Annotated in this window: 54 protein-coding genes; 38 read left to right on the forward strand and 16 right to left on the reverse strand. The window is 70.1% G+C overall.

Annotation, left to right across the window (positions count from 1 at the left end; translation table 11 throughout):
• The first annotated feature begins 398 nt into the window (after positions 1-398).
• The gene (locus AC4NMM_RS11595) at positions 399-1328 is read left to right on the forward strand and encodes a branched-chain amino acid transaminase (protein WP_096394032.1); all 930 of its coding nucleotides are present in this window, start codon (positions 399-401) and stop codon (positions 1326-1328) included.
• A gap of 39 nt (positions 1329-1367) precedes the next feature.
• Here AC4NMM_RS11595 and AC4NMM_RS11600 read toward each other — a convergent pair whose 3' ends face one another.
• Both AC4NMM_RS11600 and AC4NMM_RS11605 read right to left on the reverse strand, forming a co-directional pair.
• Positions 1368-2081, reverse strand: a complete 714-nt coding sequence (locus AC4NMM_RS11600; protein WP_096394033.1) for a DUF502 domain-containing protein — start codon at positions 2079-2081, stop codon at positions 1368-1370.
• An 85-nt stretch (positions 2082-2166) separates the two neighbouring features.
• Positions 2167-3006 carry a proline dehydrogenase family protein gene (locus AC4NMM_RS11605; protein ID WP_491924324.1) on the reverse strand — a complete coding sequence of 280 codons (840 nt, stop codon included), beginning with the start codon at positions 3004-3006 and terminating at the stop codon, positions 2167-2169.
• 156 nt (positions 3007-3162) lie between these two features.
• On the opposite strand from AC4NMM_RS11605, the gene AC4NMM_RS11610 reads away from it, so the two are divergent.
• The 5 genes from AC4NMM_RS11610 (at position 3163) to AC4NMM_RS11630 (ending at position 7626) form a co-directional block, all read left to right on the forward strand.
• Positions 3163-3705 (forward strand): CDP-2,3-bis-(O-geranylgeranyl)-sn-glycerol synthase, encoded by a 543-nt coding sequence (locus tag AC4NMM_RS11610; RefSeq protein WP_096394035.1) that lies wholly within the window; start codon positions 3163-3165, stop codon positions 3703-3705.
• Positions 3706-3854: 149 nt separating this feature from the next.
• Positions 3855-4037, forward strand: coding sequence for an HVO_0416 family zinc finger protein (locus AC4NMM_RS11615; protein WP_049905922.1), 183 nt, complete (start codon positions 3855-3857; stop codon positions 4035-4037).
• An 86-nt stretch (positions 4038-4123) separates the two neighbouring features.
• Positions 4124-4282 carry a DUF7563 family protein gene (locus tag AC4NMM_RS11620; protein WP_004598729.1) on the forward strand — a complete coding sequence of 53 codons (159 nt, stop codon included), beginning with the start codon at positions 4124-4126 and terminating at the stop codon, positions 4280-4282.
• Between the two features lie 123 nt (positions 4283-4405).
• Positions 4406-6250, forward strand: coding sequence for a UvrD-helicase domain-containing protein (locus AC4NMM_RS11625; RefSeq protein ID WP_096394036.1), 1845 nt, complete (start codon positions 4406-4408; stop codon positions 6248-6250).
• Positions 6247-7626 (forward strand): M24 family metallopeptidase, encoded by a 1380-nt coding sequence (locus tag AC4NMM_RS11630; protein WP_491924325.1) that lies wholly within the window; start codon positions 6247-6249, stop codon positions 7624-7626. Before AC4NMM_RS11625 ends, AC4NMM_RS11630 begins: the two co-directional genes overlap by 4 nt.
• A gap of 9 nt (positions 7627-7635) precedes the next feature.
• Here AC4NMM_RS11630 and AC4NMM_RS11635 read toward each other — a convergent pair whose 3' ends face one another.
• Positions 7636-7959, reverse strand: coding sequence for a DUF7533 family protein (locus AC4NMM_RS11635; RefSeq protein WP_096394038.1), 324 nt, complete (start codon positions 7957-7959; stop codon positions 7636-7638).
• 131 nt (positions 7960-8090) lie between these two features.
• Between AC4NMM_RS11635 and AC4NMM_RS11640 the strand changes: the two genes are divergently transcribed.
• Entirely contained in the window at positions 8091-8714 is a 624-nt protein-coding gene (locus AC4NMM_RS11640; protein ID WP_491924326.1) for a riboflavin synthase, read from the forward strand.
• Between the two features lie 626 nt (positions 8715-9340).
• Here AC4NMM_RS11640 and AC4NMM_RS11645 read toward each other — a convergent pair.
• Positions 9341-10048, reverse strand: coding sequence for a phosphoglycerol geranylgeranyltransferase (locus AC4NMM_RS11645; RefSeq protein ID WP_491924327.1), 708 nt, complete (start codon positions 10046-10048; stop codon positions 9341-9343).
• 90 nt (positions 10049-10138) lie between these two features.
• Positions 10139-11218, reverse strand: a complete 1080-nt coding sequence (locus AC4NMM_RS11650; RefSeq protein ID WP_096394041.1) for a tubulin/FtsZ family protein — start codon at positions 11216-11218, stop codon at positions 10139-10141.
• Positions 11219-11292: 74 nt separating this feature from the next.
• On the opposite strand from AC4NMM_RS11650, the gene AC4NMM_RS11655 reads away from it, so the two are divergent.
• The 12 genes from AC4NMM_RS11655 (at position 11293) to AC4NMM_RS11710 (ending at position 23879) form a co-directional block, all read left to right on the forward strand.
• Positions 11293-11970: a DUF7310 family coiled-coil domain-containing protein gene (locus tag AC4NMM_RS11655; protein ID WP_096394042.1), complete on the forward strand. Its 678-nt coding sequence runs from the start codon at positions 11293-11295 to the stop codon at positions 11968-11970.
• Between the two features lie 7 nt (positions 11971-11977).
• Entirely contained in the window at positions 11978-12442 is a 465-nt protein-coding gene (locus AC4NMM_RS11660) for a DUF7311 family protein (RefSeq protein WP_096394043.1), read from the forward strand.
• A gap of 107 nt (positions 12443-12549) precedes the next feature.
• Positions 12550-14490: an ATPase, T2SS/T4P/T4SS family gene (locus AC4NMM_RS11665; RefSeq protein ID WP_096394044.1), complete on the forward strand. Its 1941-nt coding sequence runs from the start codon at positions 12550-12552 to the stop codon at positions 14488-14490.
• The gene (locus AC4NMM_RS11670; RefSeq protein WP_491924328.1) at positions 14487-15992 is read left to right on the forward strand and encodes a type II secretion system protein; all 1506 of its coding nucleotides are present in this window, start codon (positions 14487-14489) and stop codon (positions 15990-15992) included. Before AC4NMM_RS11665 ends, AC4NMM_RS11670 begins: the two co-directional genes overlap by 4 nt.
• An 84-nt stretch (positions 15993-16076) precedes the next feature.
• Positions 16077-16577 carry a DUF7283 family protein gene (locus tag AC4NMM_RS11675; protein WP_096394046.1) on the forward strand — a complete coding sequence of 167 codons (501 nt, stop codon included), beginning with the start codon at positions 16077-16079 and terminating at the stop codon, positions 16575-16577.
• Between the two features lie 6 nt (positions 16578-16583).
• Positions 16584-17057: a DUF7285 family protein gene (locus AC4NMM_RS11680; protein WP_096394047.1), complete on the forward strand. Its 474-nt coding sequence runs from the start codon at positions 16584-16586 to the stop codon at positions 17055-17057.
• Positions 17048-17707 carry a DUF7284 family protein gene (locus tag AC4NMM_RS11685; protein WP_096394048.1) on the forward strand — a complete coding sequence of 220 codons (660 nt, stop codon included), beginning with the start codon at positions 17048-17050 and terminating at the stop codon, positions 17705-17707. Before AC4NMM_RS11680 ends, AC4NMM_RS11685 begins: the two co-directional genes overlap by 10 nt.
• A complete protein-coding gene (locus AC4NMM_RS11690) occupies positions 17701-20925 on the forward strand; it encodes a DUF7286 family protein (protein WP_491924329.1) in 3225 nt (1074 codons plus the stop codon). The genes AC4NMM_RS11685 and AC4NMM_RS11690 overlap by 7 nt, the downstream gene beginning before the upstream one ends.
• Before the next feature lie 81 nt (positions 20926-21006).
• Entirely contained in the window at positions 21007-21459 is a 453-nt protein-coding gene (locus AC4NMM_RS11695; RefSeq protein WP_491924330.1) for a DUF5791 family protein, read from the forward strand.
• Complete coding sequence (locus tag AC4NMM_RS11700; protein WP_491924331.1) at positions 21456-22358, forward strand: NAD-dependent epimerase/dehydratase family protein; 903 nt, start codon at positions 21456-21458, stop codon at positions 22356-22358. The genes AC4NMM_RS11695 and AC4NMM_RS11700 overlap by 4 nt, the downstream gene beginning before the upstream one ends.
• Positions 22359-22482: 124 nt before the next feature.
• Positions 22483-23658, forward strand: coding sequence for a DHH family phosphoesterase (locus AC4NMM_RS11705; RefSeq protein WP_096394052.1), 1176 nt, complete (start codon positions 22483-22485; stop codon positions 23656-23658).
• An 89-nt stretch (positions 23659-23747) separates the two neighbouring features.
• A complete protein-coding gene (locus AC4NMM_RS11710; RefSeq protein ID WP_269459576.1) occupies positions 23748-23879 on the forward strand; it encodes a hypothetical protein in 132 nt (43 codons plus the stop codon).
• A 63-nt stretch (positions 23880-23942) separates the two neighbouring features.
• Here AC4NMM_RS11710 and pan1 read toward each other — a convergent pair whose 3' ends face one another.
• On the reverse strand, positions 23943-25160 hold the full coding sequence (gene pan1 / locus AC4NMM_RS11715) for a proteasome-activating nucleotidase Pan1 (RefSeq protein WP_096394053.1): 1218 nt from the start codon (positions 25158-25160) through the stop codon (positions 23943-23945).
• Between the two features lie 192 nt (positions 25161-25352).
• Here pan1 and AC4NMM_RS11720 point away from each other — a divergent pair, with 192 nt between their 5' ends.
• The 4 genes from AC4NMM_RS11720 to rad50 all read left to right on the forward strand — a co-directional run bounded on the left by AC4NMM_RS11720 (position 25353) and on the right by rad50 (position 30211).
• On the forward strand, positions 25353-25616 hold the full coding sequence (locus AC4NMM_RS11720; RefSeq protein ID WP_096394054.1) for a helix-turn-helix domain-containing protein: 264 nt from the start codon (positions 25353-25355) through the stop codon (positions 25614-25616).
• A gap of 85 nt (positions 25617-25701) precedes the next feature.
• On the forward strand, positions 25702-26097 hold the full coding sequence (locus AC4NMM_RS11725; RefSeq protein ID WP_491924332.1) for a DUF7966 family protein: 396 nt from the start codon (positions 25702-25704) through the stop codon (positions 26095-26097).
• Positions 26094-27521 (forward strand): DNA double-strand break repair protein Mre11, encoded by a 1428-nt coding sequence (gene mre11, locus AC4NMM_RS11730; RefSeq protein ID WP_491924333.1) that lies wholly within the window; start codon positions 26094-26096, stop codon positions 27519-27521. The genes AC4NMM_RS11725 and mre11 overlap by 4 nt, the downstream gene beginning before the upstream one ends.
• Positions 27518-30211 (forward strand): DNA double-strand break repair ATPase Rad50, encoded by a 2694-nt coding sequence (gene rad50 / locus AC4NMM_RS11735; protein ID WP_491924334.1) that lies wholly within the window; start codon positions 27518-27520, stop codon positions 30209-30211. The genes mre11 and rad50 overlap by 4 nt, the downstream gene beginning before the upstream one ends.
• A 281-nt stretch (positions 30212-30492) precedes the next feature.
• On the opposite strand, the gene AC4NMM_RS11740 is transcribed toward rad50, so the two are convergent.
• From AC4NMM_RS11740 to AC4NMM_RS11750, 3 genes are read right to left on the reverse strand one after another with little or no spacing between them, the layout of a single operon-like run.
• Positions 30493-30957 carry a DUF7346 family protein gene (locus AC4NMM_RS11740; protein ID WP_096394058.1) on the reverse strand — a complete coding sequence of 155 codons (465 nt, stop codon included), beginning with the start codon at positions 30955-30957 and terminating at the stop codon, positions 30493-30495.
• A gap of 26 nt (positions 30958-30983) precedes the next feature.
• Complete coding sequence (locus AC4NMM_RS11745) at positions 30984-31436, reverse strand: DUF7322 domain-containing protein (RefSeq protein WP_096394059.1); 453 nt, start codon at positions 31434-31436, stop codon at positions 30984-30986.
• 41 nt (positions 31437-31477) lie between these two features.
• Complete coding sequence (locus AC4NMM_RS11750; RefSeq protein WP_004599863.1) at positions 31478-31651, reverse strand: DUF7331 family protein; 174 nt, start codon at positions 31649-31651, stop codon at positions 31478-31480.
• 102 nt (positions 31652-31753) lie between these two features.
• Here AC4NMM_RS11750 and AC4NMM_RS11755 point away from each other — a divergent pair, with 102 nt between their 5' ends.
• From AC4NMM_RS11755 to AC4NMM_RS11780, 6 genes are all read left to right on the forward strand, one after another.
• Positions 31754-34552, forward strand: coding sequence for a DNA-directed DNA polymerase (locus AC4NMM_RS11755; RefSeq protein ID WP_096394060.1), 2799 nt, complete (start codon positions 31754-31756; stop codon positions 34550-34552).
• A gap of 146 nt (positions 34553-34698) precedes the next feature.
• Complete coding sequence (locus tag AC4NMM_RS11760) at positions 34699-35622, forward strand: ABC transporter ATP-binding protein (protein ID WP_096394061.1); 924 nt, start codon at positions 34699-34701, stop codon at positions 35620-35622.
• A 52-nt stretch (positions 35623-35674) separates the two neighbouring features.
• The gene (sufB, locus tag AC4NMM_RS11765; RefSeq protein WP_096394062.1) at positions 35675-37105 is read left to right on the forward strand and encodes a Fe-S cluster assembly protein SufB; all 1431 of its coding nucleotides are present in this window, start codon (positions 35675-35677) and stop codon (positions 37103-37105) included.
• A gap of 1 nt (position 37106) precedes the next feature.
• Positions 37107-38321, forward strand: a complete 1215-nt coding sequence (gene sufD / locus AC4NMM_RS11770) for a Fe-S cluster assembly protein SufD (protein WP_096394063.1) — start codon at positions 37107-37109, stop codon at positions 38319-38321.
• A gap of 135 nt (positions 38322-38456) precedes the next feature.
• Entirely contained in the window at positions 38457-38942 is a 486-nt protein-coding gene (locus tag AC4NMM_RS11775; protein ID WP_096396174.1) for a ferritin family protein, read from the forward strand.
• Between the two features lie 43 nt (positions 38943-38985).
• Positions 38986-39429 carry a metal-dependent transcriptional regulator gene (locus AC4NMM_RS11780; RefSeq protein WP_096394064.1) on the forward strand — a complete coding sequence of 148 codons (444 nt, stop codon included), beginning with the start codon at positions 38986-38988 and terminating at the stop codon, positions 39427-39429.
• 30 nt (positions 39430-39459) lie between these two features.
• Here the strand turns inward: AC4NMM_RS11780 and prf1 are convergent, their stop codons facing one another.
• The 5 genes from prf1 to AC4NMM_RS11805 form a co-directional block, all read right to left on the reverse strand.
• Complete coding sequence (prf1, locus tag AC4NMM_RS11785) at positions 39460-40710, reverse strand: peptide chain release factor aRF-1 (protein ID WP_096394065.1); 1251 nt, start codon at positions 40708-40710, stop codon at positions 39460-39462.
• Positions 40711-40817: 107 nt separating this feature from the next.
• Positions 40818-41078 carry a glutathione S-transferase N-terminal domain-containing protein gene (locus tag AC4NMM_RS11790; RefSeq protein WP_096394066.1) on the reverse strand — a complete coding sequence of 87 codons (261 nt, stop codon included), beginning with the start codon at positions 41076-41078 and terminating at the stop codon, positions 40818-40820.
• Positions 41079-41192: 114 nt separating this feature from the next.
• Complete coding sequence (gene argS, locus AC4NMM_RS11795) at positions 41193-43001, reverse strand: arginine--tRNA ligase (RefSeq protein WP_491924335.1); 1809 nt, start codon at positions 42999-43001, stop codon at positions 41193-41195.
• A 917-nt stretch (positions 43002-43918) separates the two neighbouring features.
• Positions 43919-44854, reverse strand: a complete 936-nt coding sequence (locus AC4NMM_RS11800) for an NAD-dependent epimerase/dehydratase family protein (protein ID WP_096394068.1) — start codon at positions 44852-44854, stop codon at positions 43919-43921.
• Between the two features lie 67 nt (positions 44855-44921).
• A complete protein-coding gene (locus AC4NMM_RS11805) occupies positions 44922-45362 on the reverse strand; it encodes a DUF302 domain-containing protein (RefSeq protein WP_096394069.1) in 441 nt (146 codons plus the stop codon).
• Between the two features lie 163 nt (positions 45363-45525).
• Between AC4NMM_RS11805 and sta1 the strand changes: the two genes are divergently transcribed.
• The 5 genes from sta1 (at position 45526) to AC4NMM_RS11830 (ending at position 49459) form a co-directional block, all read left to right on the forward strand.
• Positions 45526-45942 carry a Sta1 family transcriptional regulator gene (gene sta1 / locus AC4NMM_RS11810; protein WP_172863938.1) on the forward strand — a complete coding sequence of 139 codons (417 nt, stop codon included), beginning with the start codon at positions 45526-45528 and terminating at the stop codon, positions 45940-45942.
• Positions 45943-46024: 82 nt separating this feature from the next.
• Positions 46025-47311, forward strand: a complete 1287-nt coding sequence (locus tag AC4NMM_RS11815; protein WP_491924336.1) for a M20 family metallopeptidase — start codon at positions 46025-46027, stop codon at positions 47309-47311.
• A 146-nt stretch (positions 47312-47457) separates the two neighbouring features.
• Positions 47458-47694: a sulfurtransferase TusA family protein gene (locus AC4NMM_RS11820; protein ID WP_096394071.1), complete on the forward strand. Its 237-nt coding sequence runs from the start codon at positions 47458-47460 to the stop codon at positions 47692-47694.
• Positions 47691-48836 carry an NAD(P)/FAD-dependent oxidoreductase gene (locus tag AC4NMM_RS11825; RefSeq protein ID WP_491924337.1) on the forward strand — a complete coding sequence of 382 codons (1146 nt, stop codon included), beginning with the start codon at positions 47691-47693 and terminating at the stop codon, positions 48834-48836. Before AC4NMM_RS11820 ends, AC4NMM_RS11825 begins: the two co-directional genes overlap by 4 nt.
• 2 nt (positions 48837-48838) lie before the next feature.
• A complete protein-coding gene (locus tag AC4NMM_RS11830; protein ID WP_491924338.1) occupies positions 48839-49459 on the forward strand; it encodes a helical membrane plugin domain-containing protein in 621 nt (206 codons plus the stop codon).
• 82 nt (positions 49460-49541) lie between these two features.
• Here the strand turns inward: AC4NMM_RS11830 and AC4NMM_RS11835 are convergent, their stop codons facing one another.
• Together AC4NMM_RS11835 and AC4NMM_RS11840 are read right to left on the reverse strand one after the other, a co-directional pair.
• Positions 49542-50132, reverse strand: a complete 591-nt coding sequence (locus tag AC4NMM_RS11835) for a DsrE/DsrF/DrsH-like family protein (RefSeq protein WP_491924339.1) — start codon at positions 50130-50132, stop codon at positions 49542-49544.
• 2 nt (positions 50133-50134) lie between these two features.
• Positions 50135-50380, reverse strand: a complete 246-nt coding sequence (locus tag AC4NMM_RS11840; RefSeq protein ID WP_092920632.1) for a sulfurtransferase TusA family protein — start codon at positions 50378-50380, stop codon at positions 50135-50137.
• A gap of 247 nt (positions 50381-50627) precedes the next feature.
• Here AC4NMM_RS11840 and AC4NMM_RS11845 point away from each other — a divergent pair, with 247 nt between their 5' ends.
• From AC4NMM_RS11845 to AC4NMM_RS11860, 4 genes are read left to right on the forward strand one after another with little or no spacing between them, the layout of a single operon-like run.
• Positions 50628-51821, forward strand: coding sequence for an MBL fold metallo-hydrolase (locus AC4NMM_RS11845; RefSeq protein WP_096394075.1), 1194 nt, complete (start codon positions 50628-50630; stop codon positions 51819-51821).
• Between the two features lie 8 nt (positions 51822-51829).
• Positions 51830-52387 carry a YeeE/YedE family protein gene (locus tag AC4NMM_RS11850; protein WP_096394076.1) on the forward strand — a complete coding sequence of 186 codons (558 nt, stop codon included), beginning with the start codon at positions 51830-51832 and terminating at the stop codon, positions 52385-52387.
• A gap of 58 nt (positions 52388-52445) precedes the next feature.
• Positions 52446-52907 (forward strand): YeeE/YedE family protein, encoded by a 462-nt coding sequence (locus tag AC4NMM_RS11855; protein ID WP_491924340.1) that lies wholly within the window; start codon positions 52446-52448, stop codon positions 52905-52907.
• 11 nt (positions 52908-52918) lie between these two features.
• Positions 52919-54094 (forward strand): inorganic phosphate transporter, encoded by a 1176-nt coding sequence (locus tag AC4NMM_RS11860; protein WP_491924341.1) that lies wholly within the window; start codon positions 52919-52921, stop codon positions 54092-54094.
• Positions 54095-54348: the final 254 nt, after the last annotated feature.

A 54348-nucleotide genomic window follows, 5' to 3' on the forward strand; every position in this document is an offset into this window, starting at 1 on the left:
CGGGGTGGGACTCAAAGGGGCAGTCGTGAGGACAGCGCAGGCGACGCAAGCACTGGAAGGAGCGAACGAAGTGAGCGACTGAAGCGCGCAGCGAGCGTGCGCTGTCCTCGCGACTGGGGCTTTGGAAGTATTCTCCGCCGATCCGTTGTCAGCTATTTATAACCGAGCGACTGGGGCTTTGGAAGTGTTTGCCGTCGATCCGCAGTCTGCTATTTATAACCGAGCGACTGGGGCTTTGGAAGTGTTTGCCGCCGATCCGCAGTCTGTTATTTATAAATGAGCGGCTGGAGCTTCGGAGCGGTTCGCCGTCGCTCCGTCACCGGAGTCTGATCTCGCTTCCTCGCGACAGCCCCGGCCGGTTGTTACAGTTTTAAGCCCGCCGGCCGCAACCACGTACCATGGGATTCGACGAGATGGACGTCGACACGATCTGGAAGAACGGGGAGTTCCTCGACTGGGAGGACGCGACGACCCACGTTCTGACCCACGCGCTCCACTACGGGAGCGGCGTGTTCGAAGGCGTCCGCTGTTACGACACGGAGCAGGGACCGGCGATCTTCCGCTGGGAGGAACACCTCGACCGGCTGTTCGACTCCGCGAAGATGTACGACATGGACATCGAACACTCCCGCGAGGAGATCACCGAGGCGACCCTCGAACTGCTCGACCGGCAGGACCTCGACTCCGCGTACATCCGGCCGATCGCCTACTACGGCTACGACTCGCTGGGCGTCTCCCCGAAGGACTGCCCGACCGACCTCGTCCTCGCGGCGTGGCCGTGGGGCGCGTACCTCGGCGAGGAGGCCCTCGAAGACGGCGTCGACGTGATGGTCTCCTCGTGGCGGAAACACGCCTCCTCGCAGGTGCCGACGAACGTGAAGACGACCGGCCTCTACGTCAACTCCATGCTGGCGGGCGAGGAGGCGCGCCGGAACGGCTACGTCGAGGCCATCGTCCTCAACAAGGAGGGCAACGTCGCGGAGGGCCCCGGCGAGAACATCTTCATGGTCAACGACGGCGAGATCTACACCACCGGGCCCGCCCAGTCCATCCTCGAAGGGATCACCCGCGACACCGTGATCGCCCTCGCCGAGGAGCGCGGCTACGAGGTCCACGACGAGGCGGTCATCTCCCGCGGCCAGCTGTACACCGCCGACGAGCTGTTCTTCACGGGCTCCGCCGCGGAGGTCACCCCGATCCGCTCGGTCGACGACACCGAGATCGGCGCGGGCACCCGCGGGCCGGTCACCGAGGAGCTCCAGCAGGCCTTCTTCGACCTGGTCGAGCGGCGGACGGACGACCACGACGAGTGGTTCACCTACCTCTAAGCCGGGACGTCTGACCACGGGCGGACGCCCCGAATCGCCTCACTCGGCCGAACTGCTTCCCTCCGCCGCCGACCCCTCCCCGTCGCCGGGGGTCCCGTCGGTCCGGACGTGTCCGAACCCGTCGGCGGTGTCCGCGCCGTCGCCCTCGCCCGGGTTCTCCTCGTGGACGGGGACCTGATGGGCCGACTCCGCGAACCCGGCGGAGAGGACGCGGGTCATCCCCTCCTCGACGGTCTCGCCGGTCTCCTCGATCTTCTCGGGCTCGACCTCGATGACGAAGCCGGTGGTGATGTTCGGCGCGGTCGGCATGAATAAGACGATCTTGCCGTCGCGGGTCTTCTTCCCGGTGCGGAACGCGGTCATCCGGATCCCGGGCCACGTCTCGATGTACACCGGGCTCTGCAGCTCGTCGGTGCCGGAGACGGCCGTCTCGATCGCGAGCTTCGAGGCGTTGTACACCACCCGCAGCGCCGGGATACGGTTTATCGCGTCGTCCACCGCCGACTCCGCTAAGCGTCCGAGGGTGGTCCGCATGAAGTAGCCGACCGCGAGGACGACGGTCGCGAACACCGCGAACGCGATCACCACCCGGGAGACGGGCTCTAACGGCGCCGGGATGACCTCGGGCTGGAGCCCCTCGATGAGCGGGATCGAGGCGATGTACTGGTAGATCCAACGGAGGACTAAGAGTAAAACGAGGAGCGGCGACAGCACGATGAGCCCGCTGGCGAAGTCGCGTTTCCACGTGGACATCTATCGGATAGGTATGTGTCGGCAATCCTTAAAGGGGCTTCTACGCGTCGACGGCCCGCGGTCGACCCGCCCGGATTCGCCCCGACTACCGCCCCAGCACCGCACGCGCCGCGAACGTCAGGTTCTCCTTGCGCTCGCGGACGCGCCGATAGAAGTACGAGAGCCACTTGTCGCCGTACGGCGCGTACTGGTACACGTCGACCCCCTGCGCGGCGAGGTCGCGCTGCGCGTCCTCGCGGACCCCCATCAGCATCTGGACCTCGTAGTCGGCGCCGTGCTCGCGCGCGAGCCGGTCCGCCAACGAGATCATCTCGGGGTCGTGGCTGCCGACCGCGATCCCCCGGTCGCGGCGCTCGAAGAGGAAGCGGAGGTCGTCGCGGTACGCCTCGTCGACGCGCGCCTTGTCCGTGTACGCGATCGACGACGGCTCGTCGTACGCGCCCTTCACGAGCCGGATCTTGCCCGGGACGTCGACGAGGCGGCCGAGGTCGTCCGCGGTCCGCCTGAGGTTCGACTGGACGCACTGGCCGACGCTCCACGGGTAGTCGGCGGCGATGGACTCGAAGGCGTCGAGGGTGGCGTCGGTGGTGTCGGCGTCCTCCATGTCGCACCAGACGAACGCGTCGAGCTCGGCGGCGCGCGCGACGATCTCGCGGTAGTGCTCCTCGAACAGGTCCACCGAGACGTCCATCCCGATCTGGGAGGGCTTCACGGAGACGCAGGCGTCGAGGCCGCTGTCGGCGATGTCGTCGAGCAGTTGGAGGTAGGCGTCCGCGTCCGCGCGGGCGCCCGCAACGTCGTCGTAATGCTCGCCGAGCAGGTTCAGGATGACCGCGACGCCGTCCTCGTTCGCGGCGCGGGCGTGGTCGAGGGCCGCCGGAACGCTCTCGCCGGCGACGAACCGCCGGGCGATCGGGGGGATCATACGTACGGTTCCGGTCGGCGCGAACTTTACTGTTGCCGACCCGGCGGCCGTGACCGCGAGTCCGCGTCGGGAAGGGCGACCGGGAGGAGGGGGAAAGGGCGTCGCGACGGAAACGGATCCGGGGTTTATAACACGCCGCGCGCCGCCGGTGGGGACATGATCGGTTCGCTCGTCGCGACCGCGTTCTGGGCGATGCTCCCGGCGTACGTCCCCAACAACGCCGCGGTGCTGGCCGGCGGCGGACGCCCCATCGACGGCGGGCGCGAGTGGCGCGGCGCGCGGCTGCTCGGCGACGGGAAGACGTGGCGCGGCACCGCGGTCGGGACCCTGGTCGGCGTCCTGCTCGCGCTCGGGCTCAATCGCCTCAGCGACCCCGCGGGCGCCGCGCTCGGCGCCGACCTGCCGACGTTCGCGCTCCCGGCGGCGTTCGCGCTCGCGTTCGGCGCGATGTGCGGCGACATCGGCGCCTCGTTCCTCAAGCGCCGGTCCGGGCGCGAGCGCGGCGCCGCGTTCCCCGGGCTCGACCAGCTGGACTTCGTCGTCGGCGCGCTGGGACTCGTCTTCCTCGTCGACGCCGACTGGGCGCTCGCGGTGTTCACGCCGCGCGTCCTCGCCGTCGTCCTCGTGATGACGCCCGTCCTCCACGTCGTCACGAACGTCGGCGCGTACGCGCTCGGGCTGAAGGACGAACCGTGGTGAGCGGGGCGTAGCCGTCGTTCGTAGCCCAGTGCCGTCGGAAGTTTCGCATCGTCGGTTATTTTCCGAATAACCGACCGTTTATCGATGAAATTCGCAGCGACGAGAACGGCAGAAAGATATATATGCTGGTGTGGCATACCATATCACGCATGTCCAGTAGTGCACCCAGCTCGGACGACGACGTGTTCGACGAGTTCCTCTCCGACCACGGCCACGAGACAGAGATCGTCGACTGGGAGCGGTCCTATAACAAGCTCCAGTGTCCCGAGTGCGGTGCGCTCCACGAGGAAGGGTCCGCGCGGTGTTCCGTCTGCGACTGGCGGCCGAACTGACGCCCGGGTCGACGCCCGGTTCCGCGAATTTTCTTTCCGTCATACTCCCCGGTAGTATTATGTGGAATTACTCGATAGTGACTACCATGCCGACGTGTCAGAACTGCGGTTCGTTCGTGACGACGGATTACGTTCGGGTGTTCACCCCGAACGAGGTCGATCGGCCCCGCGTCTGTCCGGCCTGCGAGGACATGGTCCGCGACGGCGCCGACGTCCGCGAAGCGCGCGCGACGCGGAGCAGCTGACGAGCCGACCGAGCGACGAGCCGACCGAGCGACGAGACGCCGCACCGGCGGGGCCGAACCGGGACCGGGGTCGACGATCGCCGAGCCACGGCGTTTAAGGAGAGTCGGAATCTGGGGGTAATAATGACTGATACCACGGTGACGCGGCTGTTCGGGGGCCCCGGGAGCGGGAAGACGACCGCGCTCCTAGACCGCGTCGAGGAGATCCTCGAGGCGGAGGACGCCGACGTCCGCGACGTACTCGTCGTTTCGTACACGCGCGCGGCCGCGGCGGAGATCCGCGAGCGGCTCGCCGAGCGCCTCGACGTCTCGCCGCGCAGCCTCCAGGGGAACGTGAGTACGATGCACGCGAAGGCGTACGAGCTGCTCGACCTCTCGCGGGGCGACGTGGTCGGCGAGGACGACAAGGAGGCGTTCTGCGAGGAGTACGGCATCGAGTTCGAGGACCAGCACGGCGGCGCCGGCCGCCGAACCGCGCGCTCGACGACCATCGGCAACAAGGTCATCGCCACCTCGCAGTGGCTCCAGCGCACCGAGCGCGACGTGGCCGACTGGTACGACGTGCCCTTCCAGTGGAACGTCGAGGAGGTCCGGCTCCCGCCGGAGGAGGACCCCAACGCCCAGCAGGGGAACAAGTACACCCCGACGTGGCCCTCCGACGACGACCGGATCGACATCCCCGAGACGATCCGTGCGTGGCGCGCGTACAAGGGCGACAACGACCTCGTCGGCTTCGCGGACATGCTCGAACGCGTCGCGCAGCGCTCGCTCGTCCCGAGCGTCGACTACCTGATCATCGACGAGTTCCAGGACATCACGACGCTCCAGTACAACGTCTTCGAGGAGTGGCGCCCGCACATGGACCGGGTGCTGATCGCCGGCGACGACGACCAGGTCGTCTACGCGTGGCAGGGCGCCGACCCCGACCTCCTCCTCGACACCGACGTCGACGAGGACGTCGTCCTCCCGAACTCCTACCGGCTCCCCTCGGAGATCCTCAACGTCGTCAACGCCGAGATCCGGCACATCGACAAGCGCCAGGAGAAGGACCTCCACCCGCGCAAGGAGGGCGGCACCGTCGAGGCGATCGAGTCGCCGTCGATGATCGAGCTGGTCCGGAACGTCCGGTACACCGTCGAGGACGACGAGGGCGACATCATGTGCCTGTTCCGGGCGCGCTACCAGATGTTCGACTTCATCGACGAGTTCATCGACCACGGCATCCCGTTCACGATGCTCACCGACGGGCGGATGTGGACCGACCGTGTTCAAGACTACGTGAGCGCGATCGAGAAGGCCGAGGCCGACGAGCCCGTCACCGGACTGGAGGCGCGGCGGCTCGCCGACATGCTCCAGGAGTCGGCGTTCGGCACCCACGACCGCGAGGAGTTCTACGACTACCTCGACGACCGCGAGGAGGCGGCCGACGCCGACGACGTCTCCCTGATCGAGATCCCGGCCGACACGCTCGACGAGTACATCCCGTTCATGCCGGACACCGCCAGCGCGGACGACATGGTCCGGAAGGTGACGAGCTTCCAGCGCAAGTCGATGGGCGCGTACTTCGAAGGCGAGTATCAGGGCGCCGATCCGACCCGCGTCCGCGTCGGCACCATCCACTCCGCGAAGGGCCGCGAGGCCGACCACGTGTTCGTCGCCACCGACCTCACGGAGAAGGTGGTCGAGCAGATGGCGGCCTCCATCGACGACCCGACCGACGTCGACGGCGTCGAGGAGTTCACGAAGGCGACGAGCCCCGTGCCCGTCCTCACCGACAACGAGCGCCGCGTCTTCTACGTCGGGATGTCCCGCGCCCGCGAGCGGCTCGTGATCATGGAGAGCCTCATCGGCGGCGCGCCGACGCTCCCGATCAGCGTCCTGCTGTTCAACGAGCTCCGCGAGGAGCCGGCCCAGGAGCTCGTCGAGGAGGTCCAGGCGGAGCTGGCCGTGCCCGAACCGGAGCCGTGAGCGGGGAGGACGCGACGCCGGAAGCCGCCGAGGGAGAGGCCGCTCCCCTCCGGACCGACCTCCGCCCGGTCGTCGAGGCGGTCCGCGAGGCCGACGCGGCCGCGCTCGTCGCCGTCGGCGACCGCTTCGACGACGACCTGCGCTACCTGACGCGGTTTTCTGGACCCGACCGCCCCTACGCGCTGGTCGTCTCCCCGGACGGCGAGAGTGCCGACCGCGTCGGGCGCGCCGTCTGCTGTGCCCCCGCGCTCTTCCGCGAGCAGGCGGAGCGGGAGTTCGTCGCGGCCGCCCGCGATCCGGCCGCCGACTCGGCGGACGACGCCGACTCGGGACCGACCGGCGACGCCGACGGAGAGTTCCACGACGGGATCGCTCGCGAGGTCCGGACCGACCGCGTCGGCGACCACGCCGGCGAGCGCGCGGCCGCGGTCGTCGACGACCTGACCGACGGGAGCGACACGGACGACCCGACCGTCCTCGCGCCCGCCTCGATCCCCCACGACGCCGCGGTGTACCTCGAACGGGCGGGCGTCGATCTCGCGTCGACGGACGCGGTCGCGGCCGCCCGGGAGCGGAAGACGCCGGCGGAGGTCGACCGGCTCCGGCGCGTCCAGCGCGCGACGGTCGCCGGGCTCGCCCGCGCCGAGGCGGTGCTCGCCGAGAGCGAGGTCGTCGGAGCGGGGGACGACGAGCGCGAAGCGGACGACCGCTCCGGCGACGGCCGCCGCCCGCCGCTCCGCTGGGACGACGAACCCCTCACGACCGAGCGGCTCCGCCGCGAGGTGAACCGCGTCCTCACCACTCGCGGGGTCCGCGACGCCGGCAACACCGTGATCGGCGCCGGGCCGTCGGCGGCCGACCTCCACTACGTCGGCGACGACCCGATTCGACCCGGCGAGACGGTGCTGCTGGACGTCTCCCCGCGCGGCCCGGACGGCTACTACGGCGACGCGACGCGGACGTTCGTCGTACGCGGCGACGGCGGCTGGGAGCGCCGCGCGTACGTCGCGGTCGAGGCCGCCCGCGAGGCCGCGCTCGACGAGGTCGAACCGGGCGTCCCGGCGAAGACGGTCCACGGCGAGGCCGCCGCGGAGCTGGCCGCGTACGGCTTCGACCCGAACGCGACCGAGGGCGAGGCCGGCTTCACGCACGGCACCGGCCACGGCGTCGGCGTGAGCCTCCACGAGGGGGCGTCGCTGTCGGGGGCGGGCGAGCTCCGCCCGGGGCACGTCGTGACGGTCGAGCCCGGCGTCTACGACCCCGAAATCGGGGGGATCAGGCTGGAAGACCTGATCGTCGTCACCGACGACGGGTACGAGATACTGGCCGAGTACCCGTTCGGAATTGTCCCGGAGAAGCGGTCGGACGCGCGCTGAGGAGCCGACCTACCGACCCGTCGCGTCGTCGCCGTCGACCGCGGCGGCGTCCGGTGACTCGGACTCGTCCGCGCCGCTTTCGCGGCCGGCGTCCGCGCTGTCGGTATCGCCGCGCAGCTGCCGGGGTAACAGCCCGGAGAGGAGCCTGCGGGCGATTCGGGCCGGATCGAGGAAGTACTGCGGGAGGACGACCATCGCGACGGCGACGACGAGGAGGCCGGCGCCGAGCGCGACCTCGCCGGCGACCAGCCGGACCACGGCGTAGTTCGCGAGCGGCAGCGCGAAGACGAGCGACGCCGCCAGCCCGATCATGTCCAGCAGTCCCAGTCGCATTGCGGCCCCGTTGATCCCCGGGGGAGAAAAGGGACGCGGCGGCGGGCCGCGAGGTCGCGGAGCCGGTCCGGTCGCCCGACGCGACCGCGCGGACCCAGAACCGATAACCGTCGCCCGCCCCCAGTTCCGGTATGTTCACCGGCATCGTCGAGGGCACCGGCGCGGTCCGGTCGCGGACCGAGACCGACGACGGACTGCGGCTGCGGATCGGCGTCGACGGGTTCGACGACCTCCATCACGGCCAGTCGATCAGCGTGAGCGGCGTCTGCCTGACCGTCGAGGAGTACGGGACCGGCCGCGCCGCGGCCGAGACAGACGGCGAGCCCGGCTGGTTCGAGGTGTTCCTCGCGAGCGAGACGGTCGCGAAGACGTACCTCGGCGACGTGCGCGAGGGCGACGCGGTCAACGTCGAGCGCGCGATGCCCGCGGACGGGCGGTTCGACGGCCACGTCGTTCAGGGCCACGTCGACACCGTCGCCGAGGTGACGGGGATCGAGCGCGTCGGCGAAGACTGGCGGTTCACCTTCGCGATCCCCGAGGGGCACGGCGACTACCTCGTCGACAAGGGCTCCGTGACGCTCGACGGCATCTCGCTGACGGTCGCCGAGAAGCGCGGCGACGAGTTCGACGTCGCGATCATCCCGACCACCTACGACCTGACGACGCTCTCGGAGAAGTCGGTCGGCGACCCGGTCCACCTGGAGGTCGACGTGATCGCGAAGTACGTCGAGAACATGCTGGACGGGTACGCCTGAGAGGTGGTGTCGCGAGGCAGGGGTCCGAAATCCCGGGCGGTTTGGCCGTGTGATTCTGGAGGCGAGACCGCAGTGGACACCGCCAAATCACCAGCTGTTCGTTTATAAATCGTTGTCTACGAATCGTTGGCAAACACCTCCAAAGCCCCAGCCGCTCGTTTATAAGCCGTTACCTACCGATCGGCAGCGAACACCTCCAAAGCCCCAGCCGCCCGTTTATAAGCCGTTACCTACCGATCGGCAGCGAACACCTCCAAAGCCCCAGCCGCGAGGACTCGCGCGACTCGCTGTGCTCCTCAGTCGCTCGCTCCGCTCGCTCCTTGCGGTGCTTGCGTCGTCGTGCTTCGTCCTCGCGGCTGCCCCTTTGAGTCCCGCCCCGCACGGCACCGCACAGCACCTCACCCCTCCCCAGCCTCGTCGGCCGGTCTCCGCTTCGCTCCGACCGGCCGACTCCCTCGCGCGTGCTCCTCGCGCCCGCTGGGCGCTCGGAGGCACGCGCCGACCGTATCACTGACCCGCTTAGCCCGGCATATCCACCGTCTTCCCTGTGGAAAGCGTCCACGAGCGAAGCGATCGGTTCCCCAAGCGAACGAAGTGAGCGAGGGAATCCGACGGCAAAAAGGCGTTTAGGCGTCGTGCGCGTCCTTCGCGCCCTTCACCGTCTCGCGGACGGCGTCGACGCCCTCGTCGTGGAGCAGGTCGCCGACGACGATCACGTCGCTGTGGGCGGCCATCTCGTTGGCCGACTCGTAGTCGCCGATCCCGCCGCCGTAGAAGAGCGTGGCGTCGTCCAAGGCGTCGTGGGCGGCCGCGACCTTTTCGGTGTCGCCGAAGGTGCCCGAGTACTCGACGTAGACGATCTCCTGGCCGAACATGCGCTCGGCCACCTTGGCGTACGCCCCCACGTCGTCGGCGCTGAGGTCGCAGTCGGCCTCCGTCAGCTGGGCGACCGACGCCTCGGGGTTCATCACGATGTACGCCTCGGTGTGGGTCCGGCTCCAGTCGAGGTCGTCGATCCGGACCCACTCCTTGTGCGCGCCGGTGATCCAGAAGGGGCCGCCGGCGTTGAACACGGTGGGGATCAGGTAGCCGTCGAGCGCCGGCGAGTCGATCACGACGCCCGGGTTCGACGGCTCCTGGTACAGCGGCACGTCGTACTCCGCTGCGGCGTCGACGACGCGCGTCATCTTCTCCGCGGTGACGTCGAGGGTGCCGCCGATCTCGATCGCGTCCGTCCCGGTCCGGCAGACGTCCTCGAAGGTCTCGCCCGACCGGAGGTCCTTGTCGGGGTCGACCTTCAGCACGTGGTCCCAGTCGTCCCACGGATTGGTCATCGGCCGAGACTCCACCGGGCGAGAACAAAAAGGTGCGGAACCTGTCCCGTCGGCCGGGCGCGTCGCCCGGTTCCGGGCGGCGGACCGCGCTCAGAGCAGGTCGTCTATCTCGTCGTTGTCGAACGCGGCCGCCGGGTCGGGCTTCTCCTCGCGCTCGTCGCGGACCGCCTGCCTGGCGCGCTCTAGGAACGCCTCCACCCGCTGCGAGCGCTCGACGCCCGCGAGGAGGACCAGGGCGGCGATCCGCTCGGAGTCGAGCGGGAAGTCCCCGCCGCGCACCTGCATCGACCCCGTCTCCTCTTGAAGCCACTTCCGGGCCTTCTCCGCGCCCTTCCGCGAGATCCGGTCCGGATCGCCCGCGACCGCGACGAGGGCCGCATCGGCGTCGGTGGCATTCGGTAGCGAGAGCCCGGTCATCACCGCGCTGCGGACCGCGCTCGTCACCGTGGTGACGTTCTCCTCCGCGTCCTCGGCCGCGGGCGCCGACGCGAACCCGACCGCGGCCATCCCGCCCGCGCGGAGCGTGTTGATCACCTCGCTCGTGTCGACGACGGACTCACCGACGCCCTCGACCGCCTCGCCGGCGGCCAGGATGAGCCCGATCCGCTTCGCCATCGAGGCGTTGATCGCCTCGTAGCCGCCCTCCATGGACTCCCCCGAGGAGCGCCACGCGTCGTTGTCCAACAGGATCGTCGCGTCCGCCTCGCGGACCAGCGTCTTCAGCGAGCGGCCGGCGTTCACCTGATACATCGTCCCCTCGTCGCGGCCGGGGAGGATTCCGACCGCGTAGACGGGGACGTCGTACACGCGGTTCAGCTCGCGGACGAGGACCGGCGCGCCGCCGGATCCCGTCCCGCCGCCGAGGCCGGCGACGACGAGTATCGCCTCGGCCTCCGCGGTGACCTTCGGCGCGAGCGCGTCCAACACCTCGACGGCGTCCTCGTCCATCACTTCCGCGCCCAGTTCGTTGTCGCCGCCGACGCCGTGGCCGCTGACGCGCGACTGCCCGACGAGGACCGTTTCGAGCGGGAGCGGGTCGAGGTCGGCCGCGGCCGTGTTGACGGCGAGCGCGTCGAGGACCGCGCCGTAGCCGGCGTCGGCGTCGAACTCCGCGAGGGCGGTCGCCAGCTTGCCGCCCGCCTGTCCGACGCCGAGGAGGACTGCCTTCATGCGGGGACGTACCACTCCCCGGAACAATACCCTTTCCCCGAGGTTTAAGAGTGAAACCGCGGGCAACGGGTCGCATGACCGACCACGCGAAGGGGGCCGAGCCGTCGAGAACGGGAACGGAGGCGGCGCCGACGGGGGCGGAACCCGAGGCGAGGGCGAGAGAGAACGAAGGGAACGATCCGAGGGATCGGATCGAGGCCCGGCTCAGCGCGGTCGAGCGCGCGGTGACCGGGAGCGACGCGCGCCCGGCGGACGCCGCCTCGGAGGCGGAGGCGACCGCCGAGCGCGAGCGGCTCGAATCGCGGCTCGACGACCTCGAGGAGCGCGTCGCGGAGCTGGAGTCGGCGACGCAGGCGGTCCGCGGCTACGCGGGGGCGGTCAGAGCCGTCAACCGCGAGGTCGAGCGGCGGGCCGACCTCGCGCTCGCGCGGGCGACCGAGGCCGGGCGAGGAAGCGGACGGGACGGCGGTGGCGACGGGATCGGTCGAGGCGCCAGCGACGGGGGAGATCGAGGCGCCGGCGACGGGACCGGTCGAGACGGCGAGAGCGCCGCGCCCGACCGAGGCGCGCGAGACGGGGACGGCCCCGACGGTGCGGTTCCGTCGGAGAGCGCTCTCGACGCCGCCCTGCCGGACGACCGGCCGACGTCCGGACCGCGTACCGGCGACAGCGAGCGCGCCGAGGACGGCGGAGACGGCGACGACGGCGCGTGGGCGACGGACGCGCTGGACCGGCTCCGGGAGTCGCTGTGAGCGGGCCGTGATCCGGGTGGTCCTCACCGTCCTCGTGGCGGTCGCGCTGCTGGCGGCGTCGATGCCCGCGGTCGAGACGGCCCGAACCGCGACGACGGCGGAGCGGATCGGCGCGGAGGCGGACCGGCTGGAGCGGGCGATCGGCGGCGTCGTCGCCGGGTCGACGCCCGTGAGCGACCCCGCGATGGCGGCGCAGACGACGGTCCTCCTCCGGGTTCCGACGGGGTTCGCCGCGGCGGACGTCGACCGCGTCGCGCTCGTCGAGCCGCCGGACCGACCAGACGGCGTCGCCCTCACGTATCGGATCGACGACCGCCCGGAGCGCACGCTCCGCGTCGGCACGGGGCCCGCGGAGACGGCGGTCGACCTCGCCGGCGGACCGGTCGAACTCCGGCCGGGCGGGGCGAACCGGATTCGGATCAAATACGTCGACGACGGAGGGCCGACGGTCCGGATCCGTCGAATTGGATAGATCCGACCGGTCGGGATCCGTCGTGTCGGACAGCCCCGTTCGACAGAGGGAACCGAGAGCGGACGATCGGCCGATCGTTTATATATCAAACCGCGGCCACGCCCGCCATGAACCTCGGTCTCAGCGAGCGGATCGCCGGCGACGACGGCGAGACGCTTATCGGACGGCTTCCGTGGGTCGAAGACGGCGGCGGCAGGTGCCGGTGCGAACCGGCGTTCCGCGAGCCCGTGGGGACTGGCGTCGAGGACCGGGTCGTCCTCGATGTCGACGCCGACGGCTGCCCCGGACGCGGCGACCTCGCCGCGAGCCCGGACTGCCTCGCGACCGTTATCGCGGCGCTCACCGACCGGGACGCGGACGTGATAAGGACTCGACACCGCGGACGAGAGCGCTCCTACGCCGACCGGGCGGCCGACCTCCTGATCGCCGCGGGACGGTTCCGCGAGCGGATCGGCTTCCACGAAGAGCGGCTCGTCGATCGGGTCGCCCGCGATCCGCTCGGCGCGGCGGCGGAGGCGGCCGGACGCGCGAGTCCCGCGAAGCGGATCGCGACCGAGACGGGACTGCTGTCGGCCGCCGAGGAACTCGCGGGAGACGCGGACGGAGCGGAGAGCGACCGCGACCTGAACGAGCGGCTACGGGCGCACGTCGGGCCGACGGCCGCGACCGCGCGCGTCGCGGCCGCGCCGCCGCCGGGCGCGACGCTGGCCGACCGCTGGACGGTCTCGACCGGGGCGACCGTCCGGCTCTACGAGGGCGACGAATCCCTCAGGACGTATCACCTCACGCCGCCGAGCGCCGACCTGGACGCCGAGAGCGTGGCGACGCTGGCCGCCGCGCGGGACCGGCTGCTCGGCGATCCCCGCGGCGGCGACAGGGCGCCCGGACGAGCGGTGCGGGCCGTGGCGGACGACGTCGACCCGGTCGCGGACCTGACCGAGGTCCTGCGGCGGCACACGCACGGCTACGGCGCGTTCGAACACGTCTTCGCGGACGACCGCGTGAGCGACGCGACGGTGACGGCGCCGGTCGCGGAGAACCCCCTGCGAGTGGTCCTCGACGGCGAACGGTGTCGGACGAACGTGCGGCTTCCGCCTGAGGGAGCCGCCACGCTCGCGTCCAGGCTTCGACGGGCGAGCGGGCGGGCGTTCTCGCGGGCGACGCCGACGCTCGACGCGACGATCGAGTCCGAGACCGGACGGGTCAGGGTCGCCGCCGCCACGGCACCGGCGAGCGACGGCCTCTCGTTCACCTTCCGGCGCGGCGACCCGGAGGCGTGGACGCTCGCTCGGCTGGTGTCCGTCGACACGCTCACGCCCGCGGCGGCCGGCCTGTTGTCGGTCGCCGTCGAGCGCGGCGTGACCGGGCTCGTCGCGGGGGGTCGAGCGGCCGGGAAGACGACCGCGCTCGGGGCCCTGCTGTGGGAACTTCCCTCCGAAACGCGGACGATCGCGGTCGAGGACACGCCGGAACTCCCGGTGGACGCGCTCGCCGACGCCGGGCGGGACGCCCAGCGGCTCCGCGTCGGCGACGGCGCCGAGCTCGCGCCGGCGGACGCCGTGCGGACCGCGCTCCGCATGGGCGGCGGCGCGATGTGCGTCGGCGAGGTGCGCGGCGAGGAGGCGCAGGCGCTGTACGAGGCGATGCGGGTCGGGGCCGCCGGCGAGACGGTCCTCGGGACGATCCACGGCGAGGACCCGGCGGCCGTCGAAGAGCGCGTCGTCACCGACCTCGGGGTCGCCCGCTCGTCGTTCGCCGCGACCGACCTGATCGCGGTTCTCGACGACCACCGCGTCGAATCGATCGTGGAGGTCGGCGACCGCGACGACGGGGTGAGCTTCGATCCCCTCTTCGAGCGGACCGAACAGGGGCTCGTCGCGACGGGGCGGATCGACCGCGGCGAGAGCCGACTGATCGAGGACCTCGCGGAGGCGAGCGAGTCGTACGCCGCGGTTCGAGAGGCCGTCGACCGGCGGAGCGACCGAATCCGCGACGCGGTTCGAACGGGACGGACCGCGCCGACGCGGTACGCGGGAGGCGACCGATGACGGAGCGTCGGCCGACCGCGTCCGACGGGCCCCTCCGCTCCGCCGGCGACGACGAATCAGACGTTTCGGAGGAGCTGCGCCGGGCGGTCGCGTTCCTCGGGTGGGACGCCTCCGCAGAGCGCGTCGTGGCCGTCGGGTATCGGGTCGGGATCGTCACGGGTGCGGTCGTCACCGTCGTCTCGGCGCTCGTCGCCGGCGCGGTCGCCGCCGCGCCCGCGGGACTGGCCGCCTTCGTCGGCGGAGCACACGCGGTCCACCGTGCGCCGGTGTGGCTCGCGTCGCTCCGGCGGACGCGGGCGCTCGGCGCAGCGCCGGGACTCGTCGGGCGGCTCGTGTTGCGAATGCGGCTGGACCCCTCGACCGAGCGGGCGGTGCGGTTCGCCGGCCGGACGGGGGACGGACCGCTGGCCGCGGCGCTCGCCCGCCACGAGCGGGGGAGCGCGGACGGACCGACGAGCGGCCTCCGGGCGTTCGCCCGCGAGTGGCGGCCCTGGTTCCCGGCGATCGACCGCGCCGCGGCGCTGGTCCGGACGGCGGCGACCGCGCCGCCGGAGCGTCGCGGGCGGTGTCTGGACCGCGCGCTCGACGCGACGCTCTCCGGAACGACGGACCGACTCGCGTCGTTCGTCGGGGCGGTTCGGGGACCGGTCTCCGCGCTGTACGCGTTCGGCGTGCTGCTCCCGCTGGCGCTCATCGCGCTGCTTCCCGCGGGCGCCGCCGCCGGCGTCGCCATCGGTCCCGGGCTCGTCGCCGGCCTGTACCTCGTCGCGCTTCCCGCCGGACTGCTGGCCGCCTCGGCGTGGCTGCTCTTCCGGCGACCGGTCGCGTTCCCGCCGCCGGAAATCGGCGGCGACCACCCGGACGTGCCGGACCGGCGCGGCCGCGCGCTCGTCGTCGGGTGCGCCCTCGGAGCGGCGGCGGCCGTCGTCGCCGCGCGGACGGTCGCGCCGTGGGCGCGGCCGGTCGCGGGGGTCGGCGTCGGCGTCGGGAGCGCGCTGTTCGTCCTCGCGCGACCTCGTCGGGCGGTGTTATCGGACGTGCGCGACGTCGAGCGAGGGCTCCCGGACGCGATGACCGTGATCGGCGGCGACGTGGCGGAGGGCGTGGCGGTCGAGACCGCGGTCGCGAACGCCGGCGAGCGGCTGGACGGCGCGACCGGCGAGCTGTTCGAGCGCGCCGGACGGCGGAGCGACACGCTGCGGGTCGGCGTCCGCGAGGCGTTCTTAGGACAGGGCGGACCGGCGACCGCCGGCGCCGGCGGTGCGGCCGGCGGGAGCGGCGCGGCCGGGACGAACGGCGGTGCGGGAACCCTGTCGGTCCCGGTCCTCGGACGGATCGTCGGGACGTACGTGCTGCTGCTCGCCGCACTCCTCACCGGGCTCGCGACCGGCCTGGAGCGAGGGTTCGACCGGACGCTGGTGGCGTATCGGATCGGCATCGCGCTGCCGACGGCCACCGCGACGTTCCTCGTCGCGTTCGCCGGCGCCGGGCTCCTGTTTTGAAATCGGACGGCGGGGGAACGAGGTCCCGTTCGGACCCGACCTCCGCGCCGATCATTTATATACCAAGCCGCGCCCAGCCGCGCCATGTTCGAGACGCACCTCGACGCCACGTACGCGTGGCTCGGTCTGGCCGTCGTGAGCGTCGCGGCCGTCGGCGTGGCCGCATCGTTTCCGGCCTCGCCGCCGCCGGACGCCGACGGCGTGGCGCGCACGATCGATTCGGTCGCGGACGGGGAGTACCCGGCGACGGCCGAACACGGCATCACCGCGGAGAGGCTCCGGCTCGCGGAGGGATCCGTCTCGCTCGGCGACGATCGGGAGACGGCGCGGGCGACGCTCGACGCCCCGCGGATTACGCCGGTGATCCGGCCGGACGCGGGGATGACGCCGAACGCGACGACCGACCCGCGGCTTCGGCGCGTCCTCGACGGCGCTCCCCCGGACGCCGCGTTCGACGATCCGGCGGCGTTCGCGGCGGCGGCCGAGCGCGCGCGAGCGGCGGACGCGGCGTGGATGCCCGCACCGGAGCGGGTCACGGTTCGACGGGTCCACTACGGAGGCGTCCGCGTCACGCTCGTGGGGTGATCTCGCGTGTCACACGACTCCGTGAAACCAGACGGACCGGAAACGTCGGGGGCGTCGAAGCGGCCTGCTGCGGCGCTCTCGACCGCCGACCGCGCCGCCGTCGAACCGACCGCCGCGCTCGTCGCGGTAGTGGTCGTCGGACTCGCGCTGGGGCTGTACGCCGGCGCGTTCGCGGACGCGGCGCCCGACGACGATCGGTCGGCCGCGAGGGCGGCGCTCGACCGCGTCGAGGAGGCGATCACCGTCGGCGGCGTCGTCGACCCCGCGCGGATGCGACGAGTGGAAGCGCCGGGGACCGCGACCGCGATCGAACTGGAGGCGGGCGGCGAGCGGTGGCTGGCGGCGTCGGGCCCGGACGCTCCCGGACCGCCGGAGGTCCGGTCGCCGGACGCGGTCGCGGTCGCCGAGCGGCGGGTGACGGTCCGCGTGGCGCCGGGCCGAAACGTCCGCGGGACGCTCCGGGCGGTGGTGTGGCGGTGACCAGCACCGTCCTCGACGTGACCGTGCTGCTGCTTTGCGTCTCCGCGAGCGTCGTCGGGCTCGGCGCGAGCGACGCCGGCGGCCCCGACGGCCCGACCGCGACCGACGCCGCGGACCGGCTCGTCACCGAGACCGCGACCGTTTCGTACTCCGACGAGGACGCGCCGAACGGCACGCGTCGCGTCCACGCGACCCGCGCGGAGCTGCTCGCACTGGTCGCCGTCCGGGACGCGGAGGGCGCGTTCGACCGCAGGGCCGTCGAGGCAGTCCGCGCGGGAGTCGGTCCGCGGACGCGCGTCGACGTAACGGTCCGACGCGGCGGCGAGAGCGACGCAGACGACATCGTCGTCGGCCCGGGACACGGCGGATCGCAGGGACCGCCCGGCGCTCCGAGGGCCCGGGGCGTGGCGGCGGTGTCTCCGCACTCGATCGCCGGCGAGGCGGTTCCGTTGCGGAGGAGCGGCGGGCGGGGCCGAGCGGCCGACGCGACCGAATCCGGGGTAGCAGTCGCTGTCGGCCCCGAACCGCCGCGAAACGCCGACGTCGCCGTCGCCGTGGTCCGACAACCGGTTCCGGACCGGTTCGACGGCGAACAGGGATCGCATCGCTCGGCGGAAGGCGTCGTTCGGATCGTCGTCCGGAGGTGGTGAGCGTGGGGGATCGAGATTGCGGCCAGTCCGCGGACACGGGTCGCGCACGGACGTTCACCGTCGACGAACGGGCGCGCGTCCCCTTCGCGCTCGTCGGCGTGCTGTTGCTCGTGACGAGTTCGGCGTACGCCGCGGGGCTCGCTGAGCAGGGGCTCGTCGGCGAGGACCGCCGCGTCGAACGCGCGGTCGAGCGCGTCGACGCCGACGCCACCGCCGCGCTCAGGAGCGCGGCCCGCGAGGCCGCCCACGACGCGGCGAGAGAGCCAGTGACGCGCGCGCCGAACGGATCGGGGCCCGGAACCCGGGCGGTCCGCGAGGGGTCCGCCTTCGAGGACGCGTTCCGAGTCCGGCTCGCTATCGCGGGGGCGGAGGCGCTGCGCGCGGTCGAGAGCGACGTCGGCGGCGCCGAGGCGAACGCGTCGCTGCCGGCGGTCGACTCGGCCGCCGACCTCGTCGCGGCGCGCGAGCGGGTCAGCGTCGAACCGACCGCGAACGGGACCGCGACGCGGGTCACCTTCGCGGGCGTCGCGACGACCGCGACGCGGGAGGGCCGAACGGTCGTGAACCGGACGCGGTCGCGGACGGTCACGGTCGCCGTGCCGACCCTGGCCGCCCACGAACGGACCGAGCGGTTCGAGCGTCGACTCGACCGCGGACCCGTCGAGGGGCCCGGGCTCGGTCGACAGGTCACCGCCAGCCTCTACGCGATGGCATGGGCCCGGGGGTACGGCCAGTACGCCGGCGCTCCCGTCGAGAACGTCGTCGCGAACCGCCACGTCGAGCTGTCGACGAACGCCGGGATCGTCCGCGTCCAGCGGGACGTGTTCGGGACCAGCGACCCCGACGCGCGCGGCGGCGTCGCGCGGGCGGCCGCGCGGACCGGCGTGACCGACCTGCTGTCGCCGACCGGCGTCCCCGAGGCCGCCTGGACGGACGCCGTCCTCGGAGCGCCGACGCCGACGGGGACGGGGGACGGCGAGGGGGGAAACACGGCCTCGACCGGGGACGCGACGGCGAGCGAGGACGCCGCCTTCGACCCGGCCGCGGACGCGACGAGCGAGACCGCGTCGGTCGAGGTCGGGCACGCGGCCGACCGGGCCGCTACGCGCGTCCACGACGGCCTCGAATCGATCGTTCGGGCGAGCCACCGCGTCGAGGCGACCGCGGAGACGGAGACGACCCGGGTGGCCGACGGCGGCCCCGTGACGCCGGACCGCCCCCGATCGCTGCTCGACGAACCGTGGGAACGGGTCGACGCGTCGCGGACGGAGCGCGTCCGCGTGGTCGACGGGAGCGACCTCCGAACGGGGACCGACGGCGAGACGGTGTCGGCCGGTGAATCCGTGTCGTTCGGCGGCGCGACCCGGGAGGTCGTCGTCGAGCGCGCCGCGACCGCGACGTGGGAGCGGCGAGTCGTCGAGCGGGGGCCGAACGGGACGGTACAGAACGTGAGCGTCGACCGCGCCGTGACGACCGACGAGGCGACGGACCGGTACCGCGTCCGCGTGTCGGTGACCGGGACGTACGCGCCGCGCACCGGCGCGCCCGACAGGCCGACGGGGACGTTCGGCGCCGCCGAGGGCGTCGACGGCCCGGACCTCGCGGACACTCCGGCGGCCGCGCGGGCGGAACTCGACGTCGAGACCGACGGCGACATCGACCGGCTGGCGCGCGAGGCGGTCGAACGGGGCGACGAGACGCGGTCGACGGTCGTGTACGGCGAGCGGTCGGACGCCGACCTGGACCGGATCGCGAGGGACGTCTCGGAGCTGTCGGAGCGCGTCCGCGAGATCGAGACCGAGGCGTCGATGGCGGACGCCGCCGTCGGCGAGTCGACGCCGTACCGCGACCTCGCCGCGACCGTGCGGGACCGCCGGAACGCGCTCCGCGACGCTCCGCCGAGGTACGACGGCGCGGTCGACCGGGGACGCGTCGCCGCCCGCGTCGCGTACCTCGACGCCGTGATCGCGGAGCTCGAAGCGGCCTCCGAAGACAGAGAGGCGGCGACCGAGGGCGTGCTCGACCGCGTGAACGACGCGTTCGGCGGGCCACCCGTCGGCGAGGTGATCGCCAGCCGCGAGGCCGCCCGCGACCCGGGGACCTACAGCGTCGGCGACGAGGGGCCGGGCGGCGCCGTCACGTTCGCGCCGGAGGGGTCGCCGGGGTACCTCCCGCGGACGGCGGTCGACGGGGAACGCGTCGATGGCGTCGACGGCACGACGACGCGACCGCTCGTAACCCGGAACGTGAACTACGTCACGCTCCCGTACAGCGACGTCGCCGGCGGGATCGCCGACCGGATCCTCGGCACCGACGACACGGTCCGTCTCGGCGTCGCCGGACGGTCGCTCCTCGCGGCCGACGAGGCGCTCGCGGCGGCCGACGACGACGATCTGCGCGCCGACCGACGCGCGCTCGCCGGGCGGGTCGACGCCTCGCTCGACCGGGTCGACGAAGCGCTGGCGGACCGGCTCGCGGAGCGGACCGATCTCTCGCGCGAGGAGCGGAACGAGGTGTTGGAGGACGCCGCGGCCGAGTACGACTCGCTCGGCCACAGGGCCGTCGCGGTCGGCGACGGCGAGTACCCGGATCGCGTCGCGAGCGAGGCGGCCCGGGTCGGGTCCCTTTCGTCGTCGGAGCGGCTCGGGCTCGCCGCGCACCTCCGCGTCGAGACGCGGAGGGAAGCGGGACGGAACGCGGTCCGCGTTCCGGCCCGGTTCGTCGACGAGACGACGGCCGCGTCCCGCGCGATCCGCCGGAAGCAGGTCGAGTCGGCGATCGAGGGCCGCGCGAAGGAGGCGGTCGCGTCGGTGCCGGACGAGCGCGTGCCGAAGCCCGTCCGGACCGTCGGGGCGGGACTTCCGGTCGCGCCCGTTCCCGGGTACTGGGTGGCGACGGTCAACGCGTGGAACGTGGAGGTGCGCGGGGAGTATCCCCGGTTCGCCCTCCGCGCGAACGTCGGGACGCCCGATCGCCCGTTCGAGTACGTCCGAGAGCCCGGCACGGTCAGCGTCGATGTGGACGGCGAGTCGGTCGCGCTCGGGGTGACGGAGCCGGTCGCGTTCGAGACGCGGACGGTCGTCGTCGTGGCGGTGCCCGCCGGGCCGCCGGGCGTCGGCGACGTCGACGGGACGCGCGACGAGACGTCGGCCGGCTGGCCCTGTCCGGGTCCACTGGGCGCGTCACCGGGGGAGAGAGATAGCTGTACGGAGACGTGAGGAACTCGACGGTCAGGAGCGTCGAACGGTCGGAACGCCTCCGACCGCAGGCGTTTTGAGACGCGGCGACCGAGTGGCGGTATGTTCCACGAGGTCGTCGACGGCCGCGGAGCCGGACCCGACGTCGACGCCGACGAGCCGGCGGCGGCGGATCTGCTCGCCGCCTTCGAAGCGATGGTAACGGAGGCGGCGGCGGCGATCGACACCGACCGGCTCGTCGACGAGATCGGACTGACCGAGGCGGACGCGAGCGCCGCCCGCGACGGGGACGTCGCCGCGCTCTCGCTCGCGGACGGAGCGGCCGTCCTCGCGGCAGCGGACCCGGGCCGCGACGCCGACGCGATGGTGGCGGAGGTGCGCGACCACCTGCTGATGGGGATGGCGACCGCCGTCCTCGACGTCGACGCCATCGCGGCGAAGATCGACGCCGACCTCACCGGCCAGGAGGTTCAGCAGGCGCTGGAGGGGCGGACCGCGATGACGCTCGGCCAGCTCGCCGAGATCCTCGCGGTCATCGAGCGCCGGAAGCCATGAGGGTCGTCGTCGTCGGCTGCGGCTACGTCGGGCTGACGCTGGCGGAGCAGCTCGCCGAACGCGGCCACGACGTCACCGGCGTCCGGCGGTCCGACGACGGGCTCAACGCGGTCGACGCCGTCGGTCCCGACGTCGAGGCCGTCCGGGCTGACGCGACCGATCCGGCGTCGCTCTCGACGCTCCCGGACGCGGACGCGGTCGTCTTCGCGGCCAGTTCCGGCGGGCGGGGCGCCGACGCGGCGCGGGAAGTATACGTCGACGGGCTCGCGAACGTCGTCGACGAGTACGGTTCGCGGTCCTCGCCGCCGGATCGGCTGGTGTACACCTCCTCGACGGGCGTGTACGGCGACCACGACGGCGGCTGGGTCGACGAGGAGACGCCGGTCGATCCGACCACGGAGAAGACCCGGGTCCTCGCCGAGGCCGAACGGATCGCGACCGAGCGCGCGGGCGACGCCGGAATAGACGGGACCGTGGTCCGGTTCGCGGGGCTGTACGGCCCGGACCGGTACCGGCTGGAGCGCTACGTGGAGGGGCCGGTGACGGCCGGCTACCTGAACATGGTCCACCGCGCGGACGCCGCGGGGTCGATCCGACACCTCCTGGAGACGGATCGCGCTCGCGACCGCGTCGTCCTCGTCGTCGACGACGAACCGGTCGACAAGCACGCGTTCGCCGACTGGCTCGCCGACGCCTGCGGCGTCCAGCGGCCGGAGAAGCTGTCGAAGGACGAGCGGATCGCGGCCGGCGACCTCTCCGCGGCCGCCGAGCGCCGTATTCGAACGAGCAAGCGGTGTTCGAACGCGCTGCTCCGCGAGCTGGGCTACGAGTTCGTCCACCCGACGTTCCGGTCGGGGTACCGCGACGCCGTGCGCGCGTACCGGGCGCGGACCGAGTAGCCCGCCCCGGCCGGACGACGGCCGGTTCGGTGTGTAACCGCCCGGAAACGACCGAATTCCGTCGGTTCCGCTCCGTCGGAACGGTAACGAACCTTCATGTGTCGGGAGCGATTCGCCACTACCCATGCGAGCGATGAGCGGGGTCGGCGATCGGTTCTCGCAGGCGGAGGCCATGGCCCGGGAGAATCCCGAACTCGCCGTCGCCGTGGCGCTCGTCGTCCTGATCGCCGTCGCGGCCGGGGTAGTGGTGCTGCGGTCCCGGCGGACGCCGGGAGTGCGGTTCCGGCGACTGCTGGCCGACGAAGACGAGATTACGGTGTTGATGCACCCGAACCCGGATCCCGACGCGATGTCGGCCGCGGTCGGGGTCGCCTCGCTCGCCGCCCAAGTGGACGTCGACGCGACCGTCCAGTACCCCGGCCAGATCCGTCACCAGGAGAACCGGGCGTTCCGGACCGTCCTCGACCTCGAACTGGACCCGATCGAACACGTGAGCGACCTCGCGGCGGAGTCGGTCGTCCTGGTCGATCACAACGAGCCGCGGGGGTTCGCCGGCGCGGACGGGGTGTTGCCGACGGCGGTCGTCGACCACCACCCGGGGGACGGCGCCGGCGAGTCGTTCACCGACGTGCGGACCGACTACGGCGCGACCGCGTCGGTCGTCGCCGAGTACTTTCAGGACAACGACGCCGTTCCCGTCCCCCCCGACAAGCACGCGAGCGAGACGGCGAGCGACCTGACGCTGTCGACGGACACGGCGACCGGGCTGCTGTACGGAATCTTAGCCGACACGAAACACCTCACCGTCGGCGCCAGCGAGCCCGACTTCGCGGCGGCCGCCTACCTCTACCCCGGCGTCGACCAAGACCGGCTCGACCGCATCGCGAACCCCGCGGTCGACGCGGAGGTGCTGGAGGTGAAGGCCCGGGCGATCGCGGGGCGGCGCATCGAGGGGTCGTTCGGGGTCGCCGACGTCGGCGGCGTGAACAACGTCGACGCCATCCCGCAGGCGGCAGACGAGCTGATCCAGCTGGAGGGAGTCAGCGCCGTCGTGGTGATCGGCGAGCGGGACGGGACCGTCCACCTCTCGGGCCGGTCGCGCGACGACCGGGTCCACATGGGCAACGCGATTGCGGCGGTGTTGGACGACGTCGACAACGGGAACGGCGGGGGCCACTCCCGGATGGGCGGCGGGACGATCCAGCCGGAGGTCGACCCCACGGGTGAGGGGGAGCCGGAGACCGTCGACCGCGACGCCCTCGCCGACGGGCTGTTCCGGGCGATGGCGGGCGACGTGTGACCGGGACCGGCGCGGCGGAACGGAGAACCGAGGCGGCCATACCGGACGCGAGCGTGCGGATTTAAGTTCCGGGCGGCGGTCCTTCGGGCATGGACGTCGCTGACGCGCTCGACGACGGGTGGCTCGCGCTCGCCGGCGTCGGCGCCGGCTACGCCCTCGCGGTCGGGCTGGTGTTCCTGCTGATCTTCTTCCTGCCGTACCTCGCGGTCGCGGCGCTTTGAGGGCGGTCGAAGGAGAAAAGGCGAGTCGGCGACGGCTCCCGGAGCGGAGCGACGGCGACCCGATCAGGCGAACGCCAGCGAGTCGTCTGCGCTCGTCTCCTCGTCCTGACTGAGCTTCTCGTGGGCTTCGAGGAAGTCGTCGAGCGTGACCTCCGTGCGGTCGTCGCGGATGGCGAACATCCCGGCCTCGGTACACATCGCCTTGATGTCGGCGCCGGAGGCGTCCGGGGTCAGCTCGGCGAGCTCGGCGAAGTCGACGCCGTCGGCGAGGTTCATGTTGCGGGTGTGGATCTGGAAGATGATCTCGCGGCCCTCGGTCTCCGGCTTGGGCACCTCGATGAGGCGGTCGAAGCGGCCGGGGCGGAGGATGGCGGGGTCGAGCATGTCGAAGCGGTTGGTCGCGGCGATGATCCGGACCTCACCGCGTTCGTCGAAGCCGTCCATCTCGCTGAGCAGCTGCATCATCGTCCGCTGGACCTCGGCGTCGCCCGAGGTCTTCGAGTCCGTCCGCTTCGAGGCGATCGCGTCGATCTCGTCGATGAACAGGACGGCGGGCTGGTTCTCGCGGGCGACCTCGAACAGGTCGCGGACCAGCTTCGCGCCCTCGCCGATGAACTTGTGGACGAGCTCGGAGCCGGCCATCTTGATGAACGTCGCGTCCGTCTCGTTGGCGACGGCCTTCGCGAGCATCGTCTTCCCGGTGCCCGGCGGGCCGTACAGCAGCACGCCGCTCGGGGGCGTGATGCCCACGTCCTCGAACATGTCGGGGTGTTCGAGGGGCATCTCGACGGTCTCGCGGACCTCCTGCATCTGGTCTTCGAGCCCGCCGATGTCGGCGTAGGTGACGTCCGGGGAGTGCTCGACCTGCATGACGCGGGCGCGGACGTCCGTCTCCTTCTCCAGCTTCTTGACCACCGACAGCGAGTTGTTGACCGCGACGCGGTCGTCGGGGTCGAGCTTCTCGCGCATCTCGTCGGTGATCTCGGTGAGCGCCTCCTGGTTGTTGCCGTGCTGTTTGATCACCGCGCCGTCGGGCGTGATCTCCTGGACCGTCGCCACGAACAGCGGGGACTGCTTCAGCTTCTTGTTCTCGTGGGTGAGCCGTTCGAGCTTCTGCTGGTACTTGTTGTTCTCCGCGTTGGCGTCGAGGAGCTTGTCGCGCATCTCCTCGTTCTGGGACTCCAAGACGTCGAGCCGCTCCTGTAAGGAGTCGATCTTCTCCTGTTTCGACGCCGCTCCCTCGTCGTAGGGCATATCGACGTCGTCGACCGTGTCGCTCATTGTGTTTATTAAAGCGTCTCGCGGATAAGAGGCTTCGGGTGGGGGCACGACGGGGGCGTTCCGCCAACGAGACGCCGTACGGCGGCGGTCTGCGTCCGGGCGGATTCGGTCGGTTGGGGCAATTTAATTCCCAATAGTAATTAAATAGGATAGTAAATATTATTACCCGGCATTGGTACGATCGAAGTACGCATGAGCACGACCGACGCCGTCACCACCGACGACGGAGCAGCGGACCGCTGGGCGGCCGTTCGCGACCTCCCGCCGAGCGCAAAGCTAGTCGCGAAGGTGTTAGACTACAACGACACGCTGACGCAGAGCGAACTGGCCGAGGAGACGCTGCTCCCGCCGCGGACCGTCCGCTACGCGCTGTCGCGGCTCGAAGAGGAGGGCGTCGTCGACTCCCGGTTCTCCTTCACCGACGCCCGCAAGCGGCTGTACTCGCTGGGGATCTGAACGGGCGCGCCCGGGCGACCGCTCGCGGCCGCGTGGAGCGGCGCCGTCCGCGACGGTTTATATCCGATAGCGCGCCAGTCGGCCCGTGGTCTCGACTACCGCCGTCAAGCGCGCCCTCGCCGCGCTCGCGACGCGCACCGACACCGCGAGACGCCCGTACGTCGCCGTGATCGACGAGGCGGACGCCGCGCGAACCGATCTCCGGCGCGCGGCCGGGTTCGTCGACGCCGTCGGGCTCGACCGACTCGCGGACGCGGTCGACGCGGCGGACCGCGCGGGCGACGAGGCCGCCGCCGAGCGCGGACGCGACGCGCTCGCCGAGTATCGGGAGTTCCGGCGGGCAGCGGCGGGCGACGGCGACGAGCGCGACGGCGACGAGAGGGACGGTGACCTCCGACCGGATCGCGACGCCGACCGCGACCACTTCCGCTCCGGCCCCGGAATCCCTAAGCCGGACACCGGCCAAGACGCGGACAGATGACACGGGTGATCCACACCGGCGACACCCACATCGGGTACTCGCAGTACCACTCGCCGGTCCGACGCCAGGACTTCCTCGACGCGTTCGAGTCCGTGGTCGACGACGCGGTCGACGACGGCGTCGACGCCGTCGTCCACGCGGGCGACCTCTTCCACGACCGCCGGCCGGAACTGCGGGACCTGATGGGGACCATCTCCGTCCTCCGCCGGCTCGACGACGCCGGGATCCCCTTCCTCGCGGTCGTCGGCAACCACGAGTCGACCCGAGGCGGACAGTGGCTCGATCTCTTCGAGCGGCTCGGGCTCGCGACCCGGCTCGGCGACGAGCCGGTCGTCGTGGGCGAGGCCGCCTTCTACGGGCTCGACCACGTCCCCGTCTCGCGGCGCGACGACCTCGACTACGCGTTCGCCGACCACGACGCAGAGTACGCGGCGCTCGTCGCGCACGGGCTCTTCGAGCCGTTCGGCTACGCCGACTGGGACACGGAGACCGTGCTCACCGAGAGCGACGTCGACTTCGACGCGATGCTCCTCGGCGACAACCACACGCCGGACACCGCGGAGGTCGCCGGCACCTGGGTCACGTACCCGGGCTCGACAGAGCGCGCGAGCGCGAGCGAGCGCGAGGGGCGCGGCTACAACCTCGTCGTCTTCGACGCCGACGCGGCCGGGGGCGACGACCGCGTCGAGATCCGGCGCCGCGCGCTCGACACGCGCCCGTTCGTCTTCGTCTCGGTCGAACTGCGCGAGGGGGAAGGCGAGTCCCGAGTCCGCGAGCGCGTTCGCGAGTACGACCTCGCGGAGGCGGTGGTCCACGTCGAGATAACCGGCGCGGGCGACCCGGTGACGCCGGCGGCCGTCGAGGAGTTCGCCAACGACGAGGGCGCGCTCATCGCGCGCGTCACGGACAGACGCGAGGTCGACGCCGACGGCGAGGTCGACGTGAGCTTCGCCGACCCCGAGGACGCGGTCCGCGACCGGCTCGACGAGATGGCGCTGTCGACCGCCGCGCGCGACGTCGAAAGCGCCGTTCGCGAGGACACCGTCCCCGACGCCAACGTCCGCGAGACGGTGAAACGGCGGGTCGAGGAGCGGCTCGACGAGGAGGGGGAGCTCGGCGCGTTCGAGCCGGTCGAGTCGGACGCCGAAGCCGTCAACGCCGAGGAGGCGGACGACAGCGAGAGTGGCGACGAGGCGGACGGCGGCGAGGAAGCGGGCGACGGCGAAGAGGCAGACGACGCCGAGGAGCCGGACGCCGAGGAGGCGGACACCGACGAATCCGAGTCGGACGAGTCGGACGCGGCCGACCCTGACCCGGACGAATCGGACACCGACGAGTCGGACACCGAACCTGAACCCACGGAGGCGACGGACCCCGATCCGGCGTCGACCGACGGGCAGGTCTCCATGGAGGACTACCTGTGAAGTTCGACCGCGTCCGCCTCGCGAACTTCAAGCCGTACGGCGACGCAGACCTGCGGCTGACGGAGGGGGTCACGGTGATCCACGGGCTCAACGGCAGCGGGAAATCGTCGCTGCTGGAGGCCTGCTTCTTCGCGCTGTACGGGTCGAAGGCGCTCGACGGCACCCTCGAAGACGTCATCACGAACGGCGAGGAGGAGACGGAGGTCGAGCTGTGGTTCACCCACGACGGCGTCTCCTACCGGATCGAGCGGCGGCTCAAGTCCTACGACGGCCGGATCGACCACCAGTGTACGCTCGAGTCGACCGACGGGAGCGACGTGACCCGTGACGGCGCCCGAGCGGTCCGCGAGTTCGTCACGGAGCTGCTGCGGATGGACGCCGAGGCGTTCGTCAACTGCGCGTACGTCCGGCAGGGGGAGGTGAACAAGCTCATCAACGCCACCCCGCGGGAGCGACAGGACACGATCGACGACCTGCTTCAGTTAGGGAAGCTCGAGGAGTACCGCGAGCGCGCCGGCGACGCACGGCTCGGCGTCGAGGACGTGCTGGAGAACCGTCGCGGGCGGCTCGACCAGCTCGACGAGCAGATCGCGGCGAAGGAGGACCGCGACCTCCACGGACGACTCAACGAGTTAGAGAGCGAACTCGGCGAGGTCGACGAGGATATCGATCGGTACGAGAGCCAGCGCGAACAGGCGAAGGAGACGCGCGACGCGGCCGCGGAGACGCTCGAGACCCACGCCGAGAAGCGGGAAGAGTTGGAGTCGGTCGAAGGGGAGATCGACGAGATCGAGGCCGCGATCCGCGAGGCCGAGCGCGAGCGCGACGACCACCGCGACGCGATCCGCGAGGCCCGCGAGCGGATCGACGAGATCGAGGCCGCGATCGCCGACCGGCTCGACGACGCCGGCCTCGACGCCGCGAGCGAGGAAGCGATCGCCGACCGCCGCGAGGAACTCGACGACCGGGAGGCGGAGATTCGGGACGAGCTCGACGACGAGCGGGTGAGCGCCGAGGCGTTCCGGAACCAGGCGACGAACCTCGCCGGGAAGGCGGACGATCGCACCGAGCGCGCCGCGGAGATCGAGTCCGAGGCCGACGACCTCGCCGACGAGGCGGAGGCGACGGCCGAGGAAGCCGACGAGGCCGAGTCGTCGGTCGCGGGCCTCCGCGAAGAGGCCGACGGACTCCGCGAGCGGATCGCGGCCGCCGACGCCGACGTCGATCGCGACGGCGTCAGCGAGGAGCGGGACGCGCTGCGCGACGAGCGCGGCGAGGTCCGGGAGCGGATCGCCGAGCTCTCGGCGGAGGTGAAGAACGCCCGCGAGCGGGTCGGAGAGGCCGAGGAGCTGCTCGCGGCGGGGAAGTGCCCCGAGTGCGGGCAGCCGGTCGAGGACTCGCCGCACGCCAGCGGGATCGAGGAGGATCGTGAGCGCGTCGCGGAGCTCGAATCGGAGCTGGAGGACGCCCGCGAGCGCGAGGACGACCTCGACGAGCGGATCGCGGAGCTGGACGAGCTCGCGAGCGCCGCGGACCGGCTCGACGAGATCGACGAGCGGGTCGACACCCTCGAATCGCGGGTCGAAGAGAAGCGCGAGGAGGCGGAACGGAAGCGGGAGTCGGCCGAGGAGAAGCGCGAGCGCGCGGCCGGTCTCAGAGAGGAGGCCGAAGAGACCCGCGAGGTCGCCGCGCAGAAGCGCGACGAGGCGGAGGAAGCCGCAGAGCGCGTCGAAGAGCTGGAGGCGTCGCTGTCGGAGATCGACGACGCCCGCGAGGCGGTGACGGCGATCGAAGAGCGCCTGTCCGCGATCGCGGAGGCGGAAGACGAGATCGAGCGACGCCGCGAGAAGCGGGAGAACCTCGAGGAGGTGAACGACGAGCGCCGCGATCGGCTCGCCGACAAGCGCGAGCGCCGCGACGAGCTCGCGGACGCCGTCGACGAGGCCGCAGTCGAGAACGCGAAGGAGCGGAAGGCCGACGCCGAACAGTACCTCGAACAGGTCGCCGAGGAGCTCGACCGCCTCGGCGAGCGGCGGGAGGAGCTCCAGAACGCGATCGGCGGGGTGAAAGGCGAGCTCAGCGAGTTAGAGGGGCTCCGCGAGGAGCGCGAGGCGCTGGGCGAGCGCGTCGAAGCGCTCGAAACGCTCCACGAGGAGACGAGCGAGCTGGAGACGATGTACGGCGACCTGCGCGCGGAGCTCCGCCAGCGCAACGTGGCCGAGTTAGAGCGCACCCTCAACGAGACGTTCGAGCTCGTCTACGGCAACGACGCCTACTCGCACATCGAGCTCGACGGCGAGTACGTCCTCACCGTCTACCAGAAGGACGGCGAGCCGCTCGACCCCGAGCAGCTCTCCGGCGGCGAGCGCGCCCTCTTCAACCTCTCGCTGCGCTGCGCGATCTACCGGCTGCTCTCCGAGGGGATCGAGGGCGCGGCGCCGACCCCGCCGCTCATCCTCGACGAGCCGACCGTCTTCCTCGACTCCGGCCACGTCTCCCGGCTCGTCCGGCTCGTCGAGGAGATGCGCGGGTTCGGCGTGCGTCAGATCGTCATCGTGAGCCACGACGACGAGCTGGTCGGCGCGGCCGACGAGCTGGTCACCGTCGAGAAGGACCCGCGCTCGAACCGCTCGACGGTCCGCCGGGAGGACGCGGCGGACCTCGACGTCGCCTCGCTCGCGGACGACTGAGCCACCGCTGCGCCGGGTCCTTTTATAAACAACAGACGACGGCAGGAACCGTAGAAGTCCGCGGCGACACCGCCGCCGAGAGGGACGGCGACGTCAGCCCGCCCCTCCACGTCGGCGCGAGCAGCACCGCGCGAGGGAGTCGGGCGCGACGAGGGCGACCGGAGGGAGCCCGTAGGAAGCGCCCGACGAGGCTGGGGAGGCGTGAGGCTCACGCTCGACCGATCGAGGATACGGACGCGAACGACCGCGAACAGCTGCGGCTCGTACTTATAAATAGAGGGTCAGTCGCCGTCGTCCTCACCAACCCCGTCGCCCTCGTCCGCCTCGCCCCGTAGCAGTCCCAACGCCTCGACCGCGACAGGGGTCGCCTCGTAGCCGCGTTGCCCCGCGACCTCGGCCTCGTCGACCAATCCGGCCGCGCGGAACTCTGTGAGCGTCCCGTGGAGGTCGGACTCGCACATGTCGGCGGCGTCGAGGAGGTCGACCGCGGCGATCGGTCCCTCATCGACGACCACAGCGAGGAGACCGAGCGACCGGTCGTCCCGAACTGCGCCGAGCGTCCGGCGGACCGGTTCCGGCACGCCGGAGGCGGCGGTCGCGAGCGGCGACTCGCCGTCAACGACGCTGATCTCCTCGTTGTCGACGTACCGCTCCGCGCCGGTGGCCGGGTCCCGCACGCGGCTGGATTCGGCGGAGCGCTTCACGAGGAGGTACGTCTCGCCGTCGCTGTCGCGGACCGTCTGCATGGTGGAAAAGGGGCGGCCCGTGGACATTACGCTTCCGGGCGTGTCGCGTCGGGGTCGAAGTCGTCCTCGTCGGTCTCGGCGTTCTCTTCAGCCTCGGCGTCTTCGGCGTCTGCCTCGGCCTCGGCGTCTTCGTCCACTTCGTCCCGCGAGCGCTCCCACGCCCGGTACGTCTGGTAGGTTCGAACGCCCGCGAGGAGTCCGCCGACGAGCAGCGCCGGACCGACCCGCGACCAGCCCTCGAAGAACCACACCATCGGGCCGAGCGCGACGAGGAGGACGGCGGCGTTGGCGTAGACGACGGCGACGACGAACGCGCGGAGGGTCCCCCGGTCCACGTCGCTCGCGCCCTCGAAGTCGCCGCCGTCGTCGAACGTCTTCACGGAGGGCGCCTTCGGGACCTCGGGCGTCATCTCCCGCTCGGCGTCGGAGCTCTCGCCGACGGAGATCTCGCCCTCGTCGTCCTCGTCGAGGCTGAACACGCCCGGACGTACGCCGTGCCGGGGCAAAGGGGTTCCGTCCGTCAGACCGCGTCGGCGAGCCGAACCGTTCGGCTCGCCTCGACCCACGCGAGGGGGTTCGTGGCGTCGAAAAGCACCACGTTCCCGTCGTCTTCGTACGCCTCCACCTCGGCGTCGACCGCGTCGGAGTCGGCCGGGCGAGCCGCCTGGGGTTCGGAACGTGGGTCCGAAGACATGGACCGTGGTAAGTCGTCACACATTATATGCCTTTCCGTGGCGGGATACCTCGCCGCACCCGAAAGCCGAGTTTTTTAGCCGGGTGACGCCGAAGGACGGATATGACTCAGTCGGGGCTGTCGGACTTCTCGTCGACCGGGGACGCGGGCGGCGAGGCCGACGGCGACACGGACACCGAACGGGAGGAGCTGGCCGCCCAGGAGGCGGCCGCCGTCGCGGGCGGCGGGCGGGGCCACGTCAGCGACGTCGTCGACGTCGACGAGGCGAAGTTCCCGGAGTCGACCGGAACCGTCGAGCTGATGATCACCCAGATCGACTACGCCGTCGAGGGGTACGGCAGCGACGAGTACCCGGTCGTCCACGTGTTCGGCCGGCGGCCGGCGGAGCACGTCGAGGACGCCGACCACGACGTCGTCGAACACCTCCGCGTGCTGGGCGTCGAGCCGTACTTCTACGTCCCCACGGCCGACCTCGACCGCGACCCCGTCGAGGAGTACGACGTGGTGATCGGGACCCGGGAGGAGAACCCTGACGGCGAGCCGTACGAGAGCATCCGCGGCGAGCCGCTCACCCGGATCGTCACCCGGACGCCCCGCGACGTGGGGAACATCCGCGACGACTTCGCGACCAGCTTCGAGGCGGACATCCTCTTCCCGAACCGATTTCTGATCGACAACGGGCTCAACGGCGGGATCCGCGTCGAGGAGCGGCGGCTCGACGACGGCGAGGGGACGATCCAGGTCCACGAGGGCCACCTCGAACCGGCCGAGGTCGACGCCGAGATGCGGGTGAACACCTTCGACATCGAGGTGGACGACCGGCGCGGCTTCCCCGAGGACGGCGAGGAGCCGATCATCTGTCTCACCAGCCACGACTCCTACGACGACGAGTACGTCGTCTGGCTGTACGACGCGCCCGAGGCCGAGGTCCCGCCGCCCGAGGACCTCCCCGACTACGAGGGGATCGTCGGCGACGGCGAGGAGCTCAACTTCGAGGTCCGCACCTTCGAGGAGGAGGCCGCGATGCTCGACGCGTTTGTCGAATACATCCGAGAAACCGACGTAGACGTTATGACTGGGTGGAATTTCGAGGATTTCGACGCGCCGTACCTCCTCGATCGGATGGAGGTACTCGACGAGGAGAGCGAGTACGACCTCTCCGTCGACCGACTCTCCCGGATCGGCGAGGTGTGGCGCTCCGGCTGGGGGGGTCCCGACATCAAAGGTCGAGTCGTCTTCGACCTGCTGTACGCCTACAAGCGCACGATGTTCACCGAACTGGAGTCGTACCGCCTTGACGCGGTCGGTGAGCGCGAGCTGGGCGTCGGCAAGGAGCGCTACACGGGCGACATCGGCGACCTCTGGGAGCAGGACCCCGAGCGCCTGCTGGAGTACAGCATCCGCGACGTGGAGCTTTGCGTCGAGATCGACCGCGCGCAGGACGTGATCGCCTTCTGGGACGACGCCCGCAAGATCGTCGGCTGTAAGCTGGAGGACGCGACGACGCCCGGCGACGCGGTCGACATGTACGTGCTCCACATGGCGTACGGCAACTTCGCGCTTCCCTCGAAGGGACAGCAGGACGCCGAGGAGTTCGAGGGCGGCGCGGTGTTCGACCCGATCTCGGGAGTCCGCGAGATGGTGAGCGTGCTCGACTTGAAGAGCCTCTACCCCATGTCGATGGTGACGATCAACGCCTCACCGGAGACGAAGGTCGATCCCAACGAGTACGACGGTGAGACGTACCAGACCCCGACGGGTGTCCATTTCCGGAAGGAGCCGGACGGGATCATCCGGGAGATGGTGAACGAACTGCTCGACGAGCGCGAGGAGAAGAAGGCGCTCCGGAACGAACACGATCCGGGCACCGAGGCGTACGAGCAGTACGACCGCCAGCAGGGAGCTGTCAAGGTTTTGATGAATAGCCTGTACGGCGTTTTTGGATGGGATCGATTCCGTCTATACGACCGTGAGATGAGCGCTGGCGTCACGTCTACCAACCGCGAGGTGATCGCATTCACCGCCGACGTGACCAGCGAACTTAACAGAGAAGTAACATATGGAGATACGGACAGCGTCATGCTTTCACTCGGTGATTTGTCGAAAGAAGATGCCATCGAGACCTCCTTCGAGATAGCGGACCACATCAACGAGCGCTACGACGACTTCGCGCGCGAGGAACTCAACGCCGACGAGCACCGCTTCGAGATCGAGTTCGAGAAGCTCTACCGGCGGTTCTTCCAGGCGGGTAAGAAGAAGCGGTACGCGGGCCACATCGTCTGGAAGGAGGGGAAAGACGTCGACGACATCGACATTACCGGCTTCGAGTACAAGCGCTCGGACATCGCGGGCATCACGAAGGAGGTCCAGCAGAACGTCATCGAGACGATCGTGACGGGCGACGACATCGACGAGGACATGGAGGAGGTGAAAGCGTACCTCGTGGACGTCATCGCGCGCGTGCTCGACGGCGACGTGGACCTCGACGAGATCGGGATCCCCGGCGGGATCGGCAAGAAGCTGGACGCCTACGACACGCCGACCGCGCAGGTCCGCGGCGCGAAGTACGCCAACATGATGCTCGGCACCAACTTCGGGAGCGGGTCGAAGCCGAAGCGGCTGTACATCGAGAAGGTCCACCCCGACTTCTGGGCGCGGATGGAAGAGGAAGAGGGGCTCGACCCGCAGCGGGACCGACTGTACGGGGAGTTCAAGCGCGACCCGGACGTGATCTGCTTCGAGTACGCCGACCAGGTCCCCGACGAGTTCGAGGTCGACTGGGAGAAGATGCTGGACAAGACCCTGAAAGGCCCCATCGAGCGCGTCATCGAGGCGCTCGGCATGTCGTGGGAGGAAGTCAAGACGGGCCAAGAGCAGACCGGGCTCGGCTCGTTCATGTGACCGACGGCGAGGCGAAACGCGCCCCGTCGAAAGCAGTTTTCGATTGAGAGAAAATTTCTTGGTCGATCTGCGACTTTTGACGGGTAGATGCGTAACCATTAACCCCCTCAACCCCCACCGTCAAGGTACGAGGCACGAGAATACACATGGCTACTCTCGAAATCAACGATCTTCACGCACGAGTGGCGGAAGAGGGCGGCGAACGCATCCTTCTCGGCGTCGACCTGACCGTCGAGTCCGGGGACATCCACGCGCTGATGGGCCCCAACGGCTCCGGCAAGTCGACGCTGGCGAAGGTGATCGCCGGCCACCCGGCCTACGAGGTCACCGACGGGTCGATCTCCCTCCACCTCAGCGAGGCGGACGTCGCGGACGTCGACGCCGAGCTCGACGACGAGGACTACCACTGGGAGCTGCTCGAGTTAGAGCCGAACGAGCGCGCCGCGCTCGGCATCTTCCTCGGCTTCCAGTACCCCGCTGAGATCGAGGGCGTCACCATGACGAACTTCCTCCGCCAGGCCCTCAACGCGAAGGCCGACGAGCGCGAGGAGCTGTTCGAAGAGGAGGACGAAGACGAGGAGGAAGCCGAGGCGGACGACGACGAAGGCTACGAGACCTCCCCGATGGAGGGCCCCGCGGACGACGGCGAGATCGGCGTCGCCGAGTTCCAGGAGATCCTCTCGGAGAAGATGGAGCTGCTCGACATGGACGAGAAGTTCATGCAGCGGTACCTCAACGCCGGCTTCTCCGGCGGCGAGAAGAAGCAGAACGAGGTCCTCCAGGCCGCGATGTTGGAGCCGAGCGTCGCCGTGCTCGACGAGATCGACTCCGGGCTCGACATCGACCGCCTGAAGGACGTCTCGAAGGGGATCAACGCGCTCCGCGACGAGCAGGGCACGGGCATCCTCCAGATCACTCACTACCAGCGCATCCTCGACTACGTCGAGCCCGACCACGTCCACGTCATGCTCGACGGCGAAGTCGTCAAGAGCGGCGGCGCGGAGCTCGCCGAGAAGCTCGAGGACGAGGGGTACGACTGGGTCCGCGAGGACGCCTTCGAGGCGGCGTAACCGAATGCGGGCACGCGACACACGTAAACACGGGAATCCGTAACAATACACTATGAGTTCACAACAGGACGACCTCAAGGAGACAGACACCGAGGCGCGCTTCGAGTTCAAGAAGGAGGAGAACTCCGCCTTCAAGAGCGAAAAGGGCCTCACCGAGGAGACGGTCCGCGTCATCTCGGAGGACAAGGACGAACCGGAGTGGATGCTGGAGCGGCGCCTGCGCGCGCTCGAGCAGTTCCAAGAGATGCCGATGCCGACCGACTGGCCCGGCCAGCCGGACCTCTCGGAGGTCGACATCAACGAGATCGTGCCGTACATCCGGCCGGACATCGACAAGCGCGGCGGCGCGGACAGCTGGGAGGACCTCCCGGAGGAGATCCAAGACACCTTCGACAAGCTGGGAATTCCGGAGGCCGAGAAGAACGCGCTCTCGGGCGTCGGCGCGCAGTACGAGTCCGAGATCGTCTACCAGAACATGCAGGAGCGCTGGGAGGAGAAGGGCGTCATCTTCTGTGACATGGACAAGGCCGTCCAGGAGCACGAGGAGATCGTCCGCGAGCACTTCATGACGAAGTGCGTCCCCCCGAGCGACAACAAGTTCGCGGCGCTTCACGGCGCCATCTGGTCCGGCGGCTCGTTCGTCTACGTCCCGGAGAACACCACCGTGGAGATGCCGATTCAGGCGTACTTCCGGATGAACTCCGAGGGGATGGGCCAGTTCGAGCACACGCTCATCATCGCCGAGGAGGGCTCCGAGGTCCACTACATCGAGGGCTGTTCCGCCCCGAAGTACTCGGCCTTTAACCTCCACTCCGGCGGCGTGGAAGTGTTCGTCGGCGAGGACGCCCACGTCCAGTACTCGACCGTCCAGAACTGGTCGAAGAACACGTACAACCTCAACACGAAGCGCGCCATCGCCGAGAAGGGCGGGCGCATGGAGTGGATCTCCGGCTCGATGGGGTCGAAGGCGACGATGCTGTACCCGTCGACGATCCTGAAGGGCCGCGGCGCCTCCGACAACCACATCACCATCGCCTTCGCGGGTGAGGGCCAGGACATCGACACCGGCGCGAAGGTGTACCACAACGCGCCGGACACGAAGTCCACCGTCGAGTCGAAGTCGATCGCGAAGGACGGCGGCCGCACCAACTACCGCGGCCTCGTCCACATCGCGGACGGCGCGGAGAACTCCTCGACCGCCGTGGAGTGCGACGCGCTGATGTTCGACAACGAGTCGACGTCGGACACGATGCCGTACATGGAGATCAACGAGTCGAAGGTCGACGTCGCCCACGAGGCGACCGTCGGGAAGATCGGCGACGAGGACATCTTCTACCTCCAGTCGCGCGGCCTCGACGACGACGACGCGAAACAGATGATCGTCTCGGGGTTCATCGAGCCGATCACGGAGGAGCTGCCGATCGAGTACGCCGTCGAGCTGAACCGGCTCGTCGAGCTGGAGATGGAGGGTTCGCTCGGATAACATGAGCACGAAGCAAATCGAGAGCCTCTCGGAGGACACGGTACGACGCATCGCCGACGAACGCGACGAGCCCGAGTGGCTCTTGGAGACACGTCTGGACGCGCTGGCAGCGCTGGAGACCGCGGAGCTGCCCGACGTCATCCAGACCCCCGGCCGCCGCTGGACCGACCTGGAGGCGCTGGACTTCGAGGCGCTCGTCGACCCGCTGAACCAGGCCGACGAGACCGAGCGGACCGCGGGAGACGACGAGGTCGTCGTCCTCCCGTTCACCGAGGCGCTCGGCGAGTACGGCGACGTCATCGAGGCGAACTTCGGCTCCGTCCTCGACCCGGAACACAACTACCTCACGGCGCTTTCGGTCGCGCTGTTCACCACCGGCACGTTCGTCTACGTCCCCGAGGGCGTCGACGTGGAGGACGTGACGGTGCGCGCGGAGATGAACTCCCGCTCGCTGTTCAGCCAGACGCTCGTCGTCGCCGAGGAGTCGTCGTCGGTGACGATCCTCGAGTCGATCGAGACAGGTGACGCCGAGATCGGCGACGACCGGTACTTCTCGAACCTCGTCGAGGTCGTCGCGGGCGAGAACGCGAACGTCCAGTTCGGCTCGCTCCAGAACCTCGACGACGACGCGTACACCTACTCGCTGAAGCGCGGCGTGACGGACACGTACGCGACGGTCGACTGGATCGAGAGCAACTTCGGCTCGAAGCTCACGCGCTCGGACATCGAGACCGAGCTCAACGGCGACGGCTCCGAGAGCCAGATCGTCGGGACGTTCTTCGGTACGGACGACCAGCACTTCGACATCAACGCCCGCGTGTGGCACCAGGCGGAGCAGACGACCGCCGACCTGGTCACCCGCGGCGTGCTCGACGACGTCGCCCGCTCCGTCTACGAGGGGGTTCAGGACGTCGGCGAGGACGCGTGGAACACCTCCAGCTACCAGCGCGAGAACACGCTGATGCTGTCGGACGACGCCGAGGCCGACGCGTCGCCGAAGCTGATCATCCACAACCACGACACCGAGGCGTCCCACTCCGCGACGGTCGGGCAGGTCGACGCCGAGGACCTGTTCTACTTGGAGAGCCGCTCGATCGACTCCCGGACCGCGCGGAACATGCTCGTCGAGGGCTTCTTCGTGCCCGTCCTCGAAGAGATCGCGGTCGACGAGTTCCGCGACGACGTCGAGGAGCTCGTCCTCGAGCGTCTCCAGTAGGTCGTCTTCGCGGACCGTTTTCCTATCGCCGACCGCCCGCGAAGCGACGGGCGCGCGAGGGGAATCTCTTAAGACCGACGACGCCCGAGTCGGAGGTATGCGAACCCGCGTGTCGCGCCGTCTCGGGTGGTCGCGGTGAGCGTGAGCCAGCGGGTCGCCTCCGACGACCAGCTCGCGCGGCTGCTCCAGATCGGAATCGTGCTCGAGGAGGTCGTCGAAGCGCGAACGCACCGCCACTACCAGCAGCTGGACGCCGAGCTCGACGAGGAGGTGGAGACGCTGCTCGCGGACGCCGCCGAGGAGTCCGCCGACCACCGCGAGCGGCTGGAATCGCTGATCGAGGGGCTCGGCGTCGACAGCGTCCCGTTCGGCGAGATCGAGTCGCTGGTCGACGCCCGCTACGGGCGGACGCGGCCGGAGGACTTCGACGACGTGCTGTACGACCAGCTGTGCAACGAGGAGACGGCGTACAAGTTCTACGACGACCTCATCGAGGCGATCGAGGACTCCGACGCCGCGTTCTCGATCGACCGCGAGGAGCTGCTCGCCACCCTGACGGCGATCCGCGACGAGGAGGCCGAGGGAGTACGCGAGGTCACGGAGGTCATGGAGCGCCGATGAACCGGAGAGACGAGTCGCCGACGAGCGCCGACGGAGGACAGCCGTGAACACCGCAGATCAGTACCTCAAGACGATATACGTCGTACAGGACCAGGAGGACGGCCCCGCCTCGACGGGGTCGATAGCCGACTCGCTCGGCGTCAGCCCGGCCAGCGCCAACGAGATGATCGGCAAGCTCGAGGAGCGCGGGCTCGCCGAACACGAGAAGTACAAGGGCGTCCGGCTGACCGACGACGGCATCGTCCGCGCCAGAGACGCCCTCCAGACGTACTGTATCATCGAGCGGTTCCTCGCGAACGTCCTCGCGGTCGAGGACTTCCAGGCCGAGGCCCGCGAGCTGGAGGCCGTCATCGACGACACGGTCGCCGAGCGGCTCGACACGATCATCGACCGCCAGCCGGAGTGCCCGGACTGCTTCGACCCCGAGACGGACGCCTGCGCGTGTCTCGAAGTCGCGGCGGCCCCGGTCGAGCCGGAACAGCAGTAGGAACGGTCGCAGAAGATCCGTCAGCGATCCTTAGACGCCGGTCGAGTACCGCAGAATGCCGGCGATGCCGCCGAACGCGTCGAGCAGCTGCTCGCCCTTCTCGAAGTCGGTGGAGATGAACTTCGTGTCCGTCCCGCGCTGTTCCGCGATGGCCATCAGGTGTTCGATGACGTCCTCTCGCTCCTCGACGTCGGCCGCCTCGCCGCACTCGCTACACTCGTGGTCGGGCGTCGAATGGCGGGCGTCGAGCACCTCGTACTCCTCGTGGCCGTTGGGGCACTCGTAGACGACGACGTCGGAGCGGAGGTCCTCGGAGATGAGCAGCCGGTCGACGGATCCCATGATCAGGTTCCGGCGGGTCTGCTCGAACCCGTAGGTCGCCTCCTCGCCGGTGTTGAGCTTCTCGAAGAACTCCTCCATGTTGCGTTTGTCCTCGACGATCTCCTGGTCGGCGAGCACCTCGCTGGCGTTGTCAACGAGATCCTTCAGGCCGGACTCGTCGGTGTAGGCCACGTCGAACTTGCCGAGCACCTTGTCCTGCAGCTCGTGGTGGAGGTAGTCGCCGTCGAGGAACTCGTCTTTCGTCGGCGAGGGGCCGCCGACGAGGATGCCGTCGAGCTCGTGGCGCTTGTCGACGAACAGGTCGTCGGCCATCCCCGCGACCTCCTGATAGAAGTTGTCGATCGCTTCGAGGCGCAGACGGGCGAACCGCTGTGCGGACTGCCCCCCCTTCCGCTGTTTGCCGGGGACGAGCGAGGAGGCGGACTTGACGGGCTCGACGCGTTTCCCCTTCAGCCAGCCGACGTTCGCCTCGCGGCGGTCTAAGACGATGAGCCCGAAGAGTCCGGAGTCCTCGAGCATGTGTTCGAGCGGCTCGGTGAGGAACTCCGAGTCGCAGTGGTAGCGGAACGACTCGACGGGCTGCGGGGGCGATTCCAGGGTCCGCGTGACCATGTCGGTCTGGCCGCCGCCCGCGTCGATGGCGCCCGAGAAGATCACGATCCCGTTGTCGGGCGGGAAGGTGTCGTAATAGCGCAGTCGGTCCTTGATCGACGTCAGCGCGTCTTGGACGTTCGTCCGGGTCTGCTTGGACTTGATGTTCGACGCCTCGCTGTGCTCTTGGGTGACGTGGGCCACCACGTCGGAGATCTGCTTGTCCTCGGGGATGTAGATGGTGACGAGCTGGGTGCCGGAGCCCTCGTAGTCTTTGAGCTCCTCGATGACCTTGCGGAACTCGTACTTCCGGCGGTCCTCGTTCGCCTCCTGTGCGTCGCTACTCATTGCCTGAAATACGGTCGCGTGCGTGTAAGTAAGCTTTGACCTGCCGGCTCACCGGGAGAGCGGTCACCCCCCGGCCGCGATCGGGCGCGACGAGGCGGGAGCCGTCCTCAGGCGTAGTGTTCCTCGAGGTAGTCGACGATGTCGTCGCTCTCGTACATGGTAACGCCGCGGTCGGTGTCGACGAGGTACGGGATCTGGTCGTCGCCGCCCGCGGTGAGCTCGTCGTGGGTGACCTCGTTGGTCACGTCGCCGCCGACATCGCCGGGAAGCCGCGGGTTGTGCGCGACGTAGGAGACGCCGAGCTCGGAGAGCGTCTCGCGGACCTTCGCGCAGTGCGGACACCCTTCCGACTGGTAGAGTTCGAGCATCGGACGACGGTACGGCCGCGGGGAGGAAACCGTTTGCGGGCGTCGCGGTGCGCGAGGCAGGCGGAGCGGTGCGCGAGGCCGGCGGAGCGGTGTGTGTGGCGGGCGCCGACGGAGCTACATCGACTCGGGCGCCTCGACGCCCAGCACGTCGAGCGCGTTCGCCATCGTGTGCTTCGCGGCCGCGACGACCGCGACGCGGGCGTCGCGCAGCTCGTCGGTCTCGGCGGTCACGACCGGGCACTCGCGGTAGAAGGCGTTGTACGCGTCGGCGAACTCGCGGGTGAACGTCGCGATCGTGTGCGGTTCGAGGTCGTCCGCGGCGGCCTCAATCGCCGCGGGGAACCGCGCGACCTCGCGGAGGAGCTCGCGGGCCGCGTCGGTCTCGAGCGCGCCCGCGTTCACGTCGAGCGCGTCGAGGTCGACGTCGCCGTCGGCGTCCGCGGTCACGCCCGGCACGTCGACGCCCTCGGCCGCGGCCTCGTCAAGGATGCCGGCGCAGCGCGCGTGGACGTACTGGACGAACGGGGCCGACTGCGCCTCGAAGTCGAGCGCGTCCTCCCACTCGAAGGTGATCGCCTTCGCGGGCTGCTTCGAGACGATGTCGTACCGCACGGCGCCGATCCCGACCTGATGGGCGATGCGCTCGACGTCCGCGTCGGTGAGGTCGTCGTCGCGGATGCGGTCGTCCATCCGGGACTCGACCGCCTCGCGGGCGCGGTCGATCGCCTCGTCGAGCAGGTCGTCGAGCATCACGCCCGTCCCCTTCCGGGTGGACATCTTCCCGTCGGGGAGGTTGACGTACGAGTAGATGACGTGGCCGAGCCGGTCGGTGTCGTTGCCGAGCAGCTCCAGGGTCGCGTCGAGCTGGTCGGCCTGGAGCTTGTGGTCCTCGCCGAGCACCGTGACGGCGCGGTCGTAGTTGTCGAACTTCCACTCGTGGTGCGCGAGATCCCGGGTGGTGTAGAGGCTGGTGTCGTCCGACCGCAGGAAGACGAGGTTCTTGTCGATCCCCCACTCGTCGAGCTCCAGCTGCCAGGCGTCCTCCTCGTAGACGGCGTGGTCGGTCTCCTTGAGCCGCGCCGCGATGTCGTCGGTGGAACCGTCGCGCATGAACCGGGTCTCCTTGACGAACTCGTCGAACTCCGCGGGGAGCCGCGCGAGGCACTCCTTCATCCCGCCCAGCACCGTGTCGACGACCTCGCCGACGCGCTCGTACGTCGCCTCGTCGCCGGCTTCGAGCCCCTGGAGAATCTCCTGAATCTCCGCCTCCGCGGCCTCGACCGCGTCGGCGTCGGCCTCCTCCAGGAAGGCGTTCCCCTTGCGGTAGTAGCGCACGAGGTCGTACTCCGCGCGGTCGCGCGCGGGGTCGGCGTCGAGGTCGGACTCGTCGAACCGCTCGTACGCCCAGGTGAACACGGCCATCTGCCGGCCGGCGTCGTTGACGTAGTAATGGCGGTCGACGTCGTACCCCGCGTACTCCATGAGGTTCGCGACGGCGTCGCCGACGATCGGGTTGCGCGCGCGGCCGACGTGGACCGGGCCGGTCGGGTTCGCGCTGGTGTGCTCGACGACGACCGAGGTGTCCCGGTCGGGGAGCGCACCGTAGTCGGCGTCGACGGCGGCCGCGTCGAGGGTGTCCGCGAGGTAGCGCTCGTTCGCGTGGAAGTTGACGTACGGCCCCGCGGTGTCGACGCTCGCGACGTAGTCGGTGCCCTCGACCGACACCGCCTCGGCGACCGTCGCCGCGACGTTCGGCGGCGCGTCGCCGACCTCGCCCGCGAGTCGGAACGCGACGCTGGAGGCGAGCGTCGCGTCCATGTCGTCGGGCGGGCGTTCGATGCCGAGGTCGTCGGTCGGGAGGTCGAGCGAGCCGAGCGCGTCCGCGAGCGCCGCCTCGACCTCCGACCGGAACTGCCTGAACATACCGTCCGTTCGACGGGCGGGTTAAAAGGCCCTTCCGAAGCGGCTCGAAACGGAAGACGGGAAATCGGTGGGGCGAAACGTGAAACCCTACGAACCGCAGTGGCGCGTGCCTGTGAGGCCGCATCGCGGCCGAACAGCACCGCGCGAGGGACGCCGCGAGCGACCGGAGGGAGCGAGCGGCAGCGAGGCGCGACGCGCCTCTGGCAGCCGGCGGCGGAGCTGCCGGCGACGAGGCTGGGGAGGTGTTCGCCGTCGATCTGAGCGAGATATCTTTTAAACAGCTACCAGCAACACCACAATCCAATTTATAAGCAACCGATCAAGCATACTCATTCAACCACCCTCGCTATCGATCAACAAGCACTTTTCAGCGACCAGACGTTTCAGGTGAAACTCTGTCTGAAGACTAGGATTTCAACAGCGCCAAATAATCGCCGGTAGACCTGCGGTGAACACCTCCAAGACCCAGCCGCTCACTTATAAACAGCTCATAACGGATCGGCGGTGAACACTTCCAAAGCCCCAGCCGCGAGGACTCGCGCGGCTCGCTGCGCTCCTCGGTCGCTCACTGCGTTCGCTCCCTGCGGTGCTTGCGTCGCCGTGCTTCGTCCTCGCGGCTGCCCCTTTGAGTCCCGCCCCGCACAGCCCCGCACCTCACGCCTCCCCAGCCTCGTCGACCGGCCTCCGCTTCGCTCCGGCCGGTCGACTCCCTCGCGGGCGGTTCGCGGTCGCCTGTGGCGACCGCTCACCGGCGCGCCACCGCGATAACTGATCGTTCATTGATTCGGCTGTATTGACCGCTGCTGGGGCGGAATACATCACTTGTTGAGGATTTCAACAGAGCCGATTATTTATAAGCGAGCGGCCGAGAGTTCGGAAGCACCTCCCGCAGAACAGCCGATCCCGGAGTCGTATTCTTACGAGACGATCTCGTCGATCAGTTCACGCGCGCTGCGCCGGACCGCCGCGTCGCTCTCGATCGACGGCTCCCACCCGAGGTCGGCCAGCTTCTCGATCGACAGGCGCATCTTCGGCACGTCACCGGTCCAGCCGCGGTCGCCGCCGGTGTAGCTGTACTCGGGGTCGACACCGAGTTCCTCGCTCACGATGTCGGCGATGTCGGTGACGGAGGTGGTCGTCCGCGTGCCGAGGTTGTACACGTTGTACGCGTCGTCCGCGCCCTCGACGACGTGCTGGATCGCGTCGACGCACTCGGTGACGTGCATGTACGACTTCTCCTGCCGGCCGTCGCCGAGGATCTCCAGCTCCGTCGGGTCCTCGTCCAGCTTCTCGATGAAGTCGGGGATCACGTTGCCGCGCTGGCGCGGGCCGACGATGTTCGCGAAGCGGAACACCCACGACTGGATCCCGTACGAGTGGGCGTGCGTGGAGATGAGCCCCTCGTCGGCGAGCTTCGAGGAGCCGTAGATCGAGATGGGCTCCATCGGCGCGTAGTCCTCGGCCGTCGGGCGCGGCGCCTCGCCGTAGACGGTCGACGAGGAGGTGAACGCGAAGCGGTCGACGCCGACCTCGCGCATGCGATCTAAGACGTTGTACGTCATCGCGGTGTTCTCCTCGAAGAGGACGCGGTCGTCGTCGTAGTTCGTGTCCGTGTACGCCGCGAAGTGGAAGACGACGTCGAGGTCGCCGGTGACCGCGCGGGCGACGTCGTCGGGGTCGGTCACGTCGGCCGCGACGAACTCGGCGCCGGCGGGCACCCGGTCGCGGGTCCCCTTCGAGAGGTCGTCGGCGACGCGGACGGCCGCGCCGCGGTCGAGCAGGTCGGCCGCGAGGTGGCTCCCGACGAGGCCGGCGCCCCCGGTGACGAGGACGCGCGAATCGGCGAGGTTCATACCGGTCGGTCGGCGCTCGCGGATAAGTAGGTGTGGAATCGGGACGGGGTCGGCGGTCGAGGCGCCGCTATAAGTTCTCGAACGCCTCGTCGACGATTTCACCGGTGTCGGCGACGATATTCTCCATCTCGTCGTCGTCCGGCGCCATCCCGACGAGCCGGGCGATACGCATGATCGAGACGTGGTAGACGCGCTGGACGCCGGGCTCCTCCTCCCAGATAACGACGTTACACGCCATCAGCGCGCCGAGCTTGTTGTCGGTCGCGTCGAGCGCTCGGTCGGCGACCTCGGGGTTACACGCGCCCAAGACGTAGTAGGGGTCGCGGCCCGCGTCCACCTTCTCGTTGAGCATCTCCGACGGCGAGAACTCGACGGGGACGCCGAATCCGGCGTCGGTGAACACCTCGCGGACGTGTTCGATCGCCGCCTCGTGATCCATCTCGAGGGTGGCCTGCTGTTCGCCGATGTCGTCCGGGTCGATCTGCGTCGGGTCGATGGGAAGCGTCATTCGTGTATCGTCTTGGACCTACGTAACAAAGTCTCTTCGGATGGCTCGGCGAGAAAGCGACCCATCACCCGATCGAACGGCGTTGCGGCCGACGCGACCGGGGGTAGTATTGTACTGTTTGGGAACAACTTTAACCCGCTCTGCCGCCGTATCGTCCGATACGATGACCGCGTCAGTGCGCGAGGACCTCGAACGCGACATGGAGTGTCTGGACCTCCTGGAGTGTATCCACGGGCTCAACGAGCGGGATCGGGCGGTGTTTCGGGCGCTCCAGCAAGCGGACGAGGCGCTCACCGTCGACGACGTGGCGGAGCGGCTGGGCTGCGAGCGCTCGACGGCGCACCGGTCGATCTCGCGACTGGTCGAGGCCGAGGTGGTCGCCCAGCGGCAGGTGAACTACGACCACGGCGGATACTACTACGTGTACCGGCCGCGGACGCGCGAGGAGGTCGCCCGCGAGATGCGGCGGCTGCTCAACAGCTGGTACGCGACCGTCGGGCGGCTCATCCAGGAGTTCGAAGATCGGTGTGACGGGGGGGCGAGCGACGGCGGGGACCGCTCGGCTCCCTCCGGTTCCTAGCGGGCGGTCGGTCGCGTCGCTCACCGCAGTATTGTGTGAAACATACAAAATAAATAAATCGCTGGGGACCGAAGGGAGACGCATGGCCGAAGACACGGGTGCGGCCGGATCGGCGACGACCGGCGACGACGCGCCCGCCGAGTACGTGCGGGCCAACCGCGAGGCGCTGGTCTCGCTGGCCCTCGATCTGCTCGCGGTCGACACGTCGAATCCCCCCGGCGACACGCGCGAGGTCGTCGCGGAGATCGAGCGGTTCCTCGACCCCCTCCCGGTCGAGGTCGAGCGGTTCGCCGTCGACCCGGCGAAGCCGAACCTACTCGTGCGGGTCCCCGGCGACGCCGACCGCACGCTGCTGTACAACGGGCACCTCGACACGGTGCCGTTCGACGAGACGGAGTGGACGCGCGATCCGCTCGGCGAGCGCGACGACGACCGCGTCTACGGGCGGGGCGCGACCGACATGAAGGGCGCCGTGGCGTCGTTGCTGTTCGCGATCCGAGCCTTCGCGGCCACCGAAACCGACCCGGCCGTCGACCTCCTGTTCGCCTTCGTGAGCGACGAGGAGGTGGGCGGCGACGCCGGGCTCCCGGCGCTGCTCGACGCGGGGGCGCTCGACGCGGACGCCTGCGTGATCGGCGAGCCGACCTGCGAGGAGGGCCGCCGCTCCGTCACGGTCGCGGACCGGGGAAGCATCTGGCTGACGCTCGAGGCGTCGGGCGAGGCGGCGCACGGCTCCCGGCCGACGCTCGGCGTCAACGCCGTCGACCGACTGTACGACGCCGTCGAGACGATGCGCGATCGATTCGGCACCGAGCGGCTGGCGATCGGCGCCGAGATGGAGCCGATCGTCGAGGAGTCGGTCGCGTACTACGCCCCGTCGATGGGCGAGGCGGCCGCGCGGGACCTCTTCCGGTACCCGTCGATCAACCTCGGCGTCTTCGAGGGCGGCGACGCGGTGAACGCCGTCCCGGGGGCCGCGCGCGCCGAGATCGACGTGCGGCTGACGGCGGGCGTCCACACGCCCGACGTGCTCGCGGGGATCCGCGAGTGCGTCGCCGACTGCGAGGGGGTCACGGTCGCCGACGTCTCGTGGAGCGTCGGCACGGCCGAAGACCCCGACGGTCCGCTCGTCGAGGCCGTCGCGTCGACGGCGGCGGCCGTCACGGGGGACCGCGTCTTCAGGCGGAGCGCCACGGGCGGCGGCGACGCCAAGAAGCTCCGGAACGCCGGGATCTCGACCGTCGAGTTCGCGCTCGGGACCGACACGCTCCACGCGCCCGACGAGTACGTCCCGGTGGACGCGCTCGTCGACAACGCGGTCGTCTACGCCCGGCTGCCGGCGGCGTGGCGGACCGAGACGGACCGATAGTCGACGCCCCGCACCCGCCCGGTACACGTCGGTGGGACGGTCGGGATACCGCGATCGCGACCCCCCTGTCCGAGTGTTTTTAGAATATTGGAATTTACTCACAATATTAATACCACACGCCGGCAACTACCGCGTGTGAGACAGCCATGACCGACATCGAACCCGACGAGACCGTCGACGCGAGGGGCGCGGCGTGCCCCGGCCCCCTGATGGACCTCATCGGCGCGATTCGGGGCGCGGAGTCGGGAGACGTCGTCCGACTGTTGAGCGACAGCGAGGGATCGCTCACCGACGTCCCCGAGTGGGCCGAGGAGGCCGGTAACGAGCTGCTCGCCGTCGAGGAGCTCGACGACCACAACGCGTTCTACGTGGAGAAAGCATGACCGAGCGCGTCGTCATCGTCGGGGGCGGGACCGGCGGCACCGTCCTCGCCAACGACCTCGCCGATCGGCTCGAACCCGAGCTCGACGCCGGCGACATCGAGGTCACTCTGATCAACGACGACCCCGACCACGTCTACAAGCCGGTCTGGCTGTACGTGCCGTTCGGACAGCGCGAACTGGCGGACGGTCGCCGCGCGCTCGACGAACTCGTCGACGAGGCGGTCGACCTCCGGATCGATCGGGTGACCGAGATCGACACCGACGCCCGGCGGCTCCGGTTCGACGGTGGCGAGCCGTCGATGGAGTACGATCACCTCGTCTTGGCGACCGGATCGACGCTGGAGCCCGACCGGGTTCCCGGCCTCGCGGAGGGCGGCCACGACTACTACAGCGAGTCGGGCGCGACCGCCCTCCGCGACGAGTTGCTGGAATTCACCGAGGGCGAGCTCGTGTTGAGCGTCGTCGGCACCCCCCACATGTGTCCGGCGGCGCCGCTGGAGTTCGTCTTCATGGCCGACGACTGGTTCCGCGAGCGCGGCCTGCGCGAGGACGTCGACATCACCTACACGTACCCGATCCAGCGCGTCCACGGCAATCCCCACATCGCCGAGTGGGCCCGACCGATTATGGAGGAACGGGATATCAACGTGGAGACGTTCTTCAACGCCGAGTCGGTCGACTCCGACGCGGAGACGGTCACGTCGATGGAGGGGACCGAGCTCGACTACGACCTCCTCGTGACGATCCCGCCCCACGGCGGCGTCGACCTGATCGAGGCGGCCGGGCTCGGCGACGACGGCTGGGTCGACGTCGACAAGCACACGCTGGAGGCCGAGGCCGCGGAGGACGTCTACGCGCTCGGCGACACCGCCGACACCGGCGTCCCGAACGCGGGCAGCGTGGCGCACTACCAGGCCGGCGTCGTCGGCCGGCGCCTCGCCAGCGAGGTCCGCGGTCGCCCGGCGACGGCGACGTACGACGGCAAGACGCTGTGCTTCGTCGAGACCGGAATGGATTCGGCCTCGTTCGTCGAGTTCGACTACGAGACCCCGCCGTCGCCCGCGCCGCCCTCGGAGAAGCTCCACTGGTCGAAGCTGGCGTACAACGAGTCCTACTGGCTCACCGCGCGGGGGCTGCTCTGACCATGTCCGAGACGGAAGCTCCCGAGTCGCCCGACCTCGAAGCGGCGATAGCGGAGAACCCGGAGGCCGTCGCCGGGTTCGTGGAGCGGCTCGACGCCGTCAACGAGCTGCTGGACGTGCTCTCCTTGGGCGAGAGCGCGCTCGACGACGAGATGGTCCGCGAGCTCTCGGCAACGGGGTCGACGCTCGCGGAGTCCGCCGACGGGCTGGCGACCGACGAGACCGTCGCGCTGGCCGAGGCGGTCGGCGAGAACGGCGACGAGCTGCGGGCGGCGCTCGACACGCTGCTCGAACTCCAGCGGAGCGGGACGCTCGACGAGCTGGCCGAGATCGCCGAGGTCGGGTCGCTGGCGACCGCGGCCCTCGACGACGAGATGGTGAGGTCGCTGGCCGGCACCGGCGCCGCGCTCGGCGAAGTGGCGCAGACCGCGGCCGACGACGACGCCCGCGACGGCGTCGAGACGCTGCTGAAGGGCGTCGGCGAGGCGGAAAGCGAGTCGCCCGAGCGAGTCGGCGCCGTCGGGCTGCTCCGCGGCGTGCGCGACCCGGAGGTCCAGTACGGGCTGGGCTACCTGCTGGCGGTGGCGGGCGCGATCGGCCGCGAGCGATCCGGTCGCGAGTGAGCCGATCGCGAGCGCACCGCTGGGGAGTCGTAGCGGGAGAACGGGAGTTCGGGGATCGGAACAGCGGTTCGTTTTTCGGCGGTCAGACCAGCAGCTGGATGTCCGCCTCGGCCATGTCCTGAAGCGCGGTGGCGGCGCCGACGCCCGTGGTGACGCCGTCGTAGAAGTCGTCCTCGTCGTAGTCCATCAGGTCGATAGTCATCTGACAGGCCTGGAACTCCACGCCCATGTCGAGGCTCGTCTCGAGGAGCTCCTCGACCGTGGCGGTGTCGTTGTCCGCGATCCGCTTTTCCATCATCCGCGTCGTGACGCGGTCCATGCCGGGGAGCGCGGCGACGGCGTTGGGAACGGGCATGTTGGGGTTGCCGACGGAGCTGAGCTTGAGGTTCTTCGAGCGCTCCTCGTGGAGGATGTCGAGCCCCCAGAACGTGTGGAAGACGGTCACCTCGTAGCCGAACGCGGCCGCGGTGCTGGCGAGGATGAGCGGCGGGTACGCCATATCGAGCGTCCCCTTCGTGGCGATGATGCTCATCTTCTTGCCGCCGTCGGTGGCCTCGGCGAGCGCGTCCTCGAGCTCGTCGACGCGCGCGGCCAGCTCCGCGCGGGAGGGGGCGTCGCCGTCGGTCGCCTCGGAGGAGTCGTCGGCCGACGCGTCGGGTGTGTCCGTGCCCATCGTTACTCGGTCTTGCGGACGTAGTGTTTGTACACGTCGTCGCCCTCCGTCTGGTCGACGAGCTCGACGCCCGCGGTGCCGTCGGCCCAGCCGTCGATGTCGCTCATGCTGCCGGGGTCGGTCGCCAGCACTTCGAGGACCTCGCCCGCGGCGAGACCGTCGATGGCGGACTTCGTCTTCACCACTGGCATGGGGCACGATGCGCCTTTCACGTCGAGCGTCTCCGCGATGTCGAATTCGGAACTCATTGTGTATCTGCTCCGGTCGTGTGTATTGGAGCTATCGCACAATACCCTCCAGCAAGGTAAAAGATTGTTGGTTCTTGTGAACAGCGCCAACTACCATATAACGCGAAACGTATTCAGGCACCCCATAACCCGTATTAGATACTTTAGAGGAATATCTGACGCCCACGTCCGGCAGTAGTATTGTTCAAAAAAGGAAATACTATGAAAATGCTTTTGTGCGTCGACCCGGTAGAACCGACTGCGAAATATGAATGCCGACGACTTTCCGACTCCGGACGTCGACGTCGACTCCGTCGACCCGGACTCGCTCAAACATCGAATCGACGCCGGCGAGGACGTGACGATCCTCGACGCGCGTATGGGGTCTGACTACGAGGAGTGGCGCATCGACGGCGAGAACGTCACGTCGATCAACGTCCCGTACTTCGAGTTCCTCGACGACGAGATCGACGACGACGTCCTCGATCGGATCCCCGACGACCGCGAGGTGACCGTGCTGTGCGCGAAGGGCGGCGCCAGCGAGTACGTCGCGGGCGCGCTCGCGGAGCGCGGCTACGACGTCGACCACCTCGAAGACGGGATGAACGGCTGGGCGAGCATCTACGAGGCCGTCGAGGTCGAGCGCTACGACGGCGCCGGCACGCTGCTCCAGTACCAGCGCCCCTCCTCGGGCTGCCTCGGCTACCTCCTCTACGACGGCGGCGAGGCCGCGATCATCGACCCGCTGCGGGCGTTCACCGACCGCTACCTCGACGACGCCGACGACCTCGGCGTCGACCTGACGTACGCCATCGACACGCACGTCCACGCCGACCACATCTCGGGCGTGCGCGACCTCGACGCCGAGGGCGTGGAGGGCGTCATCCCGGCGGCCGCCGTCGACCGCGGCGTCACGTACGCCGACGAGCTGACCACGGCTGAAGACGGCGACACCTTCGAAGTCGGCGACGCGACGATCGAGGCCGTCTACACCCCCGGCCACACGACCGGGATGACCTCCTACCTCGTCGACGAGAGCCTGCTCGCGACCGGCGACGGGCTGTTCGTCGAGAGCGTCGCTCGCCCCGATCTCGAAGAGGGCGACGAGGGCGCCCCCGACGCGGCGCGCACCCTGTACGAGTCGCTACAGGAGCGCGTCCTCTCGCTGCCCGACGACACCCTGATCGGCGGCGCGCACTTCAGCGACGCCGCGGTCCCGGCCGACGACGGCACCTACACGGCGCCCATCGGCGAGCTCGTCGCGGAGATGGACGCGCTCACGATGGACGAAGGGGAGTTCGTCGACCTGATCCTCTCGGACATGCCGCCGCGGCCGGCCAACTACGAGGACATCATCGCGACGAACCTCGGGCAGAACGCCGTCGACGACGAGGAGGCGTTCACCTTAGAGCTCGGGCCGAACAACTGCGCCGCCAGCCAGGACTCGCTCGCGGGTGACTGACGACGCACATGGTCGCTGACCCAGTACTGCTGCAGGCTGTCGCCGAGCTGTTCCCCAACGGGATCAGCCGGTACGCCGTCGGCGGACTGCTCGTCGGCCTCGGGACCGTCCTGATCTACGTCGGGACGGGGATCCCCGCCGGGGCGAGCACGTTCCTGGAGTCGACGCTGTCGTACGTCTCCGACCAGTCGCGGTTCCAGCGGTACGTCGGCTCGCGAGACTGGCGGGTCGTGTTCACGGCCGGCATCGTCCTGGGCGGGCTGGCGTTCGCGGCGACGTTCCAGTCCGGACTGGTCACGAGCCCGCTGTACGAGCCCGGAACGACCGGCCAGCTGTACGAGGTCGCCGGCGTGACGCTGTGGACGACGGAGATCCAGCCGTGGCGGCTGTTCCTCGGCGGGATCTTAGTCGGTGTCGGGACCCGCGTCGGGAAGGGGTGTACGTCCGGCCACGGCGTCTGCGGCGTCGGCTCGGCGTCGAAGACGTCGCTGGTCGGCGTCGCGACGTTCCTGACCGTGGCGATCGGGACCGCGCAGGTCGTCGCCGCGCTGGGGGTGAGTCCGTAATGCGCGAGACGCGAGCGTCTCGAACTGCGCGAACGGGAGCGACCGGAGGGAGCGACACGTGAGCGCGGACCGCCATCCCCTGTTCAAGCCGCTGGTGTTCGTCGGCGGTATCATCTTCGGGTTCGGCCTCGGGTTCAGCCACATGGCGCGGCCGGAGGTCGTGGTGAACTTCCTCCTGTTCGACGATCTCGGGCTCCCGTTCGTGATGTTCGGGGCCGCGATCGTCTCCGGGATCGCGTTCGCGCTGCTGCCCCGGGTCCGGGACGCCGCGCCCCTCACGGGCGACCCCTACGAGCGCCGGCTGAAACCGTTCGACCGGAACGTCCTCGTCGGCGGCGCCGTCTTCGGCGTCGGCTGGGGGCTCTCCGGGATCTGCCCGGGCGCCGCGTACGCCAGCCTCGGGGTCGGCAACGTCACGATCCTCTGGGCGCTCGGCGGGATGTTCGTCGGGGCGTACGCGCAGGGCTACTGGCGGAGCCGGAGCGGGGCCCGCGACGCCGCCGCGGCGGGCGCGGACTAACGCACCCTCCGATGGACCCCGCTCTCGTCGCCCTCTTCGTCGGCGCGGCGCTCGCCAGCCTCTTCATGGCGTGGGTGATCGGCGCCGGGTCGAGCGGCGCGACGCCGTTCGCCCCCGCCGTCGGCGCGAACGCGATCGGCACGATGCGCGCGGCCCTTCTGGTCGGCGTCTTCGGCTTCGCCGGCGCCGTCACGCAGGGCGGAAACGTCTCCGAAGCCGTCGGCAGCGGCCTCGTCGGCGGCATCAGTCTGCCCGTCGCCGGCGTCATCCTCGTGCTCGTCCTTGGCGCGGGACTGATGGCGGTCGGCATCACCACCGGGATCCCGATCGCGACCGCGTTCACCGTGACCGGCGCCGTCATCGGCGTCGGCCTCGCGCTCGGCGGGACGCCGGTCTGGTCGAAGTACCAACAGATCGGCGCCGTCTGGGTCCTCACGCCGTTCGTCGGCGGCGGCATCGCGTTCGGTATCGCCTCCGTCCTCCCGCGGCCCGGCGTTCCCGAGCGGTACAGCGTCCCGGCCCTCGCCGGGCTCGTCGGGAGCGTCCTCGCGAACGTCCGATTCAGCTTCCTGGGTGACGGGCCCGAATCGGGCACGCTCCGCGGCGTCGCCCAGCACGCGCTGGGGGTCGACGGGCTCGCGTCGGCGGTCGCGATCACGGGCCTGGCGGCGCTGGCCGTCGCGGCCGTCGTCCGGTGGGACGTGAGCCGCGACGAGGAGGACGGACTGCGGCGCGTCCTGCTCGCGCTCGGCTCGCTCGTCGCGTTCTCCGCGGGCGGGAGTCAGGTCGGGCTGGCGGTCGGACCGCTGCTCCCGCTGCTCGACGAGGTGGGGATGATCTCGACGACCGCCGCGCTCGTCGGCGGCGGGTTCGGGATGCTGGTCGGCTCGTGGACCGGCGCGCCGCGGATGATCAAGTCGCTCGCGCAGGACTACTCCTCGCTCGGGCCGCGCCGCTCCATCTCGGCGCTCGTCCCGTCGTTCCTCATCGCGCAGCTGGCGGTGCTGCTCGGCGTTCCCGTCTCGTTCAACGAGATCGTCGTCAGCGCGATCATCGGGAGCGGCGCGGCCGTCGGGGGCCGCGACGCGGTGGACGCGCGGAAGATCCTCGTGACGGTTGGGGCGTGGGCGGGCTCGTTCGCCCTCTCGTTCGCGCTCGCGTACGCCGCGGCGGCGCTCTTTTTATAAACGGACGCGCCGCGGCGTCAGTTCTTTATAAGTGTTCAATCTGACGCGGTGGCGCGTGCCGACGAGCGCCGCAACGCGGCGCGAGTCGCACGCGCGAGGGAGTCGGGCGCGACCAGGGCGACCGAAGGGAGCCCGAAGACGCGCCCGACGAGGCTGGGGAGGCGTGAGGTGCTGTGCGGGGCGGTGCGGGGCGGGACTCAAAGGGGCAGTCACCGGCGGCTCCGCCGCCGGTTTCCCGTGGCGCGTAGCGCCAC

The organism is Halorubrum sp. SD41, assembly GCF_058630335.1.

What these genes read in the sequence shown, in the direction of transcription:
- AC4NMM_RS11595 (WP_096394032.1), top strand. Translation starts at nt 399, where the DNA reads ATGGGATTCGACGAGATGGACGTCGACACGATCTGGAAGAACGGGGAG.
- AC4NMM_RS11600 (WP_096394033.1), bottom strand. Translation starts at nt 2,081, where the DNA reads ATGTCCACGTGGAAACGCGACTTCGCCAGCGGGCTCATCGTGCTGTCG.
- AC4NMM_RS11605 (WP_491924324.1), bottom strand. Translation starts at nt 3,006, where the DNA reads ATGATCCCCCCGATCGCCCGGCGGTTCGTCGCCGGCGAGAGCGTTCCG.
- AC4NMM_RS11610 (WP_096394035.1), top strand. Translation starts at nt 3,163, where the DNA reads ATGATCGGTTCGCTCGTCGCGACCGCGTTCTGGGCGATGCTCCCGGCG.
- AC4NMM_RS11615 (WP_049905922.1), top strand. Translation starts at nt 3,855, where the DNA reads ATGTCCAGTAGTGCACCCAGCTCGGACGACGACGTGTTCGACGAGTTC.
- AC4NMM_RS11620 (WP_004598729.1), top strand. Translation starts at nt 4,124, where the DNA reads ATGCCGACGTGTCAGAACTGCGGTTCGTTCGTGACGACGGATTACGTT.
- AC4NMM_RS11625 (WP_096394036.1), top strand. Translation starts at nt 4,406, where the DNA reads ATGACTGATACCACGGTGACGCGGCTGTTCGGGGGCCCCGGGAGCGGG.
- AC4NMM_RS11635 (WP_096394038.1), bottom strand. Translation starts at nt 7,959, where the DNA reads ATGCGACTGGGACTGCTGGACATGATCGGGCTGGCGGCGTCGCTCGTC.
- AC4NMM_RS11640 (WP_491924326.1), top strand. Translation starts at nt 8,091, where the DNA reads ATGTTCACCGGCATCGTCGAGGGCACCGGCGCGGTCCGGTCGCGGACC.
- AC4NMM_RS11645 (WP_491924327.1), bottom strand. Translation starts at nt 10,048, where the DNA reads ATGACCAATCCGTGGGACGACTGGGACCACGTGCTGAAGGTCGACCCC.
- AC4NMM_RS11650 (WP_096394041.1), bottom strand. Translation starts at nt 11,218, where the DNA reads ATGAAGGCAGTCCTCCTCGGCGTCGGACAGGCGGGCGGCAAGCTGGCG.
- AC4NMM_RS11655 (WP_096394042.1), top strand. Translation starts at nt 11,293, where the DNA reads ATGACCGACCACGCGAAGGGGGCCGAGCCGTCGAGAACGGGAACGGAG.
- AC4NMM_RS11665 (WP_096394044.1), top strand. Translation starts at nt 12,550, where the DNA reads ATGAACCTCGGTCTCAGCGAGCGGATCGCCGGCGACGACGGCGAGACG.
- AC4NMM_RS11670 (WP_491924328.1), top strand. Translation starts at nt 14,487, where the DNA reads ATGACGGAGCGTCGGCCGACCGCGTCCGACGGGCCCCTCCGCTCCGCC.
- AC4NMM_RS11675 (WP_096394046.1), top strand. Translation starts at nt 16,077, where the DNA reads ATGTTCGAGACGCACCTCGACGCCACGTACGCGTGGCTCGGTCTGGCC.
- AC4NMM_RS11695 (WP_491924330.1), top strand. Translation starts at nt 21,007, where the DNA reads ATGTTCCACGAGGTCGTCGACGGCCGCGGAGCCGGACCCGACGTCGAC.
- AC4NMM_RS11700 (WP_491924331.1), top strand. Translation starts at nt 21,456, where the DNA reads ATGAGGGTCGTCGTCGTCGGCTGCGGCTACGTCGGGCTGACGCTGGCG.
- AC4NMM_RS11705 (WP_096394052.1), top strand. Translation starts at nt 22,483, where the DNA reads ATGCGAGCGATGAGCGGGGTCGGCGATCGGTTCTCGCAGGCGGAGGCC.
- AC4NMM_RS11710 (WP_269459576.1), top strand. Translation starts at nt 23,748, where the DNA reads ATGGACGTCGCTGACGCGCTCGACGACGGGTGGCTCGCGCTCGCCGGC.
- pan1 (WP_096394053.1), bottom strand. Translation starts at nt 25,160, where the DNA reads ATGAGCGACACGGTCGACGACGTCGATATGCCCTACGACGAGGGAGCG.
- AC4NMM_RS11720 (WP_096394054.1), top strand. Translation starts at nt 25,353, where the DNA reads ATGAGCACGACCGACGCCGTCACCACCGACGACGGAGCAGCGGACCGC.
- mre11 (WP_491924333.1), top strand. Translation starts at nt 26,094, where the DNA reads ATGACACGGGTGATCCACACCGGCGACACCCACATCGGGTACTCGCAG.
- AC4NMM_RS11740 (WP_096394058.1), bottom strand. Translation starts at nt 30,957, where the DNA reads ATGCAGACGGTCCGCGACAGCGACGGCGAGACGTACCTCCTCGTGAAG.
- AC4NMM_RS11750 (WP_004599863.1), bottom strand. Translation starts at nt 31,651, where the DNA reads ATGTCTTCGGACCCACGTTCCGAACCCCAGGCGGCTCGCCCGGCCGAC.
- AC4NMM_RS11755 (WP_096394060.1), top strand. Translation starts at nt 31,754, where the DNA reads ATGACTCAGTCGGGGCTGTCGGACTTCTCGTCGACCGGGGACGCGGGC.
- AC4NMM_RS11760 (WP_096394061.1), top strand. Translation starts at nt 34,699, where the DNA reads ATGGCTACTCTCGAAATCAACGATCTTCACGCACGAGTGGCGGAAGAG.
- sufB (WP_096394062.1), top strand. Translation starts at nt 35,675, where the DNA reads ATGAGTTCACAACAGGACGACCTCAAGGAGACAGACACCGAGGCGCGC.
- sufD (WP_096394063.1), top strand. Translation starts at nt 37,107, where the DNA reads ATGAGCACGAAGCAAATCGAGAGCCTCTCGGAGGACACGGTACGACGC.
- prf1 (WP_096394065.1), bottom strand. Translation starts at nt 40,710, where the DNA reads ATGAGTAGCGACGCACAGGAGGCGAACGAGGACCGCCGGAAGTACGAG.
- AC4NMM_RS11790 (WP_096394066.1), bottom strand. Translation starts at nt 41,078, where the DNA reads ATGCTCGAACTCTACCAGTCGGAAGGGTGTCCGCACTGCGCGAAGGTC.
- argS (WP_491924335.1), bottom strand. Translation starts at nt 43,001, where the DNA reads ATGTTCAGGCAGTTCCGGTCGGAGGTCGAGGCGGCGCTCGCGGACGCG.
- AC4NMM_RS11800 (WP_096394068.1), bottom strand. Translation starts at nt 44,854, where the DNA reads ATGAACCTCGCCGATTCGCGCGTCCTCGTCACCGGGGGCGCCGGCCTC.
- AC4NMM_RS11805 (WP_096394069.1), bottom strand. Translation starts at nt 45,362, where the DNA reads ATGACGCTTCCCATCGACCCGACGCAGATCGACCCGGACGACATCGGC.
- sta1 (WP_172863938.1), top strand. Translation starts at nt 45,526, where the DNA reads ATGACCGCGTCAGTGCGCGAGGACCTCGAACGCGACATGGAGTGTCTG.
- AC4NMM_RS11815 (WP_491924336.1), top strand. Translation starts at nt 46,025, where the DNA reads ATGGCCGAAGACACGGGTGCGGCCGGATCGGCGACGACCGGCGACGAC.
- AC4NMM_RS11820 (WP_096394071.1), top strand. Translation starts at nt 47,458, where the DNA reads ATGACCGACATCGAACCCGACGAGACCGTCGACGCGAGGGGCGCGGCG.
- AC4NMM_RS11825 (WP_491924337.1), top strand. Translation starts at nt 47,691, where the DNA reads ATGACCGAGCGCGTCGTCATCGTCGGGGGCGGGACCGGCGGCACCGTC.
- AC4NMM_RS11830 (WP_491924338.1), top strand. Translation starts at nt 48,839, where the DNA reads ATGTCCGAGACGGAAGCTCCCGAGTCGCCCGACCTCGAAGCGGCGATA.
- AC4NMM_RS11835 (WP_491924339.1), bottom strand. Translation starts at nt 50,132, where the DNA reads ATGGGCACGGACACACCCGACGCGTCGGCCGACGACTCCTCCGAGGCG.
- AC4NMM_RS11840 (WP_092920632.1), bottom strand. Translation starts at nt 50,380, where the DNA reads ATGAGTTCCGAATTCGACATCGCGGAGACGCTCGACGTGAAAGGCGCA.
- AC4NMM_RS11845 (WP_096394075.1), top strand. Translation starts at nt 50,628, where the DNA reads ATGAATGCCGACGACTTTCCGACTCCGGACGTCGACGTCGACTCCGTC.
- AC4NMM_RS11850 (WP_096394076.1), top strand. Translation starts at nt 51,830, where the DNA reads ATGGTCGCTGACCCAGTACTGCTGCAGGCTGTCGCCGAGCTGTTCCCC.
- AC4NMM_RS11860 (WP_491924341.1), top strand. Translation starts at nt 52,919, where the DNA reads ATGGACCCCGCTCTCGTCGCCCTCTTCGTCGGCGCGGCGCTCGCCAGC.